At 45.6% G+C, this 57,671-nt stretch carries 56 protein-coding genes (2 of these 56 running past the window's edge); 16 read left to right on the forward strand and 40 right to left on the reverse strand.

What is annotated here, in order from left to right:
• Positions 1-1,328 carry the 5' portion of an SgrR family transcriptional regulator gene (locus tag JNUCC31_RS06070; RefSeq protein ID WP_192269526.1) on the reverse strand. The gene continues 466 nt to the left of window position 1, outside the view, so only the first 1,328 of its 1,794 coding nucleotides appear in the window; its start codon is at positions 1,326-1,328; the stop codon falls past the left edge of the window.
• Between the two features lie 110 nt (positions 1,329-1,438).
• Here JNUCC31_RS06070 and JNUCC31_RS06075 point away from each other — a divergent pair, with 110 nt between their 5' ends.
• The gene (locus JNUCC31_RS06075; RefSeq protein WP_192269529.1) at positions 1,439-2,674 is read left to right on the forward strand and encodes an MFS transporter; all 1,236 of its coding nucleotides are present in this window, start codon (positions 1,439-1,441) and stop codon (positions 2,672-2,674) included.
• A gap of 203 nt (positions 2,675-2,877) precedes the next feature.
• Positions 2,878-4,371, forward strand: a complete 1,494-nt coding sequence (locus JNUCC31_RS06080; protein WP_192269532.1) for a right-handed parallel beta-helix repeat-containing protein — start codon at positions 2,878-2,880, stop codon at positions 4,369-4,371.
• Between the two features lie 23 nt (positions 4,372-4,394).
• Here the strand turns inward: JNUCC31_RS06080 and JNUCC31_RS06085 are convergent, their stop codons facing one another.
• The gene (locus JNUCC31_RS06085; RefSeq protein WP_192269535.1) at positions 4,395-4,949 is read right to left on the reverse strand and encodes a TetR/AcrR family transcriptional regulator C-terminal domain-containing protein; all 555 of its coding nucleotides are present in this window, start codon (positions 4,947-4,949) and stop codon (positions 4,395-4,397) included.
• Between the two features lie 160 nt (positions 4,950-5,109).
• Here JNUCC31_RS06085 and JNUCC31_RS06090 point away from each other — a divergent pair, with 160 nt between their 5' ends.
• Positions 5,110-5,604, forward strand: coding sequence for a nuclear transport factor 2 family protein (locus JNUCC31_RS06090; protein WP_192269538.1), 495 nt, complete (start codon positions 5,110-5,112; stop codon positions 5,602-5,604).
• A gap of 127 nt (positions 5,605-5,731) precedes the next feature.
• Here JNUCC31_RS06090 and JNUCC31_RS06095 read toward each other — a convergent pair whose 3' ends face one another.
• From JNUCC31_RS06095 to JNUCC31_RS06105, 3 genes are all read right to left on the reverse strand, one after another.
• Positions 5,732-6,565 carry a methyl-accepting chemotaxis protein gene (locus JNUCC31_RS06095; RefSeq protein WP_192269541.1) on the reverse strand — a complete coding sequence of 278 codons (834 nt, stop codon included), beginning with the start codon at positions 6,563-6,565 and terminating at the stop codon, positions 5,732-5,734.
• 67 nt (positions 6,566-6,632) lie between these two features.
• Positions 6,633-7,631, reverse strand: a complete 999-nt coding sequence (locus tag JNUCC31_RS06100) for a sensor domain-containing diguanylate cyclase (RefSeq protein WP_192269544.1) — start codon at positions 7,629-7,631, stop codon at positions 6,633-6,635.
• A gap of 29 nt (positions 7,632-7,660) precedes the next feature.
• A complete protein-coding gene (locus tag JNUCC31_RS06105) occupies positions 7,661-8,467 on the reverse strand; it encodes an alpha/beta fold hydrolase (protein ID WP_192269547.1) in 807 nt (268 codons plus the stop codon).
• 248 nt (positions 8,468-8,715) lie between these two features.
• On the opposite strand from JNUCC31_RS06105, the gene JNUCC31_RS06110 reads away from it, so the two are divergent.
• Together JNUCC31_RS06110 and JNUCC31_RS06115 are read left to right on the forward strand one after the other, a co-directional pair.
• Positions 8,716-9,366: a hypothetical protein gene (locus tag JNUCC31_RS06110; RefSeq protein ID WP_192269550.1), complete on the forward strand. Its 651-nt coding sequence runs from the start codon at positions 8,716-8,718 to the stop codon at positions 9,364-9,366.
• A 34-nt stretch (positions 9,367-9,400) separates the two neighbouring features.
• On the forward strand, positions 9,401-9,958 hold the full coding sequence (locus JNUCC31_RS06115) for a DUF1697 domain-containing protein (RefSeq protein ID WP_192269553.1): 558 nt from the start codon (positions 9,401-9,403) through the stop codon (positions 9,956-9,958).
• Between the two features lie 168 nt (positions 9,959-10,126).
• Here JNUCC31_RS06115 and JNUCC31_RS06120 read toward each other — a convergent pair whose 3' ends face one another.
• The 3 genes from JNUCC31_RS06120 to JNUCC31_RS06130 all read right to left on the reverse strand — a co-directional run bounded on the left by JNUCC31_RS06120 (position 10,127) and on the right by JNUCC31_RS06130 (position 11,500).
• A complete protein-coding gene (locus tag JNUCC31_RS06120) occupies positions 10,127-10,570 on the reverse strand; it encodes an Hsp20/alpha crystallin family protein (RefSeq protein ID WP_192269556.1) in 444 nt (147 codons plus the stop codon).
• A gap of 287 nt (positions 10,571-10,857) precedes the next feature.
• Complete coding sequence (locus JNUCC31_RS06125; protein ID WP_192269559.1) at positions 10,858-11,301, reverse strand: hypothetical protein; 444 nt, start codon at positions 11,299-11,301, stop codon at positions 10,858-10,860.
• Entirely contained in the window at positions 11,282-11,500 is a 219-nt protein-coding gene (locus JNUCC31_RS06130; RefSeq protein WP_062325685.1) for a helix-turn-helix transcriptional regulator, read from the reverse strand. The genes JNUCC31_RS06125 and JNUCC31_RS06130 overlap by 20 nt, the downstream gene beginning before the upstream one ends.
• Positions 11,501-11,755: 255 nt before the next feature.
• Here JNUCC31_RS06130 and JNUCC31_RS06135 point away from each other — a divergent pair, with 255 nt between their 5' ends.
• Positions 11,756-13,342 carry a choice-of-anchor I domain-containing protein gene (locus tag JNUCC31_RS06135; RefSeq protein ID WP_228469539.1) on the forward strand — a complete coding sequence of 529 codons (1,587 nt, stop codon included), beginning with the start codon at positions 11,756-11,758 and terminating at the stop codon, positions 13,340-13,342.
• Positions 13,343-13,455: 113 nt separating this feature from the next.
• Here JNUCC31_RS06135 and JNUCC31_RS33155 read toward each other — a convergent pair whose 3' ends face one another.
• Complete coding sequence (locus JNUCC31_RS33155) at positions 13,456-13,617, reverse strand: hypothetical protein (protein WP_228469540.1); 162 nt, start codon at positions 13,615-13,617, stop codon at positions 13,456-13,458.
• A gap of 307 nt (positions 13,618-13,924) precedes the next feature.
• Here JNUCC31_RS33155 and JNUCC31_RS06145 point away from each other — a divergent pair, with 307 nt between their 5' ends.
• On the forward strand, positions 13,925-15,577 hold the full coding sequence (locus JNUCC31_RS06145; RefSeq protein ID WP_228469541.1) for an alkaline phosphatase: 1,653 nt from the start codon (positions 13,925-13,927) through the stop codon (positions 15,575-15,577).
• Positions 15,578-15,842: 265 nt separating this feature from the next.
• Entirely contained in the window at positions 15,843-16,208 is a 366-nt protein-coding gene (locus JNUCC31_RS06150; RefSeq protein ID WP_192269562.1) for a VOC family protein, read from the forward strand.
• A 54-nt stretch (positions 16,209-16,262) separates the two neighbouring features.
• Here the strand turns inward: JNUCC31_RS06150 and JNUCC31_RS06155 are convergent, their stop codons facing one another.
• The 8 genes from JNUCC31_RS06155 to JNUCC31_RS06190 form a co-directional block, all read right to left on the reverse strand.
• On the reverse strand, positions 16,263-17,471 hold the full coding sequence (locus JNUCC31_RS06155; RefSeq protein WP_192272807.1) for a GNAT family N-acetyltransferase: 1,209 nt from the start codon (positions 17,469-17,471) through the stop codon (positions 16,263-16,265).
• A gap of 269 nt (positions 17,472-17,740) precedes the next feature.
• Complete coding sequence (locus JNUCC31_RS06160) at positions 17,741-19,222, reverse strand: methyl-accepting chemotaxis protein (protein WP_192269565.1); 1,482 nt, start codon at positions 19,220-19,222, stop codon at positions 17,741-17,743.
• Between the two features lie 356 nt (positions 19,223-19,578).
• The gene (locus JNUCC31_RS06165) at positions 19,579-20,631 is read right to left on the reverse strand and encodes a pectate lyase family protein (protein ID WP_192269568.1); all 1,053 of its coding nucleotides are present in this window, start codon (positions 20,629-20,631) and stop codon (positions 19,579-19,581) included.
• 198 nt (positions 20,632-20,829) lie between these two features.
• Positions 20,830-21,969, reverse strand: a complete 1,140-nt coding sequence (locus JNUCC31_RS06170) for a DUF4179 domain-containing protein (protein ID WP_192269571.1) — start codon at positions 21,967-21,969, stop codon at positions 20,830-20,832.
• Positions 21,959-22,507: an RNA polymerase sigma factor gene (locus tag JNUCC31_RS06175; protein ID WP_228469542.1), complete on the reverse strand. Its 549-nt coding sequence runs from the start codon at positions 22,505-22,507 to the stop codon at positions 21,959-21,961. Before JNUCC31_RS06175 ends, JNUCC31_RS06170 begins: the two co-directional genes overlap by 11 nt.
• 141 nt (positions 22,508-22,648) lie before the next feature.
• Positions 22,649-22,975, reverse strand: a complete 327-nt coding sequence (locus JNUCC31_RS06180; RefSeq protein WP_192269574.1) for a hypothetical protein — start codon at positions 22,973-22,975, stop codon at positions 22,649-22,651.
• Between the two features lie 35 nt (positions 22,976-23,010).
• Positions 23,011-23,637, reverse strand: a complete 627-nt coding sequence (locus JNUCC31_RS06185) for an SMI1/KNR4 family protein (RefSeq protein ID WP_192269577.1) — start codon at positions 23,635-23,637, stop codon at positions 23,011-23,013.
• A 112-nt stretch (positions 23,638-23,749) separates the two neighbouring features.
• Entirely contained in the window at positions 23,750-24,199 is a 450-nt protein-coding gene (locus JNUCC31_RS06190; RefSeq protein WP_192269580.1) for a DUF6386 family protein, read from the reverse strand.
• Positions 24,200-24,452: 253 nt separating this feature from the next.
• Between JNUCC31_RS06190 and JNUCC31_RS06195 the strand changes: the two genes are divergently transcribed.
• Complete coding sequence (locus JNUCC31_RS06195; protein ID WP_192269583.1) at positions 24,453-24,830, forward strand: PilZ domain-containing protein; 378 nt, start codon at positions 24,453-24,455, stop codon at positions 24,828-24,830.
• Between the two features lie 57 nt (positions 24,831-24,887).
• Here the strand turns inward: JNUCC31_RS06195 and JNUCC31_RS06200 are convergent, their stop codons facing one another.
• Both JNUCC31_RS06200 and JNUCC31_RS06205 read right to left on the reverse strand, forming a co-directional pair.
• Positions 24,888-26,234 carry a uracil/xanthine transporter gene (locus JNUCC31_RS06200; protein ID WP_192269586.1) on the reverse strand — a complete coding sequence of 449 codons (1,347 nt, stop codon included), beginning with the start codon at positions 26,232-26,234 and terminating at the stop codon, positions 24,888-24,890.
• Positions 26,231-26,815: an ankyrin repeat domain-containing protein gene (locus JNUCC31_RS06205; RefSeq protein ID WP_192269589.1), complete on the reverse strand. Its 585-nt coding sequence runs from the start codon at positions 26,813-26,815 to the stop codon at positions 26,231-26,233. The genes JNUCC31_RS06200 and JNUCC31_RS06205 overlap by 4 nt, the downstream gene beginning before the upstream one ends.
• A gap of 185 nt (positions 26,816-27,000) precedes the next feature.
• Between JNUCC31_RS06205 and JNUCC31_RS06210 the strand changes: the two genes are divergently transcribed.
• Positions 27,001-27,894 carry a LysR family transcriptional regulator gene (locus JNUCC31_RS06210; protein WP_192269592.1) on the forward strand — a complete coding sequence of 298 codons (894 nt, stop codon included), beginning with the start codon at positions 27,001-27,003 and terminating at the stop codon, positions 27,892-27,894.
• 102 nt (positions 27,895-27,996) lie between these two features.
• Here the strand turns inward: JNUCC31_RS06210 and JNUCC31_RS06215 are convergent, their stop codons facing one another.
• From JNUCC31_RS06215 to JNUCC31_RS06235, 5 genes are all read right to left on the reverse strand, one after another.
• Positions 27,997-29,916, reverse strand: a complete 1,920-nt coding sequence (locus tag JNUCC31_RS06215) for a beta-glucoside-specific PTS transporter subunit IIABC (RefSeq protein ID WP_192269595.1) — start codon at positions 29,914-29,916, stop codon at positions 27,997-27,999.
• 127 nt (positions 29,917-30,043) lie between these two features.
• On the reverse strand, positions 30,044-30,895 hold the full coding sequence (gene licT, locus JNUCC31_RS06220; protein WP_192269598.1) for a BglG family transcription antiterminator LicT: 852 nt from the start codon (positions 30,893-30,895) through the stop codon (positions 30,044-30,046).
• 231 nt (positions 30,896-31,126) lie between these two features.
• Complete coding sequence (locus JNUCC31_RS06225) at positions 31,127-32,551, reverse strand: glycoside hydrolase family 1 protein (protein WP_323374364.1); 1,425 nt, start codon at positions 32,549-32,551, stop codon at positions 31,127-31,129.
• A gap of 231 nt (positions 32,552-32,782) precedes the next feature.
• A complete protein-coding gene (locus JNUCC31_RS06230; RefSeq protein WP_192269605.1) occupies positions 32,783-34,240 on the reverse strand; it encodes a glycoside hydrolase family 1 protein in 1,458 nt (485 codons plus the stop codon).
• Between the two features lie 279 nt (positions 34,241-34,519).
• The gene (locus JNUCC31_RS06235; RefSeq protein WP_192269608.1) at positions 34,520-34,813 is read right to left on the reverse strand and encodes a hypothetical protein; all 294 of its coding nucleotides are present in this window, start codon (positions 34,811-34,813) and stop codon (positions 34,520-34,522) included.
• 148 nt (positions 34,814-34,961) lie between these two features.
• On the opposite strand from JNUCC31_RS06235, the gene JNUCC31_RS06240 reads away from it, so the two are divergent.
• The 3 genes from JNUCC31_RS06240 (at position 34,962) to JNUCC31_RS06250 (ending at position 37,699) form a co-directional block, all read left to right on the forward strand.
• Entirely contained in the window at positions 34,962-36,026 is a 1,065-nt protein-coding gene (locus JNUCC31_RS06240) for a suppressor of fused domain protein (RefSeq protein WP_192269611.1), read from the forward strand.
• Positions 36,027-36,044: 18 nt separating this feature from the next.
• A complete protein-coding gene (locus tag JNUCC31_RS06245) occupies positions 36,045-36,803 on the forward strand; it encodes a LuxR C-terminal-related transcriptional regulator (RefSeq protein ID WP_192269614.1) in 759 nt (252 codons plus the stop codon).
• A 107-nt stretch (positions 36,804-36,910) separates the two neighbouring features.
• Positions 36,911-37,699, forward strand: a complete 789-nt coding sequence (locus JNUCC31_RS06250) for a hypothetical protein (RefSeq protein WP_192269617.1) — start codon at positions 36,911-36,913, stop codon at positions 37,697-37,699.
• Positions 37,700-37,838: 139 nt separating this feature from the next.
• On the opposite strand, the gene JNUCC31_RS06255 is transcribed toward JNUCC31_RS06250, so the two are convergent.
• The gene (locus tag JNUCC31_RS06255; protein WP_228469543.1) at positions 37,839-38,237 is read right to left on the reverse strand and encodes a hypothetical protein; all 399 of its coding nucleotides are present in this window, start codon (positions 38,235-38,237) and stop codon (positions 37,839-37,841) included.
• Between the two features lie 302 nt (positions 38,238-38,539).
• On the opposite strand from JNUCC31_RS06255, the gene JNUCC31_RS06260 reads away from it, so the two are divergent.
• Positions 38,540-38,740 carry a hypothetical protein gene (locus JNUCC31_RS06260; RefSeq protein ID WP_192269620.1) on the forward strand — a complete coding sequence of 67 codons (201 nt, stop codon included), beginning with the start codon at positions 38,540-38,542 and terminating at the stop codon, positions 38,738-38,740.
• Positions 38,741-38,812: 72 nt separating this feature from the next.
• Here JNUCC31_RS06260 and JNUCC31_RS06265 read toward each other — a convergent pair whose 3' ends face one another.
• From JNUCC31_RS06265 to JNUCC31_RS06300, 8 genes are all read right to left on the reverse strand, one after another.
• Positions 38,813-39,517, reverse strand: coding sequence for an ankyrin repeat domain-containing protein (locus JNUCC31_RS06265; RefSeq protein ID WP_192269623.1), 705 nt, complete (start codon positions 39,515-39,517; stop codon positions 38,813-38,815).
• A 13-nt stretch (positions 39,518-39,530) separates the two neighbouring features.
• Positions 39,531-41,036 (reverse strand): S-layer homology domain-containing protein, encoded by a 1,506-nt coding sequence (locus JNUCC31_RS06270; RefSeq protein ID WP_192269626.1) that lies wholly within the window; start codon positions 41,034-41,036, stop codon positions 39,531-39,533.
• Between the two features lie 119 nt (positions 41,037-41,155).
• A complete protein-coding gene (locus JNUCC31_RS06275) occupies positions 41,156-41,848 on the reverse strand; it encodes a response regulator transcription factor (protein ID WP_192269629.1) in 693 nt (230 codons plus the stop codon).
• Positions 41,849-41,854: 6 nt separating this feature from the next.
• Positions 41,855-43,324 (reverse strand): sensor histidine kinase, encoded by a 1,470-nt coding sequence (locus JNUCC31_RS06280; RefSeq protein ID WP_192269632.1) that lies wholly within the window; start codon positions 43,322-43,324, stop codon positions 41,855-41,857.
• 330 nt (positions 43,325-43,654) lie between these two features.
• A complete protein-coding gene (locus JNUCC31_RS06285) occupies positions 43,655-44,392 on the reverse strand; it encodes a cyclase family protein (RefSeq protein WP_192269635.1) in 738 nt (245 codons plus the stop codon).
• A gap of 82 nt (positions 44,393-44,474) precedes the next feature.
• Entirely contained in the window at positions 44,475-45,104 is a 630-nt protein-coding gene (locus JNUCC31_RS06290; RefSeq protein WP_192269638.1) for a type 1 glutamine amidotransferase family protein, read from the reverse strand.
• 286 nt (positions 45,105-45,390) lie between these two features.
• Positions 45,391-46,506, reverse strand: a complete 1,116-nt coding sequence (locus JNUCC31_RS06295; protein WP_192269641.1) for a kanamycin nucleotidyltransferase C-terminal domain-containing protein — start codon at positions 46,504-46,506, stop codon at positions 45,391-45,393.
• A 363-nt stretch (positions 46,507-46,869) separates the two neighbouring features.
• Positions 46,870-47,796, reverse strand: coding sequence for an NADP-dependent oxidoreductase (locus tag JNUCC31_RS06300; RefSeq protein ID WP_192269644.1), 927 nt, complete (start codon positions 47,794-47,796; stop codon positions 46,870-46,872).
• Positions 47,797-47,976: 180 nt separating this feature from the next.
• On the opposite strand from JNUCC31_RS06300, the gene JNUCC31_RS06305 reads away from it, so the two are divergent.
• Positions 47,977-48,855 carry a PhzF family phenazine biosynthesis protein gene (locus tag JNUCC31_RS06305; RefSeq protein WP_192269647.1) on the forward strand — a complete coding sequence of 293 codons (879 nt, stop codon included), beginning with the start codon at positions 47,977-47,979 and terminating at the stop codon, positions 48,853-48,855.
• Positions 48,856-48,918: 63 nt separating this feature from the next.
• On the opposite strand, the gene JNUCC31_RS06310 is transcribed toward JNUCC31_RS06305, so the two are convergent.
• The 4 genes from JNUCC31_RS06310 to JNUCC31_RS06325 form a co-directional block, all read right to left on the reverse strand.
• Positions 48,919-49,866, reverse strand: a complete 948-nt coding sequence (locus JNUCC31_RS06310) for an alpha/beta hydrolase (protein ID WP_192269650.1) — start codon at positions 49,864-49,866, stop codon at positions 48,919-48,921.
• Positions 49,867-50,198: 332 nt separating this feature from the next.
• Positions 50,199-51,404, reverse strand: coding sequence for a cation:proton antiporter (locus tag JNUCC31_RS06315; protein WP_192269653.1), 1,206 nt, complete (start codon positions 51,402-51,404; stop codon positions 50,199-50,201).
• A gap of 3 nt (positions 51,405-51,407) precedes the next feature.
• Positions 51,408-51,914, reverse strand: coding sequence for a cation:proton antiporter regulatory subunit (locus JNUCC31_RS06320; RefSeq protein WP_192269655.1), 507 nt, complete (start codon positions 51,912-51,914; stop codon positions 51,408-51,410).
• A complete protein-coding gene (locus JNUCC31_RS06325; RefSeq protein ID WP_192269658.1) occupies positions 51,904-52,377 on the reverse strand; it encodes a GreA/GreB family elongation factor in 474 nt (157 codons plus the stop codon). The genes JNUCC31_RS06320 and JNUCC31_RS06325 overlap by 11 nt, the downstream gene beginning before the upstream one ends.
• Before the next feature lie 389 nt (positions 52,378-52,766).
• Here JNUCC31_RS06325 and gdhA point away from each other — a divergent pair, with 389 nt between their 5' ends.
• Entirely contained in the window at positions 52,767-54,143 is a 1,377-nt protein-coding gene (gene gdhA, locus JNUCC31_RS06330; protein WP_192269661.1) for an NADP-specific glutamate dehydrogenase, read from the forward strand.
• 228 nt (positions 54,144-54,371) lie between these two features.
• On the opposite strand, the gene JNUCC31_RS06335 is transcribed toward gdhA, so the two are convergent.
• The 3 genes from JNUCC31_RS06335 to eutH all read right to left on the reverse strand — a co-directional run.
• The gene (locus JNUCC31_RS06335; protein ID WP_192269664.1) at positions 54,372-54,911 is read right to left on the reverse strand and encodes an NADPH-dependent FMN reductase; all 540 of its coding nucleotides are present in this window, start codon (positions 54,909-54,911) and stop codon (positions 54,372-54,374) included.
• 313 nt (positions 54,912-55,224) lie between these two features.
• Entirely contained in the window at positions 55,225-57,153 is a 1,929-nt protein-coding gene (locus JNUCC31_RS06340) for a beta-glucoside-specific PTS transporter subunit IIABC (RefSeq protein ID WP_192269666.1), read from the reverse strand.
• A gap of 90 nt (positions 57,154-57,243) precedes the next feature.
• On the reverse strand, positions 57,244-57,671 hold the end of the coding sequence (gene eutH, locus JNUCC31_RS06345) for an ethanolamine utilization protein EutH (RefSeq protein WP_192269669.1). Its footprint extends 661 nt past the window's final position; the window shows 428 of its 1,089 coding nt (coding positions 662-1,089); its start codon lies beyond the right edge, outside the window; the stop codon is at positions 57,244-57,246.

Genomic DNA, 57,671 nt, shown 5'->3' on the forward strand with positions numbered 1-57,671 from the left:
GTGTACAGGTTTAAAGGCTCCCCGCCATAATCGGATGCCTGAATCAGTCTTTTTGGTTCATCCAGATCAGAACTAGCTGCGTAATCCTTCTGCGCTGCACTGAGCACAAACCCCTCCGATGCACACTGCCTGAGACCACCCAGTTCCTTGATCATTCGTTCCCGGTCCAATCCCAGATGAATCGCCCGACGAAATTGGATATCCTGCTGAATCCCTGCTTTGTTCAGATTAAACGTCAGATATGTGCTGCCATTCTCCAACTGGCTGAGAGAAGGTTCTTTCGCTGACTCTTGGCTCGCATTCGAATACAACAACTGCATATCCCTGCCTGTCCTATTTGCGCCAGGCTGTCCTTCATAGTCCGGCCACACCCACATCTCAATCCGATCCAGATGAGGACGACCTTCAAAATAATGATCATTCGCTTCCAGAACAAGCAGGGATTCATTATTTTTGATCATGCGGAAAGGGCCTGTGCCAATCGGAAGTGCTGAGAAACATTTGGCTCTGTCGGGACCTCCCAAATCTTCAGGCACGATCGAACAGCGATCTGTACAGAGAAAAGCAGGGAATACCGCATTGGGCTGGGCAAAATAAAAATCAATACAATATCTCCCCTGCATCTGTACATCTGTGATTAAAGATAACATCCACTCCGAGGATGTGCTTCCTGCCATACGCGCAAATGTAAATCTCACATCCCGTGCAGTCATTTCCTGACCGTGGTGGAACCGCACCCCCTTACGTAAATAAAATCGCCAGCGGGATGAGGATTCGTCCCATTCCCAATGATGGGCTAGTCCAGGAAGAATACGTTTTTCCTCCGGGTCGAAGATGAGAAGCGTATCAAAGATCTGCCTAACCCAATGAGATTCCGTCCGCCGCTGAACCCACGCCGGGTCCAGCTGAGGAACTGGCCGGTAAAAGGGGAAACGCAGCACCTCCCGTTCCTCCCCATCGGTGCGCAAGATGCCCAGCTGTAGCTCCAGCCAATCGGCAAAGTCATTTTTCATTCGCTGCGTACCGGAAGATTCAATTAAACGCCATGCTTCATTCAAATGTTCCTTCTCCACAAGCTGCCTCGCTTTGGCAGCAAGCAGATCCGATATCGATATCTGAAAAGACATCCGGGATACATTCCCCCGTCCACGGCCGGGTATCCATTTCAAACAACCGGATTCCATCAATTTGTTCAGTACAAGCTGTGCATTGCGCCGCGAACAATCCAGCAGTTCAGTGACCTGCTCCATCGTGACTTCAATCATTTCCTGCTCAGGCACGGCCTCAAAATGAGTGCGCAAGATCAGATAATGCTCTTCTGCGTCCATCTCACCCTCCTAAAAGGCGAAGTCAAATTCGTTAATGCTTCGCTTTTTCTTCCTCTTTTGCAAAAGTATAATTTACACCATTACCACGAGTAAAGAGGAGATCGCTATTTATGTCAGAAATCAACGTACACGCCACACCTGTCACCACGTCCGTCCCATCGGTATGGAGAAACCCAAGCTTCATCATTCTGTTTGCTGCCAGCGGCATCATCGCTCTGGGCAACCAAATCTATGAATTGGCCCTACCTCTGATCTTATATGAACTCACAAAGTCTCCTGTAACGATGTCCACCATGCGTGGCATTGAATTTCTGCCCAACCTGTTTCTCGCCATGTTCATCGGTGTACTGATGGACAGGGTTCATAAGAAATGGTGGTCTATTGGCTCCATTGTATTACAGGTTATCTTACTGTTAACGGTGTTTCTATTTTTCCAATATGGTCTACCCTCCGTTCATCTGCTCTATGGATGTGGCTTTATGCTAATGACACTGAGTTATGCTTTTCGCAATGCGTCAGCAGGCATGATCAAACAATCTGTACCCACCCCAATGTTAACGTCCGCCAACGCGGCTCTTGGATTCACCACAACGTTAATTTCAATTATGGGTGCAACACTGTCCGGGTTATTGTTGATGTTATCCAATCTGTATACAGGTCTACTGATTACGGCTATTTTACTTGCGGTATCGTGTATCATTTTGCTACCTCTGCGCTCCACACCTGTTCCGAGGCAAACATCTGCTCAGAGCTTCTGGCTCGACTTCATGGAAGGCTGGGTAGAGTTGCGTCGCAACCATATGCTGCTGCTCATTAGCATCACCGTTATCTTCATCAATGCAACGGCCGGAATGGTTGATGCCACGGTCATCTTTTATGCCAAAGACACACTGCAGCTGCACAATCTGGAACTCGGACTTGTATTATCCGCTGCTGGCGTTGGCGGTCTGATTGGAAGTTTGGTAGTAAACTCACTTCGCCGCAAATATTCTGCCGGAGTGCTTATCGTTGTGACCACACTGCTAGAAGGCTTCGCCTTCCTCTTACTCTTTTGGTTTCACTCTTCTTACGGTCTCGCAGTGGGTCTCTTTCTGTCTGGCATGTTCCAAACGGTGAGCACAATCTGCATCTGGACATTCCGTCAGGAGTCCACACCACATCACATGATTGGCCGGATCAGTGGGATTACCGGTTCTCTTTTCAAGCTCGGCATGCCCTTGGCTATTTGGGGCAGCGGCTGGATTTCCGAGCTGTCCAATCCTGCGGCAGTCTTCGGGATTGCGGCTTTATGTAATGTCATTATTTTTATATGTTGCCGTTACAGTGCACTCTGGGATCGAAAATAAATGATACACCCCAAGGAAATATGTACAATAAACAAACAGGTGATGCGTATCGAACTCACCACCTGTTTTGCTGTGTTTTGCCTATTTAGGATAGTCCACTCAAGCGCTCATCCCTGATTTTCCAAGAGCATATCATGCCCTATTCTCCCATTCAAATCTGCTATAATCGAAATTCAACGCTACTTATAAGGGGAGGAAACACTTTGCTTCGTACAGTCACACAATACGTTCTGGCCCTGATTCTAATGCTTCTCGCAACAGGTTGTCAGGATGAGGGCTCTTCCATGCCTTCACCAGAATCCGTTCATACACCCGCCACCAAAGAAATTTATTACATAGCACCCGATGGAAACGACCAGAATACAGGAACCATTCAAGAACCCTGGAAAACGTTGCAGCATGCTGCCGACCATGCCAATCCGGGCAGTACCGTTTATTTACGGGAAGGGGTATATCATCAAAAGGTGAAAATAACCCGAAGCGGCAATGCCTCCGGCAATCCCACCCTGTTCTCCAGTTATCCACAGGAGAAGGTCATCATTGATGGCGAAGGTCTGTCTGCAAACGGCATAGAGGGTTTGATTGAAGTCGAACATGCCAGCTATATCACGATTCAAAATCTGGAAATTCGCAACTTTAAAACCACACATCGAGGACAAGTGCCTACTGGCATTTATGTTCACGGGGCAGGAGAGCACATTCAAATACTCGGTAACATCGTCCATTCCATTGCAAATGATGCCAAGCCTTCAGGACCGGATTTACAGGGTAGAGATGCCCACGGAATTGCGATTTATGGTACGGAGCATCCCCAATCATTGCAAGACATCATTATCAAGGATAATGAACTGTATGATCTCGTGCTCGGTTCAAGTGAGTCACTCGCAGTCAACGGGAATGTGGATACGTTTTCCATACTGGACAATACAATCCATGATACCGACAACATCGGCATTGATCTAATTGGTTATGAAGGGACTTCCGAGGATGATACATATGATCAGGCTAGAAATGGGGTCATCCGAGGAAACGAAGTATACGATATTTCTTCCAATCACAATCCCTCCTATGGCACCGAGCTTCCCAATGACAGCAACTCGGCTGGAGGCATCTACGTTGACGGTGGCAAAGATCATATCATTGATCACAATCGGGTATATCGCAACGATATCGGAATCGAGATCGCTTCAGAGCATGCCGGACGTTCTACGAGCCACATTACGTTGCAGGATAATCTGATTTTTCAGAACAGACTGACTGGCATCGCTGTAGGAGGCTATGATGAGGAACGCGGCTCCACTGAGGACAGTACGATCATGTACAATACGTTAGTCCAGAACGACACTCTGGGTGCGGGCAATGGGCAGTTATTCATACAAGCCCGGACGAAAAACAATTCGTTCAAGCGGAACATTGTCGTATCCGGCGAATCCGACGTGCTGATCTATAATGAATACACCAGCAATACAGGGAATGTGTTTGATGAAAATGTATACTACTCCCCTGAACCGCAAGATGAAGCGTTATGGGTCTGGAAAAACAGGGAGTATGCTGGCTTCACCTCCTACATCGAGGGATCAGGAAATGATGCTCATTCATTATATGTGAACCCGAAATTTATGGATGAGGCCAACGAAGACTTCACTCTCCAGCCCAATTCACCTGCAAAGGGAAATGGGTATATGAGTCCTGAGTAACCGAATAGTTCAGTGAAGTGATTCTACGATTCGTTGTCAAAATAGGTTCTAATAGGCTGAGGCATGGCGGAAAAAATTAATTCTCCCAATTCGGTGGGAGATTCCTTCATGCCGTTTTCAAGCCAATCCTTGGTAACATTGACTCCTCCGTAGGCATTGAACTGGATCGCAAAAGCAATATCCTGTGGTAATGAGGCAAGACCCATTTTCTTCTGAATATGCTTGGTGTGACACTCGACCGTATATTGAAAAATAATATTATAAAATGATAATTGTGTATCATCGTCAAACACTTTTTTGAAATAGAGATAATCCTCCTTGATAAACGCTACAATCCTTCCGGCTACTCGTCCCCAAGGCTCCTTCTCCATATATTGATTGATGATTTTATCCGCTTTGTCACTATAGATCCAGGCGATCAGGTCGTACTTACTGGAAAAATGATAATAGAACATCTGTCTGCTTACTTGACAATGATCCGTGATGTTCGTAACGGTGATGGATTGAATCGGATTCCGTTTGGCCAAATTAATCAAGGATTCAGCCAGAAGTTCTTTGGGCGTGATTCTTCTAAGCATATGTATCTTCCTCCCGAGATTCTAACGCTGCCATGAAGAGCTTGGCTGTATTCTTTACATATCGACGTATTTGTCCAGTTTTTTTACACTCTATCGAAACAGTCTATTATTATTTAAGACTCTTTAATTTATACTTTGATGTGAAAGGGGAGTGGAATATATGGATTCCAAAACAATCAAAAATGTAATCGTTAATGCTTCAATGGACACCGCAAACGAAGATGCCCGCAAAAATATGGATGTCATTATAGAGTTTTTCTCGCTATATCTGGGAGATACAGACCAATTTTACTCCCTGTGGGTTGAGGACAATCCGGCAGTTATCACGCCATTCACCACAGAGGATGTGGCTGTTCTGCACAATTCTGTGCAGGAAGGCTGGGATGCAGTAAAAAGCTTCTTTAACCCGATTTTCCATGACATGAAAGGTACGTTTGACTGGACTATTGATGAGTTCATGGTCGGTGAAAATCCGAATACGATCATTACCAAAACCCGGAGCAACATTGATATTACTGCCAACGGCCCATGGGGTAAGGATAAAAAAATCAGGTATAACGGCATTTACGTGCAAATCTTCAAATTCGAACATAACAAGATCAAATCGTTTGAAGAATACTATGATACCGCTTTGCTAAATAAACAGTATTCCTAACAAAGATTTAAAATGGATATGCTTCATTTTGGTAAAACTCTAAGCAAGCAAAAAATAACGCTCAGCCACAATTGTGGTTGAGCGTTTTTTTGGCTTCAGGCTTGGTCTGAAGGCTTAACGATGCATTTTAATATTCGGCGTCGTCGGTTATTTTTTCGACCAGTTGCCGCAAGCCATGATTGGTTTCGTTCAATTGATCAATCACATTCATAAATTCTGTGACCAATTTGGCCTGCTCTTGTGAAGAAACTGAAATCTGGGCAATCTCCTGCTCCATGTTCAACACGGATTTTTTGACAGCGTCAAGAGATTGCTCAATTCGTCCCGTAGCTTCCTTGGTCCCTGTGGACATTTTACGGATCTCCGTGGCAACAACCCCAAACCCTGCCCCCGCCTCACCGACTCGTGCTGCCTCAATTGCGGCATTCAAGCCAAGCAGATTGGTCTGCTCTGAGATTTCTTTTATGTAGCTTACCACTTCATTCACATTACTGGAATCTTCGACCGCACGTTTCGTATTGCTCAAAATTTCTTCCGAAGTTGCACTCAATTCTTCCGAATGAGCAGCTACATGCTGGATTCCCTCAATCAGTCTGCCTGTAACTTCACCTGCCTGATTCATCAGCTTTTTCAATTGATCCTGGGTATCCATACTGTATGTAATGCATAGAACTGCTTCTATCTCATTCTGTTCATTCTTAATCGGATGGAAATAGGAATCCGAAGCGATACCAAAAAGCTCAGCTGGATAATGTTCCCTTGTCTTGGATTCATTTTTTAACATTTTAAAGTCTCTGTGTATATCTGCAATTGGGTCTCCTGCCTTGTAATCATACTTCAAGGCTTTGCCCGATTCGAAAAACAGGAACTTTTCCCGGTCCATGACCGAGATGGAAACATCCTGACGTGTAGCTTCGCGGATAAATGGCATTGCAGCCAAAACAGCCTCAATTTGATTCATAATGATATACTCACTTCCTCTAATAAAGATAATAGTTCTGAGTATTATATCGACAACTATCATTCAATTATGAAGGATTAATATCACTACTCGCTGCTTCAGCCGCAAGTGTCACTCGATTTCTCCCACCCGTTTTGGAGGCATATAGCGCCTGGTCCGCTTTTTGAAACAAAGACTGATCGGTATCTTCCTGCGTAACCGTAGCCACTCCAATACTCACTGTAATGTTATACTCTCCCCAATCGGCAGAGGCCACCTGTGAACGGTATCTCTCCGCAGTAGCCACGGCCTGCTCTCCGGCACAATCCGCAAGAATAATGACAAATTCCTCTCCGCCATATCGCGCCACCACATCCGTGATCCTTGACACCGATTGCAGCAAACCGGCTAGATTGCCCAGCACCAGATCTCCAATCGGGTGTCCGTACGTATCATTGATCCTTTTGAAATGATCAATATCAATGACCAGAAGGGAGAAAGGACGCTGCGTTTCCCGGAACAGTGCCAGGTTTTCCAGCATTTTATCCTGAAAAAACCTGCGGTTCTTGAGACCGGTAAGCAAATCCGTCGAGGCCATCGTCTCCAATTGATCATTCACTTTCATAAGCGCCTGCTGCTTCACTTTGTATTCTTCATGCAGCCGCTCAAGCTCCTTGTTCGCTTCGTGGGTGGCTTGATACAACTCCTGCAGCTTCGTTTTGGTATTCAAAATATCCTTCTCATGCTCAATTCGCTTGCGCATGATAACCACAACACAATCGATTACGCTTTCTCCGTTGCGGCTCTGACGAACCCCGTTCAGAAGAACCGGAACATCCTGCTGATCGCTGGTGCGAAACGAGAAGTACATCTCATCCACATGCCCATATAACTGAATATAGGGGTAGAAATACGTAAGGAAGAAAAGCTTGTTGGTCACCGACATGGTGGACTCGATATGCCGTCCCAGCAGCTCATTGCGTTCATATCCCAGCATGGTCAGCATGGTTTGGTTAATGGATTGAATGATTCCCGAATCAGCGATCGAGAAGTAGCCACAGGGAGCCACATCTAATTGATTATCCATGAAATAGTTGCCTTTCCTCTCACTATACTTTACACGCTCTGCAAATAGTCTTTAATGAAACGGCTTGTCTCTCCAGGCTGACTCAGATGTGGATAATGCCCCTTCGCGGTCATCTGCTGAAGCCTGCTGTTCTTCAAGTGTGCATGCAAGTAATCCCCGACTTCAACGGGAGCAATGCTGTCATCCGAGCATTGAAGTATCAGCGTAGGCACTGAAGCCCGCTCCAATTCATCCCGACAATCCGAGAAAAACGTCACCTCTGCAAATTGTCTGGCAATATGCGGATCTCTTGAGCAGAAACTCTTCTCCAACTCGTCCGTCAGCTCTTTCCGTTCCGGATTCTGCATCACGATCGGAGCAAGATAACTGGCCCACCCAATAAAGTTCATCTGCATCATTTCCAGCAGTTCATCGATGTCGCGCCGGTCGAAACCGCCATAATAGTTTGGAGGATCATTAACATAACGCGGAGAAGGACCCAACATGACAATATGTCTAAAATAATTCGATGCCTGGATAGATGCGAGCATGCCAATCATACTGCTGACAGAATGCCCGACAAATATGGCGTCTCTCAGGTTGAGCGCTTCCATAATCTCCAGCACGTCCTGTGCATATCCTTGGAGACTGCTGTATTTAACAGCATCATAATAATCAATTTGAGATTGGCCAGAGCCTACATAATCAAATAAAACGACACGATAGTTATCCATGAAACTCGGAACGATATAACGCCACATATCCTGGTCACATCCAAAACCATGGGCAAAAATAATCGTTTGACTGCCTGAACCGAGTACCTTCACGTTATTGCGTACAAGTACATCAACCGTCATACCAATCACCTCTCTGAGGTTATATCCTTTTGTTTGATTCTATCTGGTTATTATATCGGAAATTGTTGAGAGATGGATAAAAAATATTAATTTTTCCAGTTCAGACGGTAATTTAAACTTATCAATATTAATATCAACTCAACCCAACTCCAGGGTGTAAGCTTTTCCCATTTTGATATATGATAATGCTTGTGATCGGTAATCACATCTAACCGCATGATATGAAGCAACAGGAGGAGATAGACACCATGCACCAACTGAAAGCCGCCTTAACCCGGTTTGTGGAACAGCAAGACTTATATAATGAAGCTTATGGGCTTTTCAAAAACCATGATCTGCGTCCTCGCGAACAACATCGCCAGCCGGACGTGGACGAACGAATCCCGCTCTCTCCCGAGCTACAATATCTGTACAGTCACTACGAGATGATGGATGAACAGGCCCAAGGCACACTCAAAATGAAAAATGCAGCCGTTGAAATTGGTGATGCAGCTCTAATCTCATTTGTCGCACCTGAACATCTCCATCGTCAGCAACTAGGTTACCGCTGGATTGGCATGAACGAACCTTATGAGGAGTCTGCCTCTTGGCATAAAAATCATGTCGTGATCGCGAATTATAACGATGATCCATTAATCGTGGATACAGCAACGCCGAACTCGCCGGTATATGCAGCCTTTTCGGGTGGAGAACCGAACCGTATCGCTGATTCATTGTCTGACTTTTTCACTGCGCTTTCTATTCTAATAGAAACTGCACGGAACTATGCTGGGGAAGTGAAGGACGAAGAAACTTATGAGACGAAGTCCGAATATCTAGAACGTGTGGAACCTGTATTAAATGATTTGCTGGGAGAAGAGCATACTGCACATTTATTTGAGTATTTGTCATTTCGTTAAACTGAAGGATAACACAGATACGGAGGGTTGAATCATGATCTACGTTGCTTTGCTTCGTGGTATTAATGTGGGCGGGAATAACAAAATCAACATGAAACAATTGAAAGAAACATTCGAACAAGCGGGCATGCTGGATGTCGTCACATATATCAACTCGGGCAATATTATCTTTGCCGATCATCAGGAACGCATGAATGCGAATACGGAATTATCCCAAATTCTTGAACAAGCCATAGCTGTTGATTTTAGCTTACAGATCAAGGTGATGGTGCGTAATCTGGATGAAATCCGTACTGTTATTCAAGCGTTGCCGGACGAGTGGACCAACGATGCGACCGCCAAAAGTGATGTCATGTTTCTTTGGGATGAGGTGAATGACATTTCCGTTCTGGACAAACTGCCGATCAAACCAGAGATCGGCACACTGCTGTATGTTCCCGGAGCCATTTTGTATTCGGTCAGCAAAGAAGATGCGAGTAAAAGTGGCATGAACAAGCTCGTAGGATCCAAGGTCTATGCCTATATGACGGTTAGAAACGTGAATACCACACGTAAGATCTATACACTAATGCAGGCAGCAGCGGAGAAATAAATCGGACCAAGATGAATTATACCGTGTAGCTTGTGCAATCAGACAGATATCAATTTAAAGTGAACATCCCTCACTAAAAAGCATGCAGAAAGCATCTTAAACGATGTCTCCTGCATGCTTTTGCCATGTAGAGAAGCTATTTTCTTTTCTACGCATATTAGTCATTTATTAGTCAATCAGAATGCGTCTGCGAGGTTGATTATCTCCAGGACGTTTCGGAATTTCGAGCTTCAGCACACCATCTTCCAATCTGGCCTTAATGTGCTCCTCATCAATATGATCCACATAGAAACGCCGGATAAATTCGCCTGAACGGCGTTCCTGCCGAATGATTCGATTGGAATCATCCTTCTGCTCAACCATTTCATTACGTTTGGCACGAATGATCAATTCATTACCTTCGACCTGAATGTCTATATCCTCTTTGGCGATGCCCGGAAGTTCGGCTTCTACCGAATATTTGTCTTTTTCCTCACGAATGTCGGTCCGAAATGGCTGGGAGCCAGTTCCGAAAGGTGAGAGGAATGGGGATTCAACCATGTCATTGAAGGATTTCAACATGTGTCCGAACAGGTCTTCATTTCGTTTACGAAACGGAATCAGATCAAACATGAAAATCAGCTCCTTATGTGTGGTTGGTTTATTGTTGTTGCTTACATTGATTATTATAATACCGGTATTAAGAAGGCTCAAAGTCCGTAAAAGGCGAAAAAAAACGATTTTTTCGCATGATTGTTTATCATTCAAAAATAGATTCTTTTTGCTTTTATTTTGACCTTTTTTGACCTTGTGACTTTATTTGACCATATTTACCGAACCAACCTGCTAAGGAACTGGTTTGATTGTTTCTCTTACCCAGCATGATGATGACACCCATGACAACCACCAAGGGGGCATTTTTACATTTTTTTCGCGTAATAATTGAACAGGAAGATGCCCAGCCCAATTTGAAAAATGAAAACACTCGCCAGTACAGTCACGACAATCGGTTCTACACCGAACAGACTAAATAGCACGGTTACGGCCATCAGAATATAAAAAATAGTAATGTTTGTTTTCCAGCCTGCTTTTTCCTTCAACCGAATGGTGCGTTCATCTTGAACATCGATCTCCTTCTGTCTCAATCGCTCAGCATACATTGCCTGATTAGTAGACTTGTTCATCCATATGGAATGCACCGTATTGCCAAGCCCCAGAACCAGAAGCACCGAACCTGAACCGATCAACAAACCCGAGACTCCGCTTAATGCTTCACCTCTCAGAGCAAATCCACCAATACATGTCATAACCAGACCTGCCAATGTCAGTAGTACGTGCACCCACTTATTGGTTGCTTTCATCATCCTGCTCCTCCTCGTAAATGAAAATTTCTTCGATGCTCATGTCAAAATAACGGGCAATTTTGAATGCAAGAATAATGGAAGGATTGTAACGACCGTTCTCCAATGATCCGATCGTCTGTCTGGACACCTCCAATCTGTCGGCAAGTTCCTCCTGCTTGATTCCATTTTTCTTTCGAATTTCTTCCAGTCTGTTTTTCAATATAATAGCTCCTTCAAAAATGGAAAGTTAACTTTCCGTAAATATATCAAGATTCATTCAAGATGTAAAGCCAGCTTTCCATTTCAGGGATTTGTTGATTTCCCGCTATCTCAGCTGTTATTCAGTTGAAAATCGTTCCTGTTTACGATTTTACACAACTCACTTTGTGTTTTTACTCTTCCGTAACATTTCATCCCTATACTAAAACAATTGTACATACCATCACACACGAAACGGTAAAGGGGATCTAGAACATTGAAAAAGAGAAATCAATGGCTCGCCGTTATGTCCATGACAACCATACTCACTATAGGAGCAACAAGCTACACGCCCATGGCCAATGCGGCTAACACACTTGAACCTGCTAACGATCATGTCGTACTGCGAACAGCGATACAAAATATGCAGGGAAAAGTCACTTGGGACGGAAGCAAGCAAAGGGTCGATATTCAGCTAGGAGGCATACAGGCACACCTCCCTGTCGGAACAGCCACAGCCACTATTAACGGTGTAAAAACTCCACTGGACAGCAAAAGCTATATCGCCAATGGAACAACGTATGTATCTCCCAAAACGCTAAATCTAATCACGAATCAATTGATCCTGAAGCAAAATAAAACCGGATTTGAACAGACTGCGGCCTTTCAGATGCCCGGAGGCAAAGCTGAAATATCAGCCTCTACTCCTGATGGTCAACGTCTGTTGGTAACCGAAGCGGACAATGGCAGCATTTCCGTGCTGGATATTGCAGACCTGAATAACATCAACGTTTTGAAGACCGTCAGCTTCCATGACCTCTCCGCCAAAGCGGAAGTAACGAGCGTAACGGTATCCAAGGATGGCAAATATGGGCTTGCCGTGATTCGTACAGGCGATACGGACACTGAAGCCAATAAGGGATTGCTGGCGATTGTTGACCTCACAACCTACAAAACCGTGAAGACGTATGAACTTGGCATCGGGCCAGACTCCATCGCGTTGTCACCTGACGGCCTGCATGCAGTTATTGCCATTGAGGATGAAGAACTTAACAAAGCCGCCGATGAGATTGATTATGCCAATGCGAAGCGTCCAGGCAGCATCATGATTGTATCTTTTGCTGGCGGAAACGTACTTGAAGGTGAGATCACCAGCTTGCCGGTATCCCTGGAAAATGTAGCTGGAGCAAGCTATCCGCATGATCCACAACCAGAGTATGTTGCCATTAGTCCGGACAGCAAGACAGCAGCCGTAACGTTGCAGGAGAACAATGTCATTGCCGTTGTTGATCTGCAGACAAAGAAAATCAGCTCGATCTTTTCGTTAGGCACCACTTCACATCAAGCCGATCTGAAAGATGACGGCATTGTTAAATTTACGGAGAGTTTAACCGCTCGTTATGAACCGGATGGTATTGCTTTCTCTGCTGATGGCAAATACCTGCTGACCGCCAATGAAGGTGATTTGGGCAAAGATGAATTTGACGATGGTGTAAAAGCAGGCGGACGCAATATTGCGGTCTGGGATCTGCAGGGCAAGCGGATGTACGACAGCCAGAACCTCATTGACGAAGCAACGGCCAAGGTTGGCTTGTACCCGGATGACCGCAGTCCCAATAAAGGCAGTGAAGTTGAGAATTTGACAGTAGCAACGATCGAAGGCAAGACTTACGCCGCTGTGGCCTCCGAACGGGCAGATGCCATTTTGTTCTTCGATCTTGCTGATCCGGTAAATCCGGCTTACCTCGGGCTTATCCCCACTGCTGGTGAATCGCCGGAAGGTATCCATCGGGTTAATGGGCGCAGCCTGTTTGTAAGCGCGGACGAGAGCACAGGGACACTTAGTTTTTTCGCAAAAAAATAGGTCAAGCAATCTTTAGGTAGAAAGAATTAGCTTCGCAACCATAAATAAAAAGGACAAGAGAGCATTACATGCTTTCTTGTCCTTTTTATTTTACTGACTCCTATATGCCGGACTTATTCCGCTGCTATACCGTCCGCATGTCCTGTATAAAAGTCCATATCCGCTCCATGTGGTGCGCCAAGCAACGTTTGCAACCGTTCGGAGATGACACCAGGCTGTGTGCCCCATGCAAAACGGTATGCATATACCGGAGGTTGTCCCTCCTCACTGGTCAAACGTTCAGCTACACGCTCTGCATTAAAACCTGCATAAGCCTCGCTGCCGTATTTCAGGGCTGCAGCTACTGCTCCGCCTTGTTCTTATCGGTAAACTTTGTTCCATCGTCAATCGATGGAACAAAGCCGGTACAGGTATTGCCCGAGAGAACGGTTCCAACCTTACTATTCATTTTTTTGATTCGATTTCTTCTCTCTAATCGTAAACTTTACATTTAGTTAATCCAGTGCATACGCTCACTTATCATTCATTGTATACACTGGGTTTTGGATACCAAACTATACATATTATTAGGAGGATGTGTTCATGTTAAACCGATTCAATACCCGTGCGGCCAAAATGATGCTCGCGGTAACGACGATTGTTACGGCTACGCTGGGAGGCAGTAGTGCAGCTTGGGCTGTGGAAGACACCATCTCAACACCTTCTAGTTCACCAATCAAAAATGTCATCATACTCATTCCTGACGGTATGGCTAACGATGCCACCGCTCTGGCCCGTTGGTACAAGGGTTCCTCTCTTACATTGGACTCCATGGCTAGCGGCATGGTTCGTACTCACTCTGCGGATGCGGCGATTGCGGACTCAGCCCCTGCGGGTACAGCCTTTGCCACAGGTCACAAATCACATACAGGATATGTCGGAGTGCTGCCGGATAAAGCGACAATGCCTGGACAAAAGGCCATCGCCCCGGGAGATGCCAAGAAACCGGTCGCTTCTATCCTCGAAGCATCCAGACTGGCAGGCAAAGCAACTGGCATTATTGCGACATCCGAAATTATGCACGCTACACCGGCTGACTTCTCGGCCCATTATCCGGATCGTAAAAACTATGATGCGCTGAGCAAACAGCAGGTCTATAACGGTATGGACGTTGCTCTTGGCGGAGGAAGCAGTTATCTGGAGCCTGCGGGACGTAAAGATGGTGAAAATCTCGTCACTTCCATCAAAGCACTGGGCTATGACTATGTGACTACTCCGTCAGCTATGAAAGCTTCCACTTCAGGCAAGCTGTGGGGCATGTTTGCCCCGGCAGGCATGGCCTATAACATGGATCGTGATCCAGCAAAACAGCCAAGCCTCGCCGAGATGACGGCAAAAGCCATTGAAGTTCTCTCCAAAGACGACGACGGCTTCTTCCTGATGGTCGAAGGCAGCAAAGTGGACTGGGCAGCCCATGCCAACGATCCAATCGGCATTATCAGTGATGTGCTGGCATTTGACGATGCTGTGAAAGTAGCCATGGATTTTGCCAAAAAAGATCAAGAAACGGTCGTTGTTGCTGTCACGGATCACCAGAACGGTGGATTGACTATCGGTAACGCCTCCACTACAGGCACTTACGATAAAGAGCCGTTGTCCACATTTATCGGACCTTTGAAAAAGGCCAAGCTGACAGGCGAAGGCGTGGAGTCCAAGCTCAATGCCAAACGTACCAATATCAAAGCTGTGATGAAGCAATACTATGGCATTACCGACCTGACTTCCGAGGAAATTGCGGCCATCAAAGCGGCCAGCCCAGGAAGCCTCAATTATACGGTTGGACCGATGATCAGCAAACGTTCGGGCATCGGCTGGACCACTGGCGGTCATACGGGCGGAGACGTTGTACTGTATACGTATGCTCCGAACAATGATCGACCTTTTGGTGTCATCGACAACACAGATGTGGCCAAATACATGGCACGCGTGCTGGACCTTGACCTCGACAGCGTAAGCAAACAATTGTTTGTGCCCGCCAAACAGGCTTTTACTGCCAAAGGAGCAACGTACAAGCTCGATCTGACGGATGCCAAAAATCCGAAGATCCTCGTAACCAAGGGCAACACCAAGCTGGAGCTGCAAATCTACAAAAACGTAGCACTCGTGAACGGCAAAAAGACAACCCTGGATGGCGTGATTGTCTACAATGGCGTAGAAGCCTTTGTGCCACAGGATGCAATTGATCTGATTCAATAAAAAAAGAAAAGTGCCCGTTCACTGTGAACGGCACTCTTAGCCAAGCTGCCCGAGAATATTCTCGGGCAGCTTTTTTGAATTCAATTTTAAACTGCTGGGCAAGAGCCTGAATTCCAATAAACACCTCAACAACACGTCACCACTTTCGCAAGCTGCTCTTGTCACTGCTCAAACCTTTCGTTGTCTTGGTAGGCCCATGCACAGGCTTATCGTATAATAAGTATAACGTTTATGAATATTGACGCCATAAAGGAGAGATTCACCTATGTTGATCAGACTAAACTGGATCACACTACGGGTACGCGATCTGGAAGCTTCGCTCCAGTTCTACCACGGTATGCTGGGGCTGCCGATTCAGCGCAGATTCGAAAGCCGTGGACGGCAGATTGCCATGCTGGGCCCGGAAAATGAAACAAAGCTGGAACTGATTGAGAGCAGCGAGACCACTCTCAAGCCAGAGGCCGGTGTTTCAATTGGCTATGAGGTAAGGTCATTGGACGAAGCCATGGAGCAGCTCGCTACATTAGGCATCCCGATTGCACGAGGCCCCGTTCAGCCCAATCCGCATCTGCGGTTTATTTACATTGCCGACCCAGATGGCTTCGATGTGCAATTGGCAGAACATGCATGATTAAAGCGCGAGCATGATGGGGAGCTGGTGTGTCAGCCTGCTGATTACGCATGTTTACAGCTTCATCCGACGCATCAGCGGCACACCCACGCGGTTCAAAAGCCGTTCAAGCAGCAGCCAGCACCAGTGTCTGCCCCAGGGCAGATGGCGCTCATATACGGCCGAATACTCGAATTCCGACACAGCACCACGGTTGCGCTTGAACTGAGCAGCACCTGCACTCTCATGCAGCAGAAGTCCGTTCTCACGGGCCTGGCCAATCAGGCAAGCTGACAGCATGCGGTACAGCCCGATGGATTGGGGTATCGCCGTATCGTAACCAAACAACGGCGTTGTCATCACCCCATTTCGACAGAAGTATCCCATAACCGCATCTATACGCCCTTCCTTCCGCAGACCATACAAGGTCAGTGCTCCAGAAGCTTTTGCTGTAGCAATGAACTGTTCACTGAATTGCGGATTATCATAAGAGTATTTTTCAAGGTATAGCAGCTTATACAGTTCCGCGATTCGTGGAATATCTTCCTCCGTCAGATTCGCTTCAGAAACGAATTCATATCCGTGCTTGGTCAACAATTCGTGATCCCGCTTCAGCAGCCAGCGTGACTTCGCATTGCCAAAATTCGGATCATTCGCCCGGTACAGATAGATTTGCCGGCTCGGAATCAGTTGACAGCCTGCTTGCTTCAGTTCTTCCGTCAGATCAGAGTGAAGCCCTGGGCACAAGGAGCGAAATACGACGGCATGCTCAGGATAACGTTCCCTTACTGCTGCAAGCAGACAAACCGCCTGCTCACCGGACATGGCTGGATACAGGTTTGTTGATAACAGCCAGTTGTTGATATGTACAACCTTGTTTATTTGTGATTGCTGCATTCCCCACCCCACCACACTGAGCAGCGCGGAAAGCCCTTTTTCCAGCAACGGCTTCCGAAGCAGCATTAACTCCTGCTTGGCATACCGTACATAATGCGTATAAGGAGAACAAACGTAAGAATTGTCATATTCCGCCTCATTTACCGTCAACGGAAAAATGAGATCGTCGATCCGGGCGATGAGCAGGGTTGTGCTTACGTTTATCATGAAGTCCCGCGTCCCTTGCATCACCATGGGCTCCAAATATGCTCTTGCATATCTGCCGTCCTCCGTGTTAGGCCAGTCCATATCTTCGAGCGAATTCCGATCATAGAAACGAACGCGTCTATCGCGATTTTTATCCTTCGCTGGATCTGTACGATCACGGCTATCCGTCCTTTTTTCCATTACTGCATTCTTCACGTTCTGCTCCCCCAATTACCCAAACTTCCTGCCATCGATCATTTTACAAATTCTTCTTCCTCCCATTATAGTGGGCCTGGATGAACATCCACAATGGTTTCGTTGTCAACAGCCAGAGAGAGATCCCATCCAAAAAACAACCAAGCCTGCCCCCACATCATGGTTGGAGACAGGCTCAGTAACTGAACTTCGAATATAAATTGGTGTAATCAGATGACTCCGATGCAGTTGGCCAGCTTCAGCCTTGCTTTATTTTACAGCGTAACAGTAGTAGAACGTACCTCGTTCTTGTCCGATACCAACTCGTTCAGGTTCACAATCAGCTGCTCCAGTTCTCCGAAGCTGTCCACCATCTTCTGGGTCAGATTGCGCTGTTCTTCCATACTGGCAAGAATTTCTTCCGTTGCAGCACTTGATTGCTGGGTCACACTTGAAATTTCCGAAACCTCATTAACCACTTTTGTAGAAGATTCTCTCATAGTAACTGAACTGCTCTCGATATCTGCGGCCTGATTCAATACTTGCTGCGAATTGCTGTTGATCGTACGGAAAACCTCTTCTGCCGTTTCAACACTGTCTTTCCCTGCTTGCAAAGCGAGGCGAATGCGTTCGAATCGATCCGTCAACGCCTGAGTCTGTCCTTTCAAACGGAACAAAATGGCTGCAATATCATTGGCAGATTGACCCGAGTGTTCCGCCAGCTTGCGAACTTCCTCCGACACGACTGCAAACCCGCGTCCGTGCTCTCCTGCACGCGCTGCTTCAATCGCTGCATTAAGCGCAAGCAGATTCGTCTGATTTGCAATATCCGAGATGCTGTTCAGCATTAGAGACATGGACTCACTTTCCTCGTTAAACTTGCTCATATCGCTGGCTGTGGTATCAATCGTTTCATACAGCTCCTGCATCTGAACATTCAGTTGATCCATCTGTTCGCTGCCTTTTTCTGTGCTTGTTGCCATGCTCGCAGACAGTTCTTTCATCTGATGCGAGTATGAAGCTACATCGCGGATATGCTGATCCGACAAGGACAAGGACTCTGAAATTTCAGCCACACTGGTGGCCTGGAATTCAACCCCTTTGGCCACCTCGCTGAATCCAAGCGTTACTTCATGGGTAATGGAACCGGTGTCAGTTACTTTTTGCTTCAATTGATCCGTATAACGAGACAGGCCCTCTACGGATTCTTTGACCCGTACAAGCATTGTTTCCACTCGCATTTTGGAATGCTCCACCTCTTGCCAACGTGCTTCGCTATCCCAAAAGAGTCTTTGATTCAACTGAGAAACCATCATCAGAATGGCTCCTGTAAGTGCAAACAATCCTACATCAACAATATGGCCAATAAACTCCTCGGAGCTCTTCGTCTCCACCAGAACAACCTGAAGAATACTAATGGCAAGCAGCACGAGAAATCCGGTTGTGAACAGTTTCTTGTCAGGATAGAGCAATAACACTGAGGTGATGACCAGACTTAAAGTGATGTTAACACTTCCCCAGCCTGCATAAACTCCACAAACCGTAATCAGGAGTGTACACAGCCAGGGGATCACATGGATATATTTCTTTTTGACGTTGGCGTAGGTTACCCAACCAGTGAATAAAATAGCTACCCCATTCGAAACGAGCAGCTTGGGTTCCAGAAAGGCCATACCAAAACCGATGGCAACAATAACCCACAGGATGATACAGATCAGCTTGTTCCTTTTCCAGATGATTTCATCATAACGATTCATGAATTTCCCGTCCTTTTTATCAATTAAATACCATGGTGAAACATTTCATGTACTATCTTTTATCAGTCTATGGTCCTTGCTTATACTTAAATCGCAAAATCCTAGGGCTTTGTTATAGTACATTAGGTCTTCATAAACATGAAAACACACTTAATGTATATCGGATTTTTATTATAAATTTTTAATATATGCAGGAATATAATATGTACTAATATTTCAGATATTTTATTCAGTCTTCACCATAGTAAAAACCCGCATCAGGGATACGGGCTTTCACATGCTAATCTATTCAATCCACATGATCATTGGGGACCATGGGTTCTAATCTGTTATTCCAGAAGGAGATCAGCTACCTTTTATTTCCCGAACACAAGTGTGGTGTTAGACGAACCTGCATACTTGGTGACAAATTCGCGTGCGTAACTGGCTGTTTGAACTTCATAGCTGTAGTTGGAGCTTGGCCTCCAGTTCGTTTTCGGAGAAGACGGGCTGCTCAGCGCAGGCGTACTGCCTGTATCCGTAAATTCCCCTTTACCTTTATCGTCCAGAATTCCGCCTTTTTCAGCGCCAGCACCGAAATAGTTATTTTCAGAATAAATGCGTGCCTTTTCACCAATCGTAATGGCCTGGTTAAAATTGTTGGCGTAATTGTTTTTAATATGGAAATAACCGTATCTCATAAGACCAGGACCACGTACATACAGATTTTCAAAGTAGTTATTCGCCATGGTTACATGAGGTACACCATTATAGCTGCTGTTGCCATCATTCGGATATCCGAGAATAATTCCGTATTTGTGATTTGCAAATTTGGAATTGCTGATTGTAATATAATCTGCCCGATCCCCGATGTACAGGAGCTTGTCCAGATCACTGCCGCTGGAGCTATAGCTGTGGCCGGAGAACGTCACGTGATCGATCCAGTAGTTGGTACCTGAAGTAATATACATTTGAATATCGTCGTTGGCGTTAATATTGGAAGCGTGTTCAAAAGTTAGATTCTGAAAAATAACATTGCTTGAGCTGGATGTGGATCTGAAATGAATGTTCGTCAGTGTATGTTTACCAAAGGAACCTACGAGCGTTTTGTTCGATCCGAATTCGACCTTTTGCAGCGTAGAGGAAGAAATATTTTGTTCAATGACCAGTATTTTAGCCGTAGTGCCTGCCATATGTGTTCTCAGATCATTCAGATTGCTGATGTAGATGACCTGACCGTTCTTCCCACCTGTCGTGGCTGATTTGGAAGCACCACTCTCATTTTTGGCGTTACCGGCAAACCCCGTTAAACCATTCGTGCCTGTATTGGGATAACTGGCCGCACCATATGTAGCTGGCGCAGTAGAGACCGTAGAGACTGTCAACAATAACAGGGTTACAGCGAGTAGAAGAATCGAAAATTTCTTCAAATTTTCACCATCCTTTATAATTTTTTCCTGAAATACAAGTAGATTATATCGTGTAACATCGGATGTGACAATACAAAAATTGCAATTTAACTGTTATTCTTATTTTTTTGCAACAGCAGTCCCCGTAAAAGAAAAATGAAAAGACGACCCAAAGTCATCCGCTAAAACCATGACTTTGTATCGCCCTTCCTCTGAAACCTATTTGATTTTCAGTTCCAGCATATGTTTCTCGGCTTCCTGCAAATCATCGTAAACTTTGCCCGGTTCACCGTGAAGTTTTAATACGAGGGATTGTGGGTCATCCAGCAGATTACTACTGAAGGAATAGGTCATCCCATCTTCCGTCCCATTACCTGACACTCTGGACAACTTGGTCTTCTGCCCATCCTTGGTGGTGGATATAATCTCGGTGGGGCTCACCATATCACTGATCGATATTTTGGTTTTATAATCCATTTTTTGACCAGGTTCATAGATAAACCTTACCCTTGTCACAAGCGGCGACACCTCTGCTTCAGATAACATCACCTTATGACCCCCAATCGTAAATAACTGATTAAGTTTGATCTTCTCTGTCTTGGATACCGAAAATTTAGGATCCAGATCGAAGCTCACTTCCATCGGTTTCGAAAATTGGTATTTGGTATCTTTTTTAACCTTATTCGTGTCAGCCAACAGATCAGGGACTACAGATGAAATGCGAAAATCGAACCTCACTTGTTCAGGAAGTGGTGTATCACCATCCATTTCAACGGTGCTGCGTCCGTAAAGTGTATACTTTCCATTTGGGGTGTACAGGCTGCTTATACCGCTATAGCCAAGCGATTGGTTCGTCATGCCATTGACCATACTCGTTTTGGGAACTGAATATATTTCCTGGGAAGCATCCGTCTGGGCTGTGTACAATACGATCATCTTGTTTTCATCCGCCATCACTGCATTGACGGTTAACTGATATATTCCTGACTTCACAGAACGATTCACGAGCTGCACATAACCATTGTTAATTGCGGATGCAATCGTGTTGCCGTCTACATCTTTTCCAGCCAACTCCCGAAAAGGTTCAAGATCTCCCCAATTCTGTACAGGCGGGCTGTACATTGCCTGTTGTAGTGTAGAACCAAGTGGACCCATTAGCAGCCAACCGGCTGCCAGAGCTGTTACGAGCACTGCAGTAATCCACTTTAATTGCACATGACCTGTCATTCGCCGAGTTCTTGCCTTTGCCAGACCTCGCTGAATGGCAAACGCCGTGTCTGCCGGATTCAATTGCTGTCTCTCCAGCTTAGCCTGGGAAGCATCTGCGAAAAGTGCCTGTTCCTCCGGACTAGTTGTCATGCCAATCCCCCCTGTTCTTCATCTGTTTCCGTAACAGTTCCAACCCTTTATGCTGCCAGGTCTTGATGGTGCCCTCCGGTTTGCCGAGAATGGAGGCAATCTCAATCGACGTCATGTCATTATAGTATTTCAGCAGTAATACATGGCGGTATTTCGGTTTGATTTTCTCAAGCATGGACCACATCGCAAGTCTGTTGTCGTTAAATCTGACAATTGCAGACTCGGCTATCTCCTCCTCCAACCCTTCATTGGGCAGTAGCGTGGACCGTTTGCGACGTCTTTGTTCATCAATGCACACGTAGATCAGAATACGAATAATCCACGATTTGAACGCCTTCTCATTTTTCAGAGAGCGACGCTTGATCCAGGCCCGGCATGTCATCTCCTGCACGGCTTCGAGCGCATCGTGACGATTACGCAGGTAACTGTAGGCAATGGAGATCAGCGTGTCCTGATGCTCCATGATGGATTGGACAAATGCCGTCTCGTCTTCGCTCTGTACAAACATCATCTTTTTCATCTCGGCTTTGGTTTCCACCCCGCAATCCCCTCCTTCTCTCTCTTTCTGTGGTTTAAGACGGATGAACAAGCCAAACCGTTTTTTATTTATTTTCCATCACAAAAAAAGCCCCGCCTAATCCTGAGGAGGAAGCTCTTGTATTGATTTTCACATCATTATTTAAAGTTCAAACCATTCCAGCTCAGTGTCATCCTGATTCGTCGCTGCTCCCATCTGTCTCAGCCAGATTGCCGCGAATTCACCTCCTGCATGAAACAGACAATAGATGTATAACTCTCCCTCCACAATCTCATCCATTCCCGCTGCCACTTCAATCGAGACTTGTAGAACTTCAGGCCAGGACGAACCCTCCTGAAGCAACGCAAACCCGTCTTCATAATGCTCCAGTTTATACAAGTCGGAGAAGGTTAAGGAGTCCGCCAGTCGCTTCATAACCCCTGGTAAAATGACAGGATTTGTTGTTCTGATGCCATATTCCCAGCCCACATGGTACCTCCTTCATCCTAAAGGTTAGCGAAGAATTACTGCTCTTGCTCAATCAACTCATTGATCGAGCGGTCCAGCCATAATTCATACCAATCCAGAAAACCCAGCCGCTCCGGGTTGCCCATATAATGATCGGGATAAATTCCATTACTGTTCGCCCGATCATCGGTCCAAATCTCTCCATAGGAAGATCCCTTCACGATCAGATTGAGTGACACACCACAGCCAAAATCACTGATTCGCAGCATCCCTGCCGACCATTTCGGATCATAATAGTCATGTTCAAGCGCTGCCCACTCGTCCTCTTCCTTACTGTCATCGTACCAGTCCACATCCCAATTCCAGGATTCCACATGTGGGAACGGCTCGGAAATGGCATTCAACTCATCCTCATAATCCATCACCAGATACACGCCGTTCTCAGGTTTTTCCAACCCATAATAAGGACCTGTTCCGCCACTTCCAATTACAAGCAAAAAAGCTTGATACGCTTCAGGCAGTTCTATCTTCCATTCCCGTTCAAATGCCTTAATTTTGTCCAGTGTCCATACCGGGGCCATTTCATATTGATGATTTTCCGCCCCAAACAGATTCCGCTCCGGGTCCATAATTTTGATTTTCTCCAATTTTTGCCGTATGCGTTCCAGTTGGGATTTATACATATCCGCATGCCTCCTTCAATCTGCTCCTAAAAGGGACCATGTCCCGCCCTCGGTGACCTGTCTCTATTTCATAATTCGCAAATGAATCTTGTTCACTCGCGTACCTATAGCGTTAGATTCGAATCAAGTCACTCAAACGATTCTCACTTTGCAGACTGGGCTTGATGGCAATCGAAATTTGATTATCCTCCTTCGTTACCCTGCACGCATAATTTCCGGGTTCCAGCTGGAGCAGCTTACCCCCGCACGACTCATCGGGCTCCAGCTCGCCTCCAGTGACATCCTCCGCAGCTCCCAGATACACATGACCGGAAGGAACCCGGATATAGTATACCTCTGCCGTCCCCACTTCCTTAACCGAATCATCCAGACTCCATTGCACCTCATACTGTCCATCTTCACCCAGGTTCAGAAACAAAACGTTACCTGCATTTACCTCAGTCAGTTCATCCTCTGCAATAGACCACCAGTCTGGTGTGTCTTCCATCCGATGCTTAAGCGCCGCCAGATCATACAGGCACAATGCTGCCGTATCCGTAAAGACTTCAAATTTCCCGTTCATTCTACGTCTCCCCTTCCTTATTTAAAATAATATCCGCCCTCTTCCCCTCTGATCCGCATGAGATAATCAGAACCCTATCCAACCATTATATCAAGCCCGGCAAACGGGTTAAAGGAACACAAGAGCTATCTCAGTTCATGTTGTATATGAGGTTAATAGAAGCTGTTTGCAAACAAGAGCTCACCTCTTCATTTTAATAGCAAAATGGACGATATAATCATAACTGACTTTTTTTGATTTTGTGGAGGAAACTATGTCAATCAACCTTAGAAGAGAACCTTTCCGCTATACTTTAAAAGAACCCATAACGTTTGAAATCTTCATACTCAGCATTAACGGAGTATCTGCACCATCCAAACCCATTCAGGCGGAATTATGCGATATCAGCCGATCCGGCTGCCAGCTTTCGTTTCCGTTAAACCTGCATGTCGAGTCCAATGAAATTCGGATCGGCATGAATTTGCTGCTTTTTGAAGACCCCTTATATTTGGAAGGGACATTGCGCTGGGGCAAAGAAGAGAATAACCAATGGCATTACGGTGTACAGCTTGAGATTCCGGAAGGTAATCACGAGCGTTTATCCAGAGAGATGAGAATGCTTGCGGGACAGGGCAGAATTATGGTGAAGTAAACTTGGGCAAAACCTAAAAAACAGCCCAAAATATGGACTGTTTCAATAAATCAACGTTTAGGCAGCTTTGCTGGCCGGAGCTGTATGCTCCATTTTGGACCAGTTCACCGTGGTTTCAAGCAAAAGTGACACCACGACCCCGATGACGAGTCCATTGCTAATGATCGGTATAAGATACATAGGCAAGGACTGAAAGGCTTCAGCAGGGATGTTCATTACAGCAACACCTGTGAGAACAGGCAATGCTACACGATAAATGGTTTTGGAGTTAAAGGTTGTTCCCTCAAGTGTTCTTAACGCCGTCCCGAACATTTGCAGATAGGCTACAAATAGCACCGCACTGCCTACACTGGGAGGGATTTGTGCAAAGAAGGCCGTCACTGGGGGTGTAAGACCCAAAACACATAACATACCCGCTCCCACGACAAACGCAGCACGACGCAGAATACGAGTGCTCTCCAGGAATCCAATGGAAGAAGCAAACAGACCAAATGGCAGTACACCTGCACACGCGGATAACATGGAGAACAATCCAGTCAGCATATACGAACGTTTATATTGTTGATCTGACGTCCGCACCCCGTATATTTTTTCTACTGAACTTAGCGTTGTGATCGAGTTGGTCATATTGACGAGCCCGACGAAGAAAGCGGTAATTACAATCCCCGGCTCCCACGCAGGTTTCCCCCAAGGAAATAGAGAAATCGAGCTTCCTCCAGCATGACTTGATAACCCGGCATGCTGACCAGGGAACACAAGACTGTAGGCAATCCATCCCGTCACGATGCCAATCAGGATGGAATAGTTACCGAGCTTGCCTCTTCCCTTAAGCTGAATCAAAGCGACGAGAAACGCAATAGCAACGGACAAAGCCGCTACAGGCAGGTTGAATGAGCCAAACTCGGTGTATCCAATCATGCCTTTAAAAAAATTCATGGTCAACTGGATCGTCATCAGAAACAACATCGCACTCTTGACCATGGGTGTGAACAGCTGCTGAAGCACATGCGCCGCTCCCAGCCCGCCAAGGATCATCATCGTTAGGCCGGCTAACAGAAAACCCGCAGCCAGTCCTCCCCCAATACGCTCCAGACTCATCCCTGCCGAGGATGCCGAGACTGTTAAGCTTAGTGTCAGTCCCCACCATAACCCTGAAGGACCATCCATGACTGCATAACGATGCCCGAATATTGCCTGTAATATGCACACGACTCCAGTAAGTAAAAAAGCATGCTGCATGGATGCAGCGATGGCATCCGGTGATAGATGAAAGTTATGCCCAATCGATAACGGAACTACTACGGTGTTGGTAAACAAAAAGAAGAACCACTGAATGCCTGCCAGTGCAAGCGATGATACTCCCTTTATATGGTTTTGCAGCGTTTTCTCTTGATGTCTGTTCATGATTGAGTTAACATTCGCTCCATTTCTATATAATGATGCCTGCGAGCATGTTCAAGTGCGGTAACCCCTTCCCGGTCAGCGATGAACGGATCGGCGCCATGCTGCAAAAGTAACGCAACGATCTGCTGGTGGCGAGAGCCGCCATCTCCCAGAATGACCGCTTCCAGTAGGGCGGTCCATTCCAGATTGTTGATATGATTCACATCCACATCGGTGGAGGTCAGGAGGATTTCCACAATATCAACATGACCTCGATCTGAAGCAGGGATCAGTGCTGTACCTCCAAACCGATTCGTAAGCCTGGTATTCGCCCCAGCTTTGACCGCCAGTTCAACCACTTCACATAACCCTTCCGCACTCGCGTACAATAGTGGATTATCCAGTCGTTGATCCCTAATATTGATATCCGCCCCGGCGTTAATAAGCATACCGACCGTCTCTATCTTGTTGCCGTGCACCGCAGCCATCAGAGGCGTCCGTCCAAGCGCATCCCGAGCATTCAATCCGGTTCCCCGTGTGATAAACCGAAGTACATCATCGGTATGTCCAGCTTCAGCAGCCGCATGTATCGTTTTAAACACGAAGCCCTCACCCTCCAATTCAAGCTCACCCTCATGGCTCATGTTCTATATGTCATAATCACAAACTGTTGTATTAAGTGTTTAAACCTAATGTATGTTAACATGGGATGAGAGTATATTCAAAATACATGTTTTGTTGGTTTCCCATATGATAAACATATACATTGCAGCAAAGGAGAACATTCTTGGATATTAAACAATGTCGTTATTTCATTGCCATTGCCGAGGAGCGACAGATCACAGCTGCTGCTCGAAGGTTGCATATGGCTCAGCCTCCTTTAAGCCAGCAGCTCAAGCTGATGGAAGAAGAGCTCGGCGTGATTTTGTTTGAACGCAAAGGGCGCAGTATGGAGCTGACGCAGGCGGGTCGAAGCTTCTATGATTATGCGGTTACGATGACCAAATATATGGAAGAGGCTGTTATGGAGATGCAGAGTTTTCGCTATGGTATTCGGGGCAAGTTGTCGCTTGGGATTAATACCATTTCAGATCGTCTGATCCCGCAAGCACTTCAGCAGTTTCGGATGACTCATCCCCAGGTTACCTATAAAATTCAACAAAATGAATCCTCCCAGCTCTGTCAGCTCTTGAGTGAAGGCAAAATTGAACTGGCCTGTGTACGAATGCCCGTCAAGACAGAACAATATGAGGTGTTACATCTTCCGCAGGAAGCTCTCTTTTACATTTCTTCCACACCGCTGGAGGCAGCGGATGAGACCGGGACTTATTTTGAAACGCTGGCCAACATCCCTCTCTTGCTGCCCAGTACCGAAGGGCTTGGAATGTTCGAACTGATTCTGGATAAATTCCGTGAGCATCACGTAAATCCTTCCATTACGGGAGAATGCTCGGATATTAACATGTTGCTAGAGCTTGTCCGTCTCGGCTTCGCGAGTTCCATCGTGCCCCATACGGTACTGCAGCTATATCACGAGCACCCTTTCCATGTTTACCGTATACAGGATGTACAATCCACCGTAGGATCTGCACTTGTGTGGCATCGCAATCGCCATCTGTCCAAGCCTGCGCAGCACTTTGTGCAGCTGGTTCAGCAGCTGCTTCCTTCTCGTCAGGTATAACATCCAGCGGATATCTTCCATGAAGAATATCGCCCATATATACAAAAAAGCAGCAGCCTTGCCGGAATTCCATCCGGAAAGACTGCTGCTTTTTGATGTTCGTTAAGCTTTTGCCGTAAACAACAATTCTTTTTCTTTAATCATTGTACGTCCGGCAGATTCAATTGAATGATATTGATGCATGTTCGTAATGATTACCGGCGTAATCGTTGTGTAACCGGCTTTTTCGATTTCTTCCCGGTCGAATTCCATCAGTACATCACCAACGGCAACCTTCGCTCCTGCTTGAACTTTAGGGGAGAAGAATTGACCTTTCAGTTTCACGGTATCAATCCCGATATGAATCAGCATCTCAGCGCCGTCATCACTAACGAGACCAATGGCATGTCCACTCTTCGACAATGAGAATACTGTACCGTTAATTGGAGAAACCACGCGGCCTTCCGACGGCTGAATCGCAAAACCTTTACCCATAATCTCTTCCGAGAATGCGGGGTCCGGAACTTCACTCAGTGATTTAACTTCACCAGTAATTGGGCTAAATACGTCTTGATCCAGCGCTTTAGTTTCTTCAACAGCAGTTACTGCGGAAGCAGAAGTCGTTGCTGCTGGTGTTGTAGGTTCAGCAGCTGCCGTCGCTTCAGTCGATTGTGGAGCATTGTCTTCTTGGAAACCAAGGATGTACGTCAGTACTGCTGCTGCTACGATGGCAATCAAACCACCAGCCAGGGCATAGAGCAGTGTACTAATTGCCGGACTGATAAATGCTGCAATACTTGGCAGACCCACTAGACCTGTAAGCACATAAGCTTTAACATTGACGATCCCCATGAATCCACCTGCAACAGCTCCACCGATCAGGGCTGAAATAAATGGTTTTTTGAACTTCATATTGATCCCGTACATTGCCGGTTCCGTAATCCCCATGATAGCCGTAAGACCTGTGGAATAAGCAAGCGATTTAGTTTTACCATTTTTCGATCTAAGACCTACACCAAATGCTGCACCACCTTGTGCCAAGTTAGCCGCAAACATCAGTGGAATAATAAAATCGTAACCAAGTGATGTCATCGAACCAACAATGATCGGCAACAGTGCATAGTGCATACCTGTAATGATCAGAAGTGACATCGTACCACCAATCAAGATACTTGCGAATATAGACATATTGTCGAACAACCATGAAATACCACCTGACAAACCATTACCGAGCACTGTACCCAATGGTCCAACCGTCATCAAGGTCAGAGGAACCATAATTAACAGGGTAACCGTTGGAACAATCAGAAGCTTAAGCGAAGCATGTGTAACACGATCAACCGCTTTCTCTACATAGGAAGCAATCCAGATTGCGAGAATAATCGGAATAACCGTAGAAGAATAGGTTGCTGCTATAACCTTAATGCCCACAAATGTGGTGTCGCCATTGGCAAGCAAGGCTGTAATCGTCGGATGCATAATCCCCGCTGCCAGCGCTGCAGCAATATACATATTGCTACCGAGCTTACGTGCAGCACTGATTGCCAGAATGATCGGCAGGAAGTAGAATGCACCATCACCGATAGCAGATAAAATGATATAAGTTGAACTGGTATCAGACAACCAACCTACAGCTACCAGGATTGCCACGATCCCTTTGATCATACCGGCACCGGTAATCGCTGGCAGAATCGGCGTGAATATTCCGGAAATAAAGTCGAACAATGCACTTACTGGATTTCTCTTTTTCTTCTCCACAGTCGAAACAGCGGTTGATCCAGCGTCTGCATTCGGGGATTTGGACATGTTGCCTACAAGTGCATTATACACAACAGGCACATCGTTCCCAATAATGACCTGGAACTGACCACCATTCTCCATAACGCCCATAACACCAGGTGTATTTTTCAGCGTCGCTTTGTCCGCCAATTTGTTGTCATTCAGGTTAAATCGGAGTCTTGTCATACAGTGTGTGACTTGATCGATGTTCTCTTCGCCACCAACAAGCTTCAAAATATCCTTGGACAATTGTTGTTTATCCATTGTGTTTTGCTCCTTTTATGTGTAATGAAGGTTAAAAAAAACCTAAACACTGAATAATGACAAAGCAGTTTCAGCTTATCATTATTCAACGTTTAGGTTTTGCCTTTTTTGCAGTAACAATCCTAAATTATTCAATTGTTTGTTCATTTCTGACAACACGTTCAATGTGAATGGTCAGATAAAGAACCTCTTCTTTGGATAAAACCCGGTTGTAAATCTTGCGGGTATATTCATTAATCTTAACAGCACAAGCATGTGCTTCAGGATATTGCTTACTCACCAAGTCATGAAGGGGATTATCTTCTTCCTTATCTTCAATGGCTGTTCCTTGCAGTACACGTTGAGCAAAAAACTTCAAATGAGTTAAAAACCGATAATAACTCAGCGAATCTTCATCCAACTCAATAACGAAACTCCGTCTTACAATGTTGAGTATATCCTTAACAATATTCGTGATACTGATCGTTTCCCTCATCTCACCGTTCATCTGGGCGTTAACCAGATGCATGGCGATGAATGCGCATTCGTCTTCGGGAAGCAGAACACCCAAGGTTTCTTCAATAATTTGCAATGCTTTGAGACCGATTGCATATTCCTTGCGGTACATGCGTTTGATCTCCCAGAACAGTGCATTTCGGATCTGCAATCCTTGACGATGCCGATCAATGGCAAAATGAATATGGTCCGTCAGTGAAATGTAGATGCTCTCATGTAACTTCTCACCTAACACGGTCTCTGCATAACGGATAATTTCATCCGAGCATTCGACATATTCAACTGGAATATCAGACAGAAGCGTTTTCAGTTTCTGCGATACTTCCTTGCTTTCGAGCGAGAATATTTTTTCGACGAGACTCTCGTCAATGGTTTCACCAGTATGCTTTTTGAAGGCAATTCCCCGCCCCATGACGACCAGTTCGTTTCCTCCCGGATCAATCACAGTAACTACGTTGTTGTTCAGCACCTTCTCAATTTTCATTTCTTCACATCACCTTGCACCGTCAAAGTAGTAAAAGGCAAAACCAAAACAGGTCATTAACATGCCCTGCTTCTGGTTTTGCCTGATTGAACAGTAACAATCCAGTATTCATTAGCCTTAGGCCTATCTTACCATATAATTATTTATCTGACAATGTTTTTGTGAAAGCGGTTAATGTGCTCTAATATGATACGAGAAGATGCAAATTAACTAGGTCTATAGAACTAACAATTAATTATTGCCGCTCTTTAGACTCGCTCCGTTAGTTTCAATAACTTCTTTATACCAATGGAATGATTTTTTCTTATACCGCTCAAGGGTACCCGATCCATCATTGTTACGATCTACATAGATGAAGCCATAACGTTTCTTCATCTCCGCCGTAGATGCACTCACAAGATCGATGCAGCCCCAAGAGGTGTAGCCCATGACTTCGACTCCGTCTTCAATCGCTTCACCTACTTGTACCAGATGATCATTCAGATATTGAATACGATAGTCGTCATTCACTGTTTTATTGCCATTTTCGTCTGTAATCAGCTCATCTACTGCGCCCAAACCATTTTCGACAATAAACAACGGTTTTTGATAACGGTCCCAGTATTTATTCAAGGTTACGCGCAGTCCTTGCGGATCGATCTGCCATCCCCACTCACTCGCTTTGAGATAAGGGTTTTGTACACCTGCAAACAGGTTTCCTTTTCCTTCGGTACGTTTCTCGGGATCACCTGTCTCACAGATACTTACATAGTAACTGAACGAGATAAAGTCTACGGTATGCTTCAGAATTTCAGCATCGCCATCTTCAAACTTGATATGGATATTATTCGCTTTGAAGTAACGATTGATGTATTTCGGATAGTAACCACGTGCATGAATATCAGCAAAGATATCATTACGCTGTTCAGCGTGCATCGCTGCAACGACATCATCCGGATTCGGTGTCAGCGGATACGTAGGCATACTCAGTACCATACAGCCGATTTTGGCTTCAGGCATAATTTCATGACCCAATTTCACCGCGAGCGCACTTGCCACCAGCTCATGGTGGATCGCTTGGTACAGGTCCTGCTTGGACAGTTCCGATTTTGGCGTATAAATCCCGCCACTCATGAATGGCTCTTCCAGAATGGAGTTAATTTCATTGAACGTCAGCCAATACTTCACTTTGCCTTTAAAACGGTTGAACAAGACGGTTACATAACGCTCGTAGAACTCGATCATTTTACGGTTAACCCAGCCATCATAGGTCTTGGACAAATGCAGCGGTGTTTCGTAATGGGAGATCGTTACGAGAGGCTCAATCCCATATTTGTGGCACTCATCAAACAGATCATCATAGAATTGCAAGCCTTTCTCATTCGGCTCCAATTCATCCCCTTTAGGGAAAATACGAGACCATGCGATGGATGTACGGAACACTTTGAAGCCCATTTCAGCAAACAGTTTGACATCCTCTTTGTAACGGTTATAGAAATCGATCCCGATCAATTTCAAATTATCCTCTGTAGGTCCTTCCGTTCTTGGCGTTGTAATCCCGTGAGGCATTACGTCTTGGACAGACAGTCCTTTACCATCTGTATTATATGCCCCTTCAAGTTGGTTGGCTGCTACAGCGCCGCCCCATAGAAAATCCTTCGGAAATGGTGTTGTCATATCTGTCATTCCTCTCTGGTTACGTCATATTCATTCTTTGTTAAAACAGTAGACCCTATGCCCGTGAGCATATCAAAAAGCGGGCAACGCGCCAACATAAAGGGTTTTTGATCAAATGATCACGGAATGGACAGCTTTATGTTGGGTTTTGCCCGCTTTATGGCGGTAACAATCCCGAATAGCCCAGTTAATTGAAGCGACCCGGTTTCAAAATACAGGAATCAGACCAAATTACAGTTGCTCACCATTGCTGGCAATCACTTTTTTGTACCAATCGAACGAATCTTTCTTGGAACGTTTGAGCGTTCCGTTTCCTTCGTCATCCAGATCGACGTAGATGAAACCGTATCGTTTGGACATCTCGGACGTAGACATGCTCACCAGGTCAATCGGACCCCATGCTGTAAATCCAATCAGATCCACACCGTCCTTGATGGCTTCTTTCATTTGTTCGATGTGTTTCTTCAGATAATCCACGCGGTAGGAGTCATGAATGGAACCATCTTCCTCTACCTTGTCATAAGCTCCGAGTCCATTTTCAACGATGAATAATGGTTTCTGGTAACGATCCCAGAAGTTATTCAACGTTACGCGCAGACCAATGGGATCGATCTCCCAACCCCAGTCGGAAGCTTCAAGATAAGGATTTTTTACGCCGCCAGTCAGGTTACCTGTTGTTTCTGCTTTGTCTGCGGAAGCAGATTTGGTTACCGACATGTAGTAACTGAAAGAAATGAAATCAACGGTATTGTTCAGCAGGATCTCATCATCGCCTGCTTCTTTCTCAATCACGATGTTGTTTTCTTCAAAATAACGAGCCATGTAGTTCGGGTATTGACCACGAGCATGCATATCCGTGAAGAAGAGGTTAATCTGATTCTCATGTTGCGCCAATCGAACATCTACCGGGTTACAAGTCGCCGGGTACGTTTCCATACGAGCGAGCATACAGCCCACTTGAGAACCAGGAATAATCTCATGTGCAAGCTTGGTTACGAGTGCACTTGCTACAAATTGGTGATGCAGCGCTTGATACGTCGTTTGCAGCTGGTTGTCCACTTTATCGATCAGGATACCGCCGCCTGTGTATGGGCTAAACAGCATCACGTTGATTTCATTAAACGTCAACCAGTACTTCACTTTATTTTTGTAACGGTTGAAAACAGTCTCTGCATATCTCACATAGTGCCCAATCACTTCACGGCCCGCCCAACCATTGTATTTCTGTGTCAGACCCAGTGGAGTTTCATAGTGAGACAGGGTAACCAGTGGCTCAATGCCGTATTTCAACAGTTCGTCGAAGACGTCGTCGTAGAATTTCAAACCCGCTTCATTCGGCTCTTGATCATAACCGTTCGGGAAAATACGTGCCCAGTGAATGGACAAACGGAACACTTTAAAGCCCATTTCAGCAAACAACGCGATATCTTCTTTATAGTGATGATAGAAATCAATACCAAAACGTTTAGGGAAACGTTCTTCAATTTTGCCGGAGAGGATCTCTTCAATTCGTGTAGAGGAGATTTCCATGGCATGTCCACCTGTACGCTTCTCTTTGGGAACATGCGCAATCATATCCGCCGTTGAAAGACCTTTGCCGTCCTGATCGAATGCACCTTCCAATTGGTTGGCAGCTGTTGCGCCTCCCCACAGGAAGTTTTCGGGGAATCCTTTTTTTGCCGTGGTCATAAAGAACAACCTCTTTTCGAATTTTATTTAGGTTTTTTCCGAATACTGCCGTAGTATTTCAGGCTAAAAAACAAGAAAAAACCTAAACTCAAGGTAAAATAGCTCACGAAAAAGAGCCTTCATTTCACCATCAGTTTAGGTTTTGCCTGTCTTCACAGTTACAATCCATCAAAAGATGTTATTGCGTATTCTGTTGTTTTCTCTTGTAATGTAAGCGTAACATATCTGTTTTGCAAAATCAACTTCACTACACAACAGACTCACAATCCTTGAAAAGCATTAACGAGGCATCCGCATGATCGCTGCTCTTAATGCATTCATATCCTCTTTATTTCCCAGATAGCTGGCAGGACTTTCGTCTCCCAACGCTGGAACTTTCATGTCCATCCATCTGAGGGCATATTCACCCATTTCACATAAAAGCACCTTGCTAATATCCGCCGGAATCCCCCGCTGTTCAGCACATTCAGCCCATGTTGAGTCCACATTCAAATAAGCTTCTTCGAAGAGTAGCACAAATGAGTCCCAACTGCATTGATTGAACTCCGCCAGATATAACTCTTTCATACTCATGTAAATCCCCTCCCTGAAATAGATATCGTATCCCCCAAGTCCTACGTTCAGCAATTCATCCTTAAGCCGCTTGAAACCGATTCTGGAAAAGGTAGACTTAATTTTAAATGTTTTTTTGGCAAATGGCTAGTCAAGGAGGAACACAACAATGACTGAAGAAACAAACACATCCGGTTGGGATGCTATTGATAAAGCGGTTGGTGAGTTATATGGAAATCAGGAACCACATCACTATGGTACAGCCATTCCTTATATGCTCGGTGGGCCTGATCCGTTAAATGGAATTAGCGTCTACAAAGTGGATGCACCCATGCCTCACTGGCATTTCATTACCTATGGATTTTCGGAACTGTATGAGAAGGAATCGGACGATCTGGAGCATAGCGGTTATGGATTTGAAATAACGTTTCGGCTTACCCGGAGTCAAGAAGAGACTGCTCCCCCCGCTTGGGCACTGAATCTGTTACAGAACGTTGGACGATACGTTTTTACTAGCGGGAACGTGTTTCAAGCTGGAGATTATATGGATGCAAATGGCCCCATATGCCTTGGTTCAGATACGTTATTAACAGCACTTTCTTTTATTGAAGATCCTGATTTGACAGAGATATCTACACCCAATGGAATGGTGAAATTCATTCAGATGGTAGGAATCACGGGCCTGGAACTCGAAACGATGCAGACATGGAATACACGCGGATTGTTAGCAGCCTTTGTTGAATTCATGCCGAAGTATGTCACGGATCTTAGTAGAAATTCATATTTGGATATGCCCTCAGTGATTCAGGCTGTTGAACACGGAATTGAACGGGAAGGTTCCAGTACAGCATTTCTATTCATACAACAACTGGCTTGGACACCCCCACGCAAGAGAATATTGCAGAAAAATGCACCCGCCGAACTCCAGATCGGGGCAAAACAGGCCCAAATTATCGGAAAAATACTCCGCAGCCGCTTTTCAAAGGGTGCTCCACTGTCCCTCATCGGATCAGGAGTGAACATTACGTTTGAAGCTGGAGAGGCGCCTTCATTTTCGGAGAATGGCAATCAGATTACGGTGGTTGTACATGAACAAGCCGTATTGGATTTGGCTGCCAACCTTCGCCCTGTCAAGCAATCATTTGAGATTGCTTCATTGCCCGGCATTCTTTTTCGGATTGCCCGCACCGAAATTACCGATCAGGATGGTCATGTGATCGAAACTATCGGTTGATTACAAGGAGGAAACCATATGTCTAATACATCTGCCTTACGGAAGAACTGGACTGAGAACGAAATATATGCTCCCAGCATAACACCAATCCAATATTTAACAAAAATCAATCTGGACAGGATTCGCAAAATCAATCATTTTCTAATTAGCGCATTCCAGCATAGCCTCTCGCAGATCAAGGAGAATCTGTCCAGTACGTATCTCTTTCTGCTTACAGATGCTGACGGGGTGCTGCTCGCCATGGATTACAGCTGTGATTTGGAACAGGTGGTGAAACAATCACCGATCCGTCCAGGCATGGTCTTTACGGCAACGAGCTGTGGTGTGAATGCCATATCGGAAACCATGGACAAACAGAAACCTGTTCTTCTGCCACCAGAGGAGCATGACCATCCTCTTTTCCAAAGCTGGCACTGTTACGCAACGCCACTGTCTGTCGGGCTTCAACATGCCGGGTACCTGGACGTTTCCACGATTAATGCGGACATGCAAAGTGAATTGATTGCAATAGCCAAACTGATTCCGGCCCATATGCAAAATTGTTATCAGTCTCACCTTGCCTCACCGGAAACAGACCAGCCATCGGTTGAGTTCACCAAGCGCCAGTTAACCATTCTGAAGATGATTGCCAGAGGACTGACGGTCAAAGCCATTGCATTGAAGTTGAAAATTAAGGAATGCACTGTGAATCATCATAAAAAAGTAATTTTCAACAAATTAGGTGTGCAATCCAGCGCAGAAGCTGTTTCAATTGCCAGCCGTCTGTCTTATCTATAAAGGTACCCCTATAGATTTCTATAGGTGGTCAACACGAACATCTGTGCTAGACTTTTCTGGTACGCAGGTTAGAGAGAGATTAAAAACACACATTTCAGGAGGGTAATATGTCTATTTCAAAAAAAGCTTCGTTATTTGCCATGTTAATTATGATTCTGCTGGTTGCAGCTGCTTGCGGTGACAAGTCGGATAACACCGCCAAAACGGATGAATCCACTCCGACGGAAACCACTGCCGGAACTGATACAGACACTGCCAAGACGGAAGATAAAGAGAAAACAGAAAGCTCAGAAGTATCCTCTACCGAGTCCAAGGAAACAGATAACTCCAAAAACGTTGAATTGGGAACTACGGAAAAAGGCTCTTACAACAATGACTATTTCGGTGTTTCACTGAAATTTCCAGAAGCTTGGGAGTTCCAGGATGCGGATGGCATGAATGAACTGACTAGCGCTTCGTCCGAAGCTATCGCTGGCGACGACGAAACGAAGAAAAAGCAAATTGAACTGTCTCAGACCAAAACGCTGAACCTGTTGATGGCTTCACAATATCCTTTGGACGGAGGACAAGTCGGACCTTCCGCCATGGCGATTGCCGAGAAAGTCAGCTTGCTGCAAGGGATTCGTACAGGTAAAGATTATCTGGAAGCAACCAAGAAATTCATGGTGGACAGCCAGTTCCCTTATGAATACAAGGAACTCACAACCGAAACTATCGGTGGCAAAGAGATGGATCTGATGCAGATCACAATGGATGCAGGCGATGGTTCAACCATTACCCAGGATTACTACAGCACCATTATTGAAGGTTATGCTTTCAACTTCATCTTCACCTATTTGGATGATAAAACGAAGGCCGAGATCGACACCATTAAGAAATCCGTTCAGTTCAAGTAAGCATGTCATATTGCTTAACGTGCTTAACATGCTTAACATGCTTAACGAGCTTAATGAGCAGCGCCTACCAGGCTTCTAAATAAAAATAAAGATAAACGGCTGTCTCCCGGATCAAACCAAGATCCGGATGGCAGTCGTTTTATTTTATAGAGAGAATAGATTTTGTTGAGCAGTCTGCATGATATCTTCGCTGTACGCCAGGCAACAGAGTGACAATCTGGATACCCACTCCCCAAGCAAAATAGACCAGATGGATGACAGATACATGCTGTATCCAGTAAACCTGTACCATAATCCAGATGATCAGAGCAAATCCCGTATATAAGGAGAACGTCCACCCCCAGTATTGATTTGAGTAGAGATTCAGTTTTTCACCTATTTCCCAGGGAGTACGACGAATGAGTACAATGGCAGTGACCATCGGCATAACACCAAGAACCAACAATAGTATAATTCCCGGAATCAAAAAACTGCCAAACGGGGAATGCTCCAACAATGAATCCGGCATCTGGACGAGATTTCCCGATGGATCGATCATGAGAACTCCCCCTCCAAACATGGCGCCTATACCCAAGAAACCTTGCATTATAATGAGCACCCATGATCTTTCAGGTCCACATTCACGCTTCATTCCATCATCACTAGTCCTCATCCCTCATCCTCCAGACATGTTAGTTAACAGATTTCACTGAAAGTTCTATTCCATTTTCACATATGGGGAAAACTGATCCTGTGCTCTTTCTCACTAAAATTGTCCCAAAAAATTCGATTATGGTAAAACTTGATAAAAGAACGTACGTTCGGTATAATGGGGATATACTTAATGAGCGAGAGGCAGATATGGACGACAAATTTATTAAGGAACTACGCGAGATTAGTCGGGACGACAGACGAAGATCCGAATTTATGATCCAAGGCATGAAGGAAACACTTCAGGGAAGAAAAGAAGAAAGTATGTTCAAGCGCTGGATTCGGCGTAAGAAGACAGAGAAGAAAATTTCACAACGATTCAATCAGGATCCCTCTTCGGATCAAAAGTAAGCAACATAAAGAGGAGGCGGATTACGCCTCCTTTATTATTTATATGAATACCTATTCTTCTAAACGTTGTATTTATTTCGCACCTGCCCGGATCAAAATCTCTTCGATTTCCTTGAAGCCTTTATTCTTAGCATGAATACGCGGTGATACACCATCACGATCTGAAAGGTTTACGTCTGCTCCATGATCTATGAGTAATTGAATCGTCTCCTGCTGGGGTGCACTGCCATCGTTTAAAATGATCGCTTCCAACAGAGCTGTCCAGCCCAATTGATTAACATGGTCCACGTTCACTGAAGTCAGGGTCAGCAGTTCTCGTACCACATCTACGTATCCATGCTCCGAAGCTGGAATAAGTGCAGTCCCTCCATAGCGATTTGTTATTGCCGGGTCTGCTCCCGCGTCAATCGTCAGCTTCAAAATATCCAGGTATCCTTCAGCACCAGCGAATAGGAACGGGTTATTCTTCATATCATCCTGTACATTAACATCTGCACCCGCTTCAATTAATTTTTGGGCTGAGGCCAGATCATTGTTGTACGTTGCAATCATAGCAGCCGTTCTTCCACTCTTATCCTGAGTATTGATATCGGCGCCCTCTTGAATCCACTTTTCGATACTTTCGGTGTCTCTTTCCTCAGCTGCCTTTAACAACAGCTCATCTGGTGAAGTCGATAACCTCTCCTCCACCTTTGGGTCGTTGCTCACCTCTGGCACGCAGCCTTGAACGACGAACATACTGCTTATTAGGATAATGATCATTAGTGACTTATTCATACTGCCTCCCTTACTACAGTGTCACTGTTACCGAAGAAGCGACACTCCAATCCCCAACTGGACTTATTGTATAGGTCGTACCAGGGTTTAACTTGCCATCATTAACAAGGTCAAATACGCCCGTGGCGCCTTTCCGACTTGAATATTTATATGTCGCTGTCAGAACGTCTCCGCTTGGTGAGGTTAACGTCACACTTCGACCGGAGAACAGTTCATCTCCAGGATCTTGCGCCAGCGTAACTTCAATTGAAGTTTCACTCACAGCTTGAGCACTTGCAACCTTCAGCGCATCAAACGATCTCGCCGTGAACGAAGCGTTATTAATGTTCGCCCAGTCAGAAGAAACCGTATATGTCACACCGGATTGCATTGTTTGTCCTTCAGGCAAACGGAACTTCGGTTCTTGTTTGCCATCTGTCGATTGCGTGAACGGAACATATTTGGCAACGATTGGCTCGCCGCCTTCTGGCGTAATCACGACTTGTCTTGCCTGCATGGAAGAGATAATCTGAAACGTTTTGCCATCTGCTTGTTCTTGGTCATTCATTACGAACGCATTAGCCCCTCGACCACCGCTATATGCCGAAATGATATAGCCATAATCCACAACACCGTTCGCTTGCAGTGCTTCAATCTCGAACGTATCATTTGTTACTTGACGAACCGTCGTCATGTTTAATTTCGTGCCACTGCCTTCAAAGGAACCAGCATCTTGGCCCTTATAAGTCAGGCTATACACTTCACCAGCCTTTTGAACGGATGTTGGCACGATATATGTCGCGATGGACCCTGTTTTCAGACGAGGCATGTTGGTCAACGTCAGTCCACTACTAAGCACAAAATCCGTTTTTGTCTTGGCAAACACTTCATCCGCTGCTGTCAGCGGCTTGTCAAACGTGACGATTAACGTAATGGCATTCAGTGATCTGACGCTCTGGATTTGTGCCTGTTCAGAAGGAATAGCCTTGTGAGCCGTCTGCAACAGCACCGCTGTTTCGCCCCGCGTTGCCGAGCCATTCTCCGAATAGAACGTGCTCATCCAATGGTGTACGGATTTCACGTCACGCTGCATCGCTTTGGATACGGCTTGTTCAAGTTCTGCATCTGACACTTGACCTTGCGGATTGAATTCCCCGTTGTTCGCCTGCATGATGCCAAGTTCAACGAGCTTTGATGCATACGGTGCATACCATGCGTTAGGATTGACGTCCGTTAATTCCACGCTTTCTCCCGTCTTGCTCTCCAGATTAAATGTTTTGTAGACCAGTGACGCTAACTCTGCACGGCTAATCGCTTTATGCTCACCCATGGATTGGTCGGCATACCCGTTCATAATCCGCAAGCTGTTCAGTTCCTTGATGGCGGCCGCAATCTGCTGACTCGTAAGCTGAGTCGTTGTAGCAGCAATGTTCTTAACGTATGTAGCTGCATGTACTTGGTTAGCCGTTAGCGGGAAAACGGCTGTACCTAATGCAGTTATGGTTAGAAATGTAGCGATTTTTCGGGTTGTGGGATTCATGGTTGAATTCCTCCTCTATAGATTGAAGTTGCCTGTATCTATAGAATAGAGGACAAAAAGAAACTCCTAAGGACAAAAACATTAAAAAACTATAAACTGAATCTAATTTTTCTCGAAACTTATACGGTGAACCGGTAGCCCGCACCCCAGACGGTTTCAATATACTCCGGATTTTTGGGATCTGCCTCCAGCTTACTTCGCAGTTTGCGAATATGGACGGTAACCGTTGCGATATCTCCGTTGGAATCCATGTCCCAGATCCGCTCGAACAGATCGGATTTGCTGAATACACGGTTGGGATGACTCGCAAGAAATACGAGTAGATCCAATTCCTTCGTTGTAATGGCTACCTCTTCGCCATTAGCAAAAACGCGGCGCGATCCCTTGTCGATATGAAGCCCGCGAATGTGGATTTCATCCTGCTCAGCTGGTTTGCTTTTGCCGAGAAGTCTTTCGTATCGGGTCAAATGAGCCTTTGCTCTTGCAACCAACTCGCTTGGGCTGAACGGTTTAGTAATAAAATCATCGACACCCAAATTAAACGTTCTAATCTTATCGATTTCCTCCTTTTTCGCGGAGACGACAAGGATCGGCACCTCCTTCACCTCACGAATGCGTCGGCACAATTCAAAACCGTCCAGTCCCGGAAGCATCAGATCAATAATAATCAGATGGTAACTCCCCTCCAAAGCCAGTTTCAGCCCTTCATCTCCGTTATGGCAGAGCTCCACAGAAAACCCGTTGAGTTCAAAATAGTCCCGTTCCAATTCCGCAATCGTTGTTTCATCCTCAATGATTAAAATGTTCGTCATTCCCTATTAGCTCCTCCGCTCATTCAGCCGTTTCAGTTGGATATAAATGATCGTGCCTTCATTGGGTTTGCTCTCCGCCCAGATGAAGCCCCCGTGTCCATCGATGATTTGGCGGGCAATCGCCAGCCCCAATCCACTTCCACCAGTTGAGGAATTGCGGGATTGCTCTGCCCGATAAAAGCGTTCAAATATATGAGGTAGTGCCTCTTCCGGTATTCCCCGGCCATTATCCTTAAAGGCCATCGTAGTCCATTCGTCATCTGCTTGAAGGGTAATACCAAATTGTTTTTGTTCATTCTCCATATATTTGAGGGCATTATCCACGACATTGACAACAGTGCGTTTTAATTTATCCAGATCCACAGAAGCCATAACCGGACCGCATGCCCGATTATCCCAATCCAAAGCCACCCCTTTGTCCTCCAGATCGTATCTCAGCTCTTCAATGCTGTCTTCCAGGAAATCAACGAGATCCACCACTTTAAACAGGAAGGGTTCCTGATTCAAGTCGAGCTTCGAATACAGAAACAGTTCATCCACCAACTTATCCATGCTGACTGCTTTGGAGTGAATGATATTGACGTATGTCTCCATTTTTTCCGGGGTGTTGGCCACTCCATCACGAATCCCCTCAATATACCCTTTAATATTGGTGATCGGCGTGCGAAGGTCATGCGAAATGTTGGAGATGAGCTCTCTGCGGTTCGCCTCGTCTTGCTTTCGTAATTCATTGGAACGTTGCAATTGTTTACGCATGCTCTCGAACGCTTCGCTGAGCTGACCGACCTCGTCATTGGAGCTAAGCTCAAGCTTGAAGGATAGATTCCCATCCTTAATATGTTCGGCTGAGCTCCGTAGTTGGTTCAATGGTTTAATGAAGCTGTGCGTAATCCAGCGGAACAAGAGCAGGTTCGCGATGATCAGAACGCCGATAAGCAGGAGTGACATCACAGGCAGCAGCTTGCGAGTAAGTTCAGCAAAAGGACTTCTCTCGCGAATGACGAAGATGCTTCCCCGTTCTCCATCCGTATACTGAAAATCAAATTTCGCATATGCGTAGAAGCGTTCACCAATGTTGAAGGTACTTCGAATCTGATAATTATTAAGATCATAAGCAGGCAGTGCTTGCTTCAGTTCTGGCTGGTTGAAGGTCAGTGATTCGAAGATCTGACTATTCTCACGTCTGACGTAAAGCCCTGACTTCTCGGCTCGAAGTTTCATGTCATACTCACGCAGCAAAACCTTGTTCTGCAGCTCGTCCGGTTCATTTTTGGCCAGAAACTTCATCTCTTGAAAAATCGATTCCCCCTGTTCAGTCAGTGGGTTGACCTGATAATGCACCTTATAGATATCGCGAAAACTCTGCAGGTCCCCTGTTGCCGCAATCGTATACAGACTTGCCGTAAGCAGGATGAACAGCAGACTTATGACAAGCATGCCCGTGAAGGACAGCAGCATTTTTATTCGTATGGACATGGGTTCCCCTTCTTAAGCATCTGTTGGATTAGTTAGTGCACATGTTAACACAAGATCGATCCCAATGCCCATATGTAAAAAAGAGTTCCTGCCTTCCCATGATGGCTCGTTATTCTTTCTGTCGAAGAGATAGTAAAAAGCCAATATGAGTATTTCCATATCGGCTCTGCCTGTATATTAGAGAATTCCAAGATCGTAGAATGACCTGGGTTTCGTTTCTCGGCAATCTAAGGAGACAATTTACATCTCCCTTGTTATTTTTACATATGTCATTGATGTAGAGAGAACTGCGTTTGAGTCAATTAGACAGGCCTTCGGTTCACCCTAGAATTACGGTAGTATGGCAAATGATCGGACTGGGAATCCGGACGCCTTTTCCGCCTTGGGCACGATATTGAAAATCACGGCGCCTTTGGCCGGCACCTGATCCAGGTTTGTTAACAGCTCTACCTGATATGTATCCTGGGCAAGTACATAATATTCTGCCAGAAGTGCCCCATTTTTCTGATAATCCACGGCTGAATCGGTGTCGAAGGTTTCATGGCCAATCGCCTGTATTTTTCTTTCTTCAAATAAAAACATTAGCGCACTAACTGACCATCCTGGTGCATGACTGTTGCCCTCAGCATCTTTGTTATCGAATGCTTCATGACTGGGCCAGCGTTTGCTCCAATCGGTACGCAGTGCGACAAAACTGCCTGCTTCGATAACGCCATGCTCTTGCTCAAACGCAAGAATATGCTCCACTTCCAGCGTGAAATCCGGATTGCTCTCTACAGCTTCGGATTGATCAATTACAACAAGCGGCAGCACAAGCTCCTTCAACCCCAGTTCATCCAGATACCGGGTATCCCGTACAAAATGAATCGGCGCATCGAGATGCGTGCCATATTGACCAGGAAACCTGAAACTCTGGGCAAAGAAACCCTGATCGTGATTAAACAACGTATCGAATTGTGCCGCATCAAAAGCAGAGAAATGGGGAGATTCCGGTCCAAACGTATGGGTCAGATCCACCCACTTCTTTTCTTTTAATAATTGAATCGCTTGAATGAGTTCATTGGACATCCGAATCACCTCATACATAGAATGGAATAAATTCTTCCTATTATATCTTATTCCACTCCATGCGAAAATATTGAAATGCCAACTATTGAATAGAATTCATTAACTCGAAGAAATATTTCGGATCATGCGTCTTATATAGATTGAACCATGACTCTAAAGTCTCCGGTGTAAATACATCCAGCAGCTTCAACACATGCATCGCAAATTCCAACGGTGCTATACCTGATGCAGTAACCAAATTGTCATCTGTTACGGCTGGCTTCATTTCATAATATTGTTCTCCCTTGTAATGAGGACAAATCATTTTCATATATTCCAGATCGTTGCTTGTATGCCTTCTGGAGTCCAGCAGCCCCATCCTGGCAAGTCCAACGGTTGCACCACAAATGGCCGCAACAACATGACCCTTTTCTAAAGCTATCGAAGCTTTTCGCAATATGGGCTCGTGAATGGATTCCATCCAAGTATTCCCACCTGGAAGAACTAACACATCCGAACTTTCCAACATACACTCATCCACAGAAATGCGAGGTAATATTTCCAATCCTCCCATGGTCGTCACCGGACTTTTATCAACACCAACGGCAACCACCTCTATCGGCGCCAGCTCTTTTCTAAAATACCTTCCCGAGTTTAATTCAGCAATTAAATAACCGACCTCCCAGTCTGACATCGTATCAAATACGTAAAGATACACTTTTCTTGTATGCATAATGCACTCTCCTTTTGTAGTTAATTCATCGATTAATCGATACGCCTATTATAAAAAAACTTTACTGACATCTTCCGTCAGTAAAGTTTTTTTAATTTGATCATAATTAATTAACTCATATAATGGGTTCAATTCCTGTTTGCTTCAGAAACTTGCCTGCCGAAAAGTCCTTTGGACGATTAAAAGTCTTTTTGGTTTGAATACTCCAGAGTATAATCCCCTTTATTTTGAGAAGCCCCCTTTTGCAAGCGGCCTTTATAAGATTCACTATTTGATCGCTATGTCCTCAAACTCTGTTTATGTAAAATGATTCGAACTCAGCAACAGAGTCGAACTGGTTGATAGATACACCTTCTCTTTCGAGCTGATTCTCCAACTTATCTATAAGCTGCAGTACGGCTAATCGCAACGGTTCAAAATCGGTTGGGTCCAACAGTGCAACCAGATCTGGATACCCATAATTAACGTAAAACTCGCGATGCTCACCCAAGTCAATACTGCCAGGCCAGCGTCCCTTTTCCGCCGCGTACAATATTCGGGACAACCCGTTTTGCAACCCAACAGCAACGAAGAAGGCTGTTTCGTAATGGCCTTTTTCGCACGCGGTTAACAGTTTATTCATCATACCTTTTTCCTCTTCATAGTACCCTTGCAGTTGCTCTTTGTAAGAGCGAGTCTCTTCTTGGCTGTTTTGATGCTCCGATATGAGACAAAGTGTATCCGCTGTCAGATTCTCGCACGCTGATATGATTTCATCTGGAGAACGGCTGAACATAATGGTATCAAGGTATGGGTCTAGTTTAGCCGGTTTAATGGGGAGATTTCTAACTTGCTCACGATAGTGACCCCAACTCCGCTTATAGTAGATTTGGTTCAAGAAGCCAAGTGACATAAAAATGTTTCCAGAAATCTCTTGAGCCTGGGTTCGACAATAGGACAAATCCTTGGCGCTTTTGGAAAGACGCATTTTAGCTATGCTGATCAAGCATTCCTTTAATACGGATTCAGCCTTACTGATCATATCCGATGTTTTGGATTTACTCCCCATGTTGGATATTGTTTCGCGAAGTTCCATGAATCTGGCTAGATCTTCATCTGATCGGACATATAACAATTCACAGTCTGCTATAATCGTCGTATTCCATTCTTCAGATGTCGCCATTCTTTCAGCACGATCCCATCCTATCGGCCAGAAATCAAAACTTATACCGTCAATCATAAACTGGCATTCCACTTCTCTACCCCTTGCCGTCGCTGGAATGAAGAAGAAATCCAAATCCGAACGTTCAGTCGCTCGCCCTTGCAAATACGATCCGTAATATCCGACAATGGCAACATCTTGAGGATAATGAGTCTTAATATGTTTTACAATAATATCTGATACAGCAAAAACATCAACCATCAGATCACCTCTATTAATTCAAGTTAATATTGTCCTCTTGTACACCTTCGTTAAAGTAGCGGTTAGCTTAAAACTGATCCTAGCAAATTTGGGGACATTTATCTTATTCGTGACCTAATACCAAGACCCCTTTTAGAGGGTCATGTTCTGAGATTTACATTTGAAAATGAACATCATCAGAACCGAGCGCCACTTAAATGAAATCATTCTGCCTACACCCCCCCTCAAATTTATTAAATTATCGTTTCCCGTTATTCGAAAAAAGGCTACCACTAGGCACTAGGGTAGCCTTCTCTCACTTCAATTTTATGTGGTGTACGTCAGAGCAAAGATCCGACTTAAACATTCAGCGGTAATCCTCATCTATTCTACTCGAATGACCAGTTTCCCGCGTGTATGATGGGTTTCGCTTTTTTCGTGCGCTTCCCTCAGTCCTTGTTCACTCAAGGGGTATATCTCATCAATTATGGGTCTCAGCTTGCCCTCAGCAGCGAGCTCAGCCAACTGATCGAGTTGGTCCCCCTTGGGTTCCATCATGAACACGTTGGCCGTTACACCTGCTTCCTTAGCCAGCGCTTCATCCGGCTGTTCCACAAGCGATACCAGATGTCCACCGGCCTTCAATACCTTGAAGCTATCACGTTGAATGTCGCCACCCATCGTGTCCAGCACGACATCATACCCGGAGAGAATCTCCGAGAAGTCTTCTTTTTTATAATTGATAAAATGGTCCACTCCCAGCGAACGAAGCAATTCCTCATTCGATTCACTCGCCGTGGAAGCCACTTCAGCGCCAAGGTATTTGGCAATTTGGATGGCGTAGGTTCCTACACCACCTGCTCCCGCGTGAATGAGAACCTTCTGCCCTTTGGCAAGGCGACCATGGTCGACAAGTGCCTGCCAGGCCGTCATGGCGGCTAGCGGTATGGCAGCTGCTTCCTCAAAGCTCAGATTTTCCGGAATACGGGCAATGATGTCCGCATCCACGGCCACATATTCTGCGTAGGCCCCGAAATGACGAGGACGGGCAAATACGCGATCTCCTGCTCTGAACCTAGTGACATTCGAACCCGCTTCTGTCACCGTACCGGCAACATCCCCGCCCAATATAAGTGGAAAAGAATCCACTGCCTCTTTCATATGGCCTTGTCTGACTTTAAAATCCACCGGGTTCACAGAAGTAGCATGAATGCGGATTAGCACCTGATTCACTCCACATGCCGGCTTGGGCATTTCCTTTTCCTTCAATTGTTCCGCTCCACCGAACTTTTCAATCACAATTGCTTTCATTAGAGATCCCAGCCTTTCCATAAGATTATCGTTATGCTTTCCTTCTTCATTACCCTTCCCGGACGTTCAGATGACCTATATTCACGAATTCGCAGCAGTTTGGGTTCACAATCCTGATCAGGAACTGTGGTATACTGTAGAACTGCTGAATCCAAATAACTGAACAAGCGAGGTAGCAATGTGGACATTGAAGTAAGTACGTTACATGCATTTTCGGACAATCCTCTTGGTGGAAACCCCGCAGGAGTTGTTTTACAAGCAGAACACTTATCCGACTCCCAGATGCAGGAGATTGCTAAACAAGTCGGATTTTCAGAGACGGCATTTGTTATGCCATCGGATCAGGCTGATTTCAAAGTTCGTTACTTCACCCCTAGTGATGAAGTTGATCTATGTGGACATGCAACGATTGCCTTGTTTTATTTAATGAAAGCACAGCATATCGTCGGGGCTGGTCTATACACACTGGAGACATTGGCTGGAATACTTGAAGTGGTTGTCCATAACAATGGTGAAGTCTATCTGTCTCAGGCGCTACCGGAGTTTGGAGAGATCGTGGACCGACAAAACATTGCAGATTCTCTGGGTATTCCTACACATGATTTACACGCCGAATTACCTGTACAGATCGTATCTACCGGACTACCCGATATCTTGATAGCCGTTAAACATGTTGATGTTCTGGCAAAAATCGTTCCTGACTTCCAGCTTATCACTGGAATATGCAAGGCTCATCATGTCATAGGTTATCACGTGTTTGCATTAGAACCAGATGCAGAGAACACTCTGGCAGAATGTCGTAATTTTGCACCGCTTTATGATATACCGGAAGAGAGTGCGACAGGTACATCCAATGGGGCATTGCTATGTTACCTGCAAAAGTATCAGCAACTTCCAACTCCTCATGATCAGACTTATACGATTAAACAAGGATATACCATGAACCGGCCCTCAGAGATCCTAGCCAGATTAACTCTGGGCAGTTCCAATGAAGTCACACAGATTCAGGTCGGCGGTGTCGCAGTTCAGATAGAAAACATCCAAATCCAACTCCCTTAAGCAGAAGGTGTTTCAGTACTTATAATACGAATACCTGTCTCATCTGAAGATTTTTCATGACCTTTATAATTGAATCTTATGTAGAAATCGTAACACCGCTTCTTCCAATTGGTTCACACCAGGCTGTTCGATCGGGAAGTGACCTGCCCCTTCCAATATTACGCATTCCTTTTCCACTTTCAATCGCTCAAAAAAAGAATGGCTGAACCGTAATGGGGTCATCGAGTCCAGTTCGGGGTGAACCAGCAATACGGGACATTGGTCAAACTCTTCCGGGTTTACCTCCGGCTTCTTATTCAGGAATGTTCTTAATAGTTCCAGCGGGACGCGCGTCGCTGCCGCCTGTGGATCATTCATAATAAGTCGGGTTAAATCCCGATTATTGGTAATCAGTTGCATACGCGATACTTGCTTCACAGAGATTCGTATATGATCCAGTAAAGCCGGGAACTGATCCATCATGCGTTTACCCCAGCGGCTAACCAGACGGTTCGGTGCAAGCTGGTCACGCATATCAGCATCACTTGTGTCCACAAATGTTGTTACGATCAAGCCTTGTACGTGCTCACTGCGTGCACTCGTGTGATAAGCGAGCATGCCTCCGATGCTGCTTCCCAGCGCCACGATTGGCTTGCCATCTTTCCTATATTCACGATCAGCGAGTGAAACAAGCAGCTTGATCCATAGTTCATAATTGAGACGTGTCCCAGGCAACGGATAGCTCAGCCCATACGGTGGAAGATCTGGCGAGACTACCTCGTAACCTCGGAGCTGCAACATTCGGGCATAGGGAGCGAGCAACCTGCCATTGCCTCCAGCTCCGTGAATGAACAGAATTTTGATCGGCGACTCGGGCGCTGGCAGCCGATCGATGTGCAGATGAACCCCGTTCGATTCCCACCACTCCTCTTCAGGATTAGCATGGTTCCCCAGCCTGAATTCTTCGTGAAAAAAGGCTTGATACTGTTTCCAATAATGATGTGTTGTCTGATATGAGGGCAGATTCTTCATTGCAATTCATTCTCCTCTTGTTACAAATCAATTCATTCAGGTTGCATGAGCGTGTCCCTATATAATCCAAAAAAGCCGTGCACTGCACGACCTTTCATTAAGCAACATCTATAAGCATTCGTATAAGCTTACCCCTTTGTACAACAACCTTCATACATCTGTCAATGTAGGGATAGTACCTTACTTGCTGCAAATAAACGCCACACCCGGGAGAGAGTTACTACTCCAAGCAGTGTGGCGTGTATGGATCATCTGTGAATCAAGGAACTTATGTGTTTGCATCTGAGTGTTAAGCTGCCTGTTTCACGGACGTCACAACAGATGGAACAGTGTCAACCTGTCTCTTTTCCCCTCAGTCGATTCCTGAATCGAACATACTGTCCGTAAATCCATGGAGATTCTTTCGTCAGAATCGGGCCAAGTACTGCCAGAATCAACACGTATAACACGGCAAAAGATTGAATGGACGCCATCAGGCCTCCTGCCTTACCGATGTTCGCCATAATGATAGAGAATTCTCCCCGGGAAACGAGCGTGAACCCCACATTGAGAGAAGCCTTTGGTGTCATCCCGGCCAATCTGCCCGCGATCATGCCCGCACCGTAGTTGCTGGCAATGGTCAGGATAACGGCAATAACAGTCATTCCAACCGCCCCGCCTAGGGATGAAGGCTCAATGGTCAGGCCAAAGCTGAAAAAGAAGATGGCACCAAAGAAATCTTTGAACGGCATGATCTGATGCTCAATTCGGCTGGCATGTCTGGATTCCCCCAGAACCAGCCCCATCATCAGAGCTCCAATCGCCTCGGCTACATGCAGCGTTTCCGAGAAACCTGCCACCAGAAAAAGCAGTGTCATGACGGTAAGCAGGAACAACTCCGATGATTTGATGTTAAGCGCCTTATCAATATACTTGATGCATTTCCTGCCTATAATCAGAAATAACACAATAAAGAGCAGCGCAGACAGGGATACAAGCAAGACGCTGAGGAATGAGGTAGCCCCACTAAGTACAAGCCCCGTCAGAATCGAGATATGAATGGCGATGAACAGATCATCAAACATGATCATCCCCATAATAATCTCCGTCTCCGGGTTCGCCGTGCGCTTCAAATCCACAAGTACTTTAGCCACGATCGCTGTGGAAGAACTCGTCATAATACCACAGACAACTAATGTCTCTTTGAGGGGCAGCTCCATGAACCATCCCAGCAGCAGACCGGAAGCAAAATTTAGTCCAACATAGAACATACCTCCGGTCAGGATGGCTTTGCCTGACTTCATCAGGCGGGAGACGGAAAATTCAAGTCCCAGATAAAAGAGCAAAAACAGAATGCCCAGCCTGCCCATAAATTCAATAAATTCCGAGCTTTCGATAAAACGCAAATCTACAATGCCAATCTGTGGTGCATGCGGTCCAACTGCCATACCAATCAGAATATAGAAAGGAATGACCGAAAATCGTAATCGTGCAGATATCAGCCCCGTAAGTGTAATCAGCGCAACGGCAATTCCCACTTCGAATATGAGCATATCCATAGGCTAGAGCCGTCCATTGGATAACAACCGTTTTAACAGTTTGATCTGATCCCGTTCACCGGCGACAACAATCGTAGCCCCCGCGGTAAAGGTATAGTCTGGACCCGGATTAAACTGCTTCGTCTTGTTCTTCTCCACCACAGCCAGAATAACTGCTCCTGTTGCCTGGCGGATGTTCAGTTCTCCGATCGTTCTTCCTATACTCTCTGAATGTGGCTCAATGCGGAGCCATTCAATTAACAGTCCCTCCAGCATCACTTCACGCTCATCCTGAAACGTTGGTTTGTACGTCATGCCGCCGACAATAGCCGCTACCGCACGTGCCTCATCATCATCCAGTGTGACCAGTGACACCATGTCTCCCAGTTCTTCAGGCGAATCGCCTGATTCCATGTGAAACAGGTCACGTCGCTCATCATTATGGATGACGATGACCAGATGCTCACCGCTGCGTGTATGCAGCCAATACTTACGTCCAATTCCCGGCAAATCCGTCTCTTTAAAGTGCATGATCTGCACCCCCAGTCGGCATCCGGTTCAAGGATTCATTGTTCAACACAATATCCGTAATGCGAACCCGCATGGAGCCAGCCGGTATGTTAATCGACCTCACTTCCCCCTTGTGTCCAAGCAGTAATTGCCGACCTACAGGGGAAAGGAAGGAAATACATCCCGCATCAGGATCCGCGTCGTCCGGCATAACAATCGTGAACGAATCGGATGTGTGGAAGTCAACGTATTCAAAACGAATCAAACTGCCAATGAGTACCACCGAGTCCAGATTTTCGTCTGTTCCGAGGAGCAGTTCCTCCACACATGTCGTATAAGCCGCAAGCAGCCGCTCCATCTGGGAACGTTCCGGATCACGCACGTCAAAATAGGCGTCGAGAAATGTTCTTTTCTCTTCACCCAATATAATCAGCTGGTTTACCAGCTTCTCTCTGCAGTTTTGGCGAGTAGACCTATGGTTCATAATAGATCTCACCTCCTATACAAGCCCTGTTCTCCATGTTGATTCGCATGTTTTTCTTCATCATGTTGTACTCCTCCTTCATATAGATAAAAAAACCACGGATACCGAGGTCTTACTACCATCTTACCAAAACAATTTTTTTAATCCAGTCTATTCCGTTAACTTCGTGTTATATAACGATAAAAGGGCAGTCCATCCAGCTTCCAAACTTAACCTTTACATCATATGACAGATCCATAGAAGATTTTAATAACGTCATAAAAAACATTTTATGGATTTTCATCTCGTATTTTTATTTGGTTTCCTGTATATTTAACTACAAACTTTTATGCAATTTATACAAATAGCCATCCCAGGACTTTAACACAATAAAGGAGTGCATCGAAAAAGTGTCGACTATAACTAAGGATTCAACTCAAGTAACTGCCGCAGAGTATGTTCATTCCGTTTACGAATCGGTTATCGCCAGAAATCCACAGGAAAGTGAATTCCATCAGGCTGTCAAAGAGATCCTGGACTCGCTTATTCCTGTCATTGCAGCTCACCCGAAATATCGGGAGAATGGCTTGCTTGAACAGCTTGTTGAGCCAGAACGTGTCATTACGTTTCGTGTGCCTTGGGTAGATGATCAAGGTAAGGTACAAGTGAACCGCGGATTCCGTGTTCAGTTCAATAGCGCAATTGGGCCTTACAAAGGCGGACTTCGCTTCCATCCTTCCGTTTACTCGGGAATTGTTAAGTTCCTTGGGTTTGAACAAATTTTCAAAAATGCCCTGACTGGCCTGCCCATCGGGGGTGGTAAAGGCGGTTCCGACTTCGATCCAAAAGGAAAGTCAGATCTGGAAGTCATGCGTTTCACCCAGAGCTTCATGACGGAGCTGTACAAATATATCGGTTCCGATGCGGACGTACCTGCCGGCGACATCGGTGTAGGTGCACGGGAGATCGGTTATATGTTCGGACAGTACAAACGCATCAGCGGTGGACATGAAGCCGGCGTACTTACAGGTAAAGGACTCCTATACGGTGGAAGTCTTGCACGTAAGGAAGCTACCGGATTCGGATGTGTGTACTTTGTGAAGGAGATGCTGGCATCCAAAGGACTGAGCTTCAAGGACAGTACGGTAGTTGTCTCCGGTTCAGGTAATGTATCCATCTATGCTATCCAGAAGGCTCAAGAGCTTGGAGCTACTGTTGTAGCATGTAGTGACTCTGGAGGTTACATCTATGATGCTCAAGGAATCAATCTGGATACAGTGAAAAGATTAAAAGAGGTTGATCGTCTGCGGATCAGCGAATATGTTAAAGAGCATCCGCATGCCGTTTATACTGAAGGCTGTGAAGGCATCTGGTCTATTCCTTGTGATATCGCACTGCCTTGTGCAACGCAAAATGAAATCGACGAACAGGCTGCTGCATTGCTCGTGCAAGGCGGAGTTAAAGCGATTGGTGAAGGAGCAAATATGCCTTCCACGCTGGCTGCGATTGACGTTTTCCATAAAGAAGGCGTGCTGTTTGGGCCAGCGAAAGCGGCTAACGCTGGCGGAGTAGCCGTGTCCGCCCTTGAAATGTCACAGAACAGCATGCGGTTGTCCTGGTCATTTGAAGAAGTGGACGCCAAGCTGCATGACATTATGTCGAACATCTACACTAGCTGTGTTCAGGCAGCGGATGAGTACGGCTGTGCAGGTAACCTGCTTGCCGGAGCAAACATCGCTGGTTTCCTGAAGGTGGCAGATGCCATGCTCGCGCAAGGTATCGTCTAACTTCAAGAAATTGGGTCGTTGACTCGAAGAGTGTGTAACATCAGAATTAATCTTACCTTTATTGATGAAGGGCAGTCCCCCATGAGGAGAGCTGTCCTTTTTTCATTTTTCTTTTAACTGAAGCGAACCGTATAAAAGTTCAACAGAACATGTAGATACAATGTAGTCTTTATTCTTACTAAAACAAATAAGCCGCCTAAATGGCGGCTATCTAACAGACAATATGGCTTATGAACGAATGGTTTTCAACGCTCCGCTCCAGGATAACACTTGATCCAACATGCCGTTCAGATTGGTCAAATGCAGATCAGCCGGTTTGAACGTTCCGTTATCAAAATCCGTAAACAACGACAATGCCGGATGAACACGTACGTCCGCAACCGACAATTCTCCGAGAATGCCGCGCAGATGTTCTGCAGCACGTGCACCGCCTACCGAGCCATAGCTGACAATCCCTGCAGCTTTATCGTTCCATGCCTCCCGGGCATAGTCCAATGCATTCTTCAGCGATGCCGAGATGCTGTGATTATATTCCTGCACGATAAACACGAACCCGTCCAAGCTCGCCAGCTTCGTGTTCCAGGCAGCAGCCTGTTCTGTTGCATCGGCTTCGCCCAATAACGGCAGCTTGTAATCAGCAATATCCACGATTTCGTAGTTGGCATCTCCACGTGCATCTGCAATCTGTTTCACCCATTCTCCGACCTGCGGACTCAACCGCCCTTCACGTGTACTCCCAAGAATAATTCCAATGTTCAATTTCGACATGATTGTTTCCTCCTCTTGTGTATTGTTATTTGTTTTTCCGAATAACTTATCCATAAATCCCATATTTACACCATCCTGCATCCGTTTAGTTGGTTAGCTCTGTATTAAATATAAGTGACTTAATTTATTTAGTCAAGTAACTTACATAAAGTTTGCAAATTATTTTTTATCTCTATCTATCATATCAGTGCCGGTTCCTATTTATGCTGCCAGCCCTTGCAACTACATAAAAAAAGGTCCATTCCCGATGAATCTGGGAATGGACCTTCCTGTTATTTTTCGTCGTTGCCTTGCTGAACTGTCTGGCACCCCTTTATTTTACAGTGATCAGAGCTTCACCTTGGTTCACTTGCCCCTGCTGCTTCGCCTGAATATCCATATATACGGCTGTATTCGATACAATAACAGAGGTCGTAGTATCCAAACCTGCAGCTGTGATGCCTTCAAGATCAAACTCCACGAGCTTGTCTCCCTTGCGAACCGTATCCCCATCGGAGACAAAAGAAGTAAAATGTTTGCCCTTGAGACTCACCGTATTAATACCCACATGAATCAAAATCTCAATGCCATCTTCAGACAACAGACCAATGGCATGTTTCGTCTTGAAAATGGTCACAATCACACCATCGAACGGTGCATAAGCCACGCCTTGTGTCGGTACAATCGCAGCTCCCTGCCCCATGGCTCCGCTGGAGAATGCCTCATCGCCCACCTCTTTCAACGGAATCAGTTTACCCGTAAGCGGACTAAACACGGTTTTCTCCACAAGCGATTCCGCGGCAGAGTCAGCTGAAGCAGTGGAAGAAACATTAACGAATTCGCTGGAAGCAGACGATTGCTCTGCCTTCTCGGCATGCTCCTGGTTTGATGGAGCAGATTGGGCTGCATTTTTATAACCAAACATGTAGGTTAGGATAAAGCCCAATATAAAAGCAATAAGAACAGACAGGATGAACCCAATGAATCCGGTATCCATTCCTGACGGATTAATGAAGATCGGAATACCGAATACACCACCAGCCGCAAAACCATACGCAGTCGAACCCATGAAACCAGCCAAAGCCCCGGCGATACCGCTTGCGATTGAAGCCATAATAAATGCCTTTTTGGCCGGCAATGTGACGCCATAGATTGCTGGCTCCGTTACCCCCAACAACCCAGCAATAGTTGCTGAGGTCGCAATCGGTTTCAGTCGCTTATCGCGTGTTTTAATCGCAATGGCAAGCGACGCCCCAGTCTGAGCAAACGTGGTACAGAACAGCATGCCGTTAATTGGATCGAAGCCGTTTGTGGTGAGGTTGTTGATCAGGATCGGAATAAATGCCCAGTGCAGTCCAAAGATAATGACCGTTTGCCAGATCCCTGCCAGAATCAATCCTGCGATAATCGGGCTAAGCTTATAAACCCACATTGCACCGTCAGCCAGATAATCACTTACAAGTGTTGACACAGGACCAACTGCCAGGAAAACAATCGGTGTAATGACAGCAAGTGTAACAAGCGGTACAAAGAACATTTTAATGGAGGGAGGCGTAATCTTCCCTAGCCACTTCTCGAAGTTCGAGGCCAGGTAGGAAGCGACAATAATAGGAATAACGGATTGTGTATAATTCATCAGAACAACCGGAATGCCGAGAAATGACATGGCCGTGCCATCCGTAAATGCTGCTATCATGGTTGGATAGACGAGCGCTGCACCAAGGGTTGCCGAAATAAATGGATTACCTCCGAATTTCTTGGCTGCTGAGAATCCAAGCAGAATCGGGAAGAAATAAAACAGGGCATCTGCTATTGCATACAATATCTTGTACGTACTCATCTCTTCGGTAAGCCAGTTCAGCGTAATGAACAGGGCAAGTAGTCCTTTTAGGATACCTACAGCTGACAGTACCCCCACGACTGGCAGGAACACGCCGGAGATTACATCAACAAAGCGGTTGAACAAACCCTTTTTCTCACCTTGAGCTGTATCTCCCGAAGGTGATGCAGCCGGATCCCTTCCCATCGTTTTCAACAGGGACTCATAAACTTTAGGTACTTCATTCCCTATGACGACTTGAAACTGCCCTCCACCCTCCACAACGGTAAGTACACCATCAATCTGTTTGATCTCTTCCTTATTTGGTGCCTGCATGTCTTTCAAGGTAAATCGGAGACGGGTCACACAATGAATAACGTTATTGATATTATCATTGCCACCGACGGCGCTGAGAATTTCCTTTGCTGTTTTGTCGTGATTCATGTCATATACTCCTTTATGTGGATGCCATAGTATCTTCTTAGGAAGTCATTACTAAGAAGAAATAAATATCGTAAAACATTGTTAGTTGATTTAATTACCTATTCCAGCCTTTACCGGTGTAGCCCATGCCGCCACGATCGCTGCACAGATGCCACCCGCCAGTTTCCCCACAATCATGGCGGTTACCATGGATTTGTCCATGCCCGCTACGAAACCCAGATGTCCTCCAAATACAAAAGAACCACTGACCGCAAAAGCAATGCTGACGACCTTCCCTCTTGGGTTCATGTCTTTAACCAGCTGAAATGTCGGGATATTATGAGCCAGTGAAGCTACAAGCCCGGCTGTGGTAGGCGCATCCAGCTTCAGCCATCGGCCTGCGCGTTCAAGCGGTGTTTTGCAGGTTTTGTTGATCACAGCCACCATGGGGAAAGCCCCGGCCAGTACAATGGCAATTGTCCCTACCGTTGTAATGCCTTCCGAAAGCGGAGCCATGTTCGGGATCACCGCGAAGCCCG

The organism is Paenibacillus sp. JNUCC-31, assembly GCF_014844075.1.
GTDB lineage: Bacteria > Bacillota > Bacilli > Paenibacillales > Paenibacillaceae > Paenibacillus.

Bases quoted from the DNA above. Each gene is read 5' to 3' on its own strand.
- JNUCC31_RS06240 (WP_192269611.1), top strand. From the start codon at position 34,962: ATGACTGAAGAAACAAACACATCCGGTTGGGATGCTATTGATAAAGCG.
- JNUCC31_RS06315 (WP_192269653.1), bottom strand. From the start codon at position 51,404: ATGGATATGCTCATATTCGAAGTGGGAATTGCCGTTGCGCTGATTACA.
- JNUCC31_RS06225 (WP_323374364.1), bottom strand. From the start codon at position 32,551: ATGACAACACCATTTCCGAAGGATTTTCTATGGGGCGGCGCTGTAGCA.
- JNUCC31_RS06085 (WP_192269535.1), bottom strand. From the start codon at position 4,949: ATGCTTAGAAGAATCACGCCCAAAGAACTTCTGGCTGAATCCTTGATT.
- JNUCC31_RS06155 (WP_192272807.1), bottom strand. From the start codon at position 17,471: ATGGAAAAAAGGACGGATAGCCGTGATCGTACAGATCCAGCGAAGGAT.
- JNUCC31_RS06190 (WP_192269580.1), bottom strand. From the start codon at position 24,199: ATGAACGGGAAATTTGAAGTCTTTACGGATACGGCAGCATTGTGCCTG.
- JNUCC31_RS06105 (WP_192269547.1), bottom strand. From the start codon at position 8,467: ATGACGGTTGATGTACTTGTACGCAATAACGTGAAGGTACTCGGTTCA.
- JNUCC31_RS06245 (WP_192269614.1), top strand. From the start codon at position 36,045: ATGTCTAATACATCTGCCTTACGGAAGAACTGGACTGAGAACGAAATA.
- JNUCC31_RS06260 (WP_192269620.1), top strand. From the start codon at position 38,540: ATGGACGACAAATTTATTAAGGAACTACGCGAGATTAGTCGGGACGAC.
- JNUCC31_RS06090 (WP_192269538.1), top strand. From the start codon at position 5,110: ATGGATTCCAAAACAATCAAAAATGTAATCGTTAATGCTTCAATGGAC.
- JNUCC31_RS06320 (WP_192269655.1), bottom strand. From the start codon at position 51,914: ATGCACTTTAAAGAGACGGATTTGCCGGGAATTGGACGTAAGTATTGG.
- JNUCC31_RS06290 (WP_192269638.1), bottom strand. From the start codon at position 45,104: ATGCATACAAGAAAAGTGTATCTTTACGTATTTGATACGATGTCAGAC.
- JNUCC31_RS06095 (WP_192269541.1), bottom strand. From the start codon at position 6,565: ATGAATCAAATTGAGGCTGTTTTGGCTGCAATGCCATTTATCCGCGAA.
- JNUCC31_RS06145 (WP_228469541.1), top strand. From the start codon at position 13,925: ATGTTAAACCGATTCAATACCCGTGCGGCCAAAATGATGCTCGCGGTA.
- JNUCC31_RS06115 (WP_192269553.1), top strand. From the start codon at position 9,401: ATGATCTACGTTGCTTTGCTTCGTGGTATTAATGTGGGCGGGAATAAC.
- JNUCC31_RS06340 (WP_192269666.1), bottom strand. From the start codon at position 57,153: ATGAATCACGACAAAACAGCAAAGGAAATTCTCAGCGCCGTCGGTGGC.
- JNUCC31_RS06295 (WP_192269641.1), bottom strand. From the start codon at position 46,506: ATGGTTGATGTTTTTGCTGTATCAGATATTATTGTAAAACATATTAAG.
- JNUCC31_RS06230 (WP_192269605.1), bottom strand. From the start codon at position 34,240: ATGACCACGGCAAAAAAAGGATTCCCCGAAAACTTCCTGTGGGGAGGC.
- JNUCC31_RS06300 (WP_192269644.1), bottom strand. From the start codon at position 47,796: ATGAAAGCAATTGTGATTGAAAAGTTCGGTGGAGCGGAACAATTGAAG.
- JNUCC31_RS06100 (WP_192269544.1), bottom strand. From the start codon at position 7,631: ATGGATAATCAATTAGATGTGGCTCCCTGTGGCTACTTCTCGATCGCT.
- JNUCC31_RS06235 (WP_192269608.1), bottom strand. From the start codon at position 34,813: ATGAGTATGAAAGAGTTATATCTGGCGGAGTTCAATCAATGCAGTTGG.
- JNUCC31_RS06185 (WP_192269577.1), bottom strand. From the start codon at position 23,637: ATGTATAAATCCCAACTGGAACGCATACGGCAAAAATTGGAGAAAATC.
- JNUCC31_RS06195 (WP_192269583.1), top strand. From the start codon at position 24,453: ATGTCAATCAACCTTAGAAGAGAACCTTTCCGCTATACTTTAAAAGAA.
- JNUCC31_RS06310 (WP_192269650.1), bottom strand. From the start codon at position 49,866: ATGAAGAATCTGCCCTCATATCAGACAACACATCATTATTGGAAACAG.
- JNUCC31_RS06200 (WP_192269586.1), bottom strand. From the start codon at position 26,234: ATGAACAGACATCAAGAGAAAACGCTGCAAAACCATATAAAGGGAGTA.
- JNUCC31_RS06250 (WP_192269617.1), top strand. From the start codon at position 36,911: ATGTCTATTTCAAAAAAAGCTTCGTTATTTGCCATGTTAATTATGATT.
- JNUCC31_RS06215 (WP_192269595.1), bottom strand. From the start codon at position 29,916: ATGGATAAACAACAATTGTCCAAGGATATTTTGAAGCTTGTTGGTGGC.
- JNUCC31_RS06110 (WP_192269550.1), top strand. From the start codon at position 8,716: ATGCACCAACTGAAAGCCGCCTTAACCCGGTTTGTGGAACAGCAAGAC.
- JNUCC31_RS06270 (WP_192269626.1), bottom strand. From the start codon at position 41,036: ATGAATCCCACAACCCGAAAAATCGCTACATTTCTAACCATAACTGCA.
- JNUCC31_RS06275 (WP_192269629.1), bottom strand. From the start codon at position 41,848: ATGACGAACATTTTAATCATTGAGGATGAAACAACGATTGCGGAATTG.
- JNUCC31_RS06150 (WP_192269562.1), top strand. From the start codon at position 15,843: ATGTTGATCAGACTAAACTGGATCACACTACGGGTACGCGATCTGGAA.
- JNUCC31_RS06265 (WP_192269623.1), bottom strand. From the start codon at position 39,517: ATGAATAAGTCACTAATGATCATTATCCTAATAAGCAGTATGTTCGTC.
- JNUCC31_RS06125 (WP_192269559.1), bottom strand. From the start codon at position 11,301: ATGATGAAAGCAACCAATAAGTGGGTGCACGTACTACTGACATTGGCA.
- JNUCC31_RS06075 (WP_192269529.1), top strand. From the start codon at position 1,439: ATGTCAGAAATCAACGTACACGCCACACCTGTCACCACGTCCGTCCCA.
- JNUCC31_RS06255 (WP_228469543.1), bottom strand. From the start codon at position 38,237: ATGATCGATCCATCGGGAAATCTCGTCCAGATGCCGGATTCATTGTTG.
- JNUCC31_RS06160 (WP_192269565.1), bottom strand. From the start codon at position 19,222: ATGAATCGTTATGATGAAATCATCTGGAAAAGGAACAAGCTGATCTGT.
- JNUCC31_RS06280 (WP_192269632.1), bottom strand. From the start codon at position 43,324: ATGTCCATACGAATAAAAATGCTGCTGTCCTTCACGGGCATGCTTGTC.
- JNUCC31_RS06120 (WP_192269556.1), bottom strand. From the start codon at position 10,570: ATGTTTGATCTGATTCCGTTTCGTAAACGAAATGAAGACCTGTTCGGA.
- licT (WP_192269598.1), bottom strand. From the start codon at position 30,895: ATGAAAATTGAGAAGGTGCTGAACAACAACGTAGTTACTGTGATTGAT.
- JNUCC31_RS06285 (WP_192269635.1), bottom strand. From the start codon at position 44,392: ATGTCCAATGAACTCATTCAAGCGATTCAATTATTAAAAGAAAAGAAG.
- JNUCC31_RS06325 (WP_192269658.1), bottom strand. From the start codon at position 52,377: ATGAACCATAGGTCTACTCGCCAAAACTGCAGAGAGAAGCTGGTAAAC.
- JNUCC31_RS06170 (WP_192269571.1), bottom strand. From the start codon at position 21,969: ATGACAACTAGTCCGGAGGAACAGGCACTTTTCGCAGATGCTTCCCAG.
- JNUCC31_RS06335 (WP_192269664.1), bottom strand. From the start codon at position 54,911: ATGTCGAAATTGAACATTGGAATTATTCTTGGGAGTACACGTGAAGGG.